The organism is Vibrio sp. KUL80, from assembly GCF_059725495.1.
The window spans coordinates 1,957,673-2,015,343 of sequence record NZ_AP045841.1; the positions used below are offsets into that span (position 1 = coordinate 1,957,673).

58 protein-coding genes (2 of these 58 running past the window's edge) are annotated in these 57,671 nt (G+C 44.2%); 14 read left to right on the forward strand and 44 right to left on the reverse strand.

Annotated elements, in window-relative coordinates; all coding sequences use genetic code 11:
- Positions 1-656 carry the 5' portion of a TRAP transporter substrate-binding protein gene (locus AC6I8U_RS09025; RefSeq protein ID WP_498016608.1) on the reverse strand. 427 nt of this gene lie to the left of the window's left edge, so 656 of the gene's 1,083 nt are visible here — the first part of the coding sequence; it begins with the start codon at positions 654-656; its stop codon lies off the left edge, out of view.
- A 281-nt stretch (positions 657-937) separates the two neighbouring features.
- Here AC6I8U_RS09025 and AC6I8U_RS09030 point away from each other — a divergent pair, with 281 nt between their 5' ends.
- The 5 genes from AC6I8U_RS09030 (at position 938) to cobA (ending at position 6,812) form a co-directional block, all read left to right on the forward strand.
- Complete coding sequence (locus AC6I8U_RS09030) at positions 938-1,558, forward strand: LysE family translocator (RefSeq protein ID WP_042475539.1); 621 nt, start codon at positions 938-940, stop codon at positions 1,556-1,558.
- 369 nt (positions 1,559-1,927) lie between these two features.
- The gene (gene nirB, locus AC6I8U_RS09035; protein WP_498016609.1) at positions 1,928-4,486 is read left to right on the forward strand and encodes a nitrite reductase large subunit NirB; all 2,559 of its coding nucleotides are present in this window, start codon (positions 1,928-1,930) and stop codon (positions 4,484-4,486) included.
- 2 nt (positions 4,487-4,488) lie between these two features.
- Positions 4,489-4,812 (forward strand): nitrite reductase small subunit NirD, encoded by a 324-nt coding sequence (nirD, locus tag AC6I8U_RS09040; RefSeq protein ID WP_498016610.1) that lies wholly within the window; start codon positions 4,489-4,491, stop codon positions 4,810-4,812.
- Between the two features lie 277 nt (positions 4,813-5,089).
- On the forward strand, positions 5,090-5,947 hold the full coding sequence (locus AC6I8U_RS09045) for a formate/nitrite transporter family protein (protein WP_498018344.1): 858 nt from the start codon (positions 5,090-5,092) through the stop codon (positions 5,945-5,947).
- Positions 5,948-6,059: 112 nt separating this feature from the next.
- Positions 6,060-6,812, forward strand: a complete 753-nt coding sequence (cobA, locus tag AC6I8U_RS09050; protein ID WP_498016611.1) for a uroporphyrinogen-III C-methyltransferase — start codon at positions 6,060-6,062, stop codon at positions 6,810-6,812.
- 96 nt (positions 6,813-6,908) lie between these two features.
- On the opposite strand, the gene AC6I8U_RS09055 is transcribed toward cobA, so the two are convergent.
- Positions 6,909-7,964, reverse strand: a complete 1,056-nt coding sequence (locus AC6I8U_RS09055) for a DUF4382 domain-containing protein (RefSeq protein ID WP_498016612.1) — start codon at positions 7,962-7,964, stop codon at positions 6,909-6,911.
- A 315-nt stretch (positions 7,965-8,279) separates the two neighbouring features.
- On the opposite strand from AC6I8U_RS09055, the gene AC6I8U_RS09060 reads away from it, so the two are divergent.
- A complete protein-coding gene (locus tag AC6I8U_RS09060) occupies positions 8,280-8,543 on the forward strand; it encodes a CG2 omega domain protein (RefSeq protein ID WP_498016613.1) in 264 nt (87 codons plus the stop codon).
- Positions 8,544-8,584: 41 nt separating this feature from the next.
- The gene (locus AC6I8U_RS09065) at positions 8,585-9,634 is read left to right on the forward strand and encodes a DUF4382 domain-containing protein (RefSeq protein WP_498016614.1); all 1,050 of its coding nucleotides are present in this window, start codon (positions 8,585-8,587) and stop codon (positions 9,632-9,634) included.
- A 51-nt stretch (positions 9,635-9,685) separates the two neighbouring features.
- Here the strand turns inward: AC6I8U_RS09065 and AC6I8U_RS09070 are convergent, their stop codons facing one another.
- Positions 9,686-10,042, reverse strand: coding sequence for a hypothetical protein (locus tag AC6I8U_RS09070; protein ID WP_498016615.1), 357 nt, complete (start codon positions 10,040-10,042; stop codon positions 9,686-9,688).
- 297 nt (positions 10,043-10,339) lie between these two features.
- On the opposite strand from AC6I8U_RS09070, the gene AC6I8U_RS09075 reads away from it, so the two are divergent.
- Positions 10,340-10,624 (forward strand): hypothetical protein, encoded by a 285-nt coding sequence (locus AC6I8U_RS09075; RefSeq protein WP_498016616.1) that lies wholly within the window; start codon positions 10,340-10,342, stop codon positions 10,622-10,624.
- A 25-nt stretch (positions 10,625-10,649) separates the two neighbouring features.
- On the opposite strand, the gene AC6I8U_RS09080 is transcribed toward AC6I8U_RS09075, so the two are convergent.
- The 14 genes from AC6I8U_RS09080 to AC6I8U_RS09145 form a co-directional block, all read right to left on the reverse strand.
- A complete protein-coding gene (locus tag AC6I8U_RS09080) occupies positions 10,650-11,663 on the reverse strand; it encodes a tetratricopeptide repeat protein (RefSeq protein ID WP_498016617.1) in 1,014 nt (337 codons plus the stop codon).
- Between the two features lie 10 nt (positions 11,664-11,673).
- Positions 11,674-12,594 carry a type II secretion system F family protein gene (locus AC6I8U_RS09085; RefSeq protein WP_498016618.1) on the reverse strand — a complete coding sequence of 307 codons (921 nt, stop codon included), beginning with the start codon at positions 12,592-12,594 and terminating at the stop codon, positions 11,674-11,676.
- Position 12,595: 1 nt separating this feature from the next.
- A complete protein-coding gene (locus AC6I8U_RS09090) occupies positions 12,596-13,564 on the reverse strand; it encodes a type II secretion system F family protein (protein WP_498016619.1) in 969 nt (322 codons plus the stop codon).
- A gap of 13 nt (positions 13,565-13,577) precedes the next feature.
- A complete protein-coding gene (locus tag AC6I8U_RS09095) occupies positions 13,578-15,029 on the reverse strand; it encodes a TadA family conjugal transfer-associated ATPase (protein WP_498016620.1) in 1,452 nt (483 codons plus the stop codon).
- 16 nt (positions 15,030-15,045) lie between these two features.
- Entirely contained in the window at positions 15,046-16,266 is a 1,221-nt protein-coding gene (locus tag AC6I8U_RS09100; protein WP_498016621.1) for a CpaE/TadZ family protein, read from the reverse strand.
- 9 nt (positions 16,267-16,275) lie between these two features.
- Positions 16,276-16,818 (reverse strand): TadE/TadG family type IV pilus assembly protein, encoded by a 543-nt coding sequence (locus AC6I8U_RS09105; RefSeq protein WP_498016622.1) that lies wholly within the window; start codon positions 16,816-16,818, stop codon positions 16,276-16,278.
- Positions 16,811-17,245, reverse strand: coding sequence for a TadE family protein (locus AC6I8U_RS09110; RefSeq protein WP_498016623.1), 435 nt, complete (start codon positions 17,243-17,245; stop codon positions 16,811-16,813). Before AC6I8U_RS09110 ends, AC6I8U_RS09105 begins: the two co-directional genes overlap by 8 nt.
- The gene (locus AC6I8U_RS09115) at positions 17,242-18,438 is read right to left on the reverse strand and encodes a TadE/TadG family type IV pilus assembly protein (protein ID WP_498016624.1); all 1,197 of its coding nucleotides are present in this window, start codon (positions 18,436-18,438) and stop codon (positions 17,242-17,244) included. Before AC6I8U_RS09115 ends, AC6I8U_RS09110 begins: the two co-directional genes overlap by 4 nt.
- 27 nt (positions 18,439-18,465) lie before the next feature.
- Entirely contained in the window at positions 18,466-18,738 is a 273-nt protein-coding gene (locus tag AC6I8U_RS09120) for a hypothetical protein (protein ID WP_498016625.1), read from the reverse strand.
- A 10-nt stretch (positions 18,739-18,748) separates the two neighbouring features.
- A complete protein-coding gene (locus AC6I8U_RS09125; protein WP_498016626.1) occupies positions 18,749-20,215 on the reverse strand; it encodes a type II and III secretion system protein family protein in 1,467 nt (488 codons plus the stop codon).
- A 9-nt stretch (positions 20,216-20,224) separates the two neighbouring features.
- Positions 20,225-20,980, reverse strand: a complete 756-nt coding sequence (cpaB, locus tag AC6I8U_RS09130; RefSeq protein ID WP_498016627.1) for a Flp pilus assembly protein CpaB — start codon at positions 20,978-20,980, stop codon at positions 20,225-20,227.
- Positions 20,973-22,322, reverse strand: a complete 1,350-nt coding sequence (locus AC6I8U_RS09135) for a DUF8689 domain-containing protein (protein WP_498016628.1) — start codon at positions 22,320-22,322, stop codon at positions 20,973-20,975. Before AC6I8U_RS09135 ends, cpaB (AC6I8U_RS09130) begins: the two co-directional genes overlap by 8 nt.
- 9 nt (positions 22,323-22,331) lie before the next feature.
- On the reverse strand, positions 22,332-22,844 hold the full coding sequence (locus AC6I8U_RS09140; protein WP_498016629.1) for an A24 family peptidase: 513 nt from the start codon (positions 22,842-22,844) through the stop codon (positions 22,332-22,334).
- Positions 22,845-22,906: 62 nt separating this feature from the next.
- Positions 22,907-23,086, reverse strand: coding sequence for a Flp family type IVb pilin (locus AC6I8U_RS09145; RefSeq protein WP_353496052.1), 180 nt, complete (start codon positions 23,084-23,086; stop codon positions 22,907-22,909).
- A gap of 453 nt (positions 23,087-23,539) precedes the next feature.
- Between AC6I8U_RS09145 and AC6I8U_RS09150 the strand changes: the two genes are divergently transcribed.
- On the forward strand, positions 23,540-24,310 hold the full coding sequence (locus AC6I8U_RS09150) for a helix-turn-helix domain-containing protein (protein ID WP_498016630.1): 771 nt from the start codon (positions 23,540-23,542) through the stop codon (positions 24,308-24,310).
- Between the two features lie 170 nt (positions 24,311-24,480).
- Here AC6I8U_RS09150 and AC6I8U_RS09155 read toward each other — a convergent pair whose 3' ends face one another.
- The 15 genes from AC6I8U_RS09155 to AC6I8U_RS09225 form a co-directional block, all read right to left on the reverse strand.
- Positions 24,481-25,929 carry a hypothetical protein gene (locus AC6I8U_RS09155; RefSeq protein WP_498016631.1) on the reverse strand — a complete coding sequence of 483 codons (1,449 nt, stop codon included), beginning with the start codon at positions 25,927-25,929 and terminating at the stop codon, positions 24,481-24,483.
- Positions 25,930-26,086: 157 nt separating this feature from the next.
- Positions 26,087-26,695, reverse strand: a complete 609-nt coding sequence (locus AC6I8U_RS09160) for an OmpA family protein (protein WP_498016632.1) — start codon at positions 26,693-26,695, stop codon at positions 26,087-26,089.
- Between the two features lie 8 nt (positions 26,696-26,703).
- Positions 26,704-28,257, reverse strand: coding sequence for a TadE/TadG family type IV pilus assembly protein (locus tag AC6I8U_RS09165; RefSeq protein WP_498016633.1), 1,554 nt, complete (start codon positions 28,255-28,257; stop codon positions 26,704-26,706).
- Between the two features lie 3 nt (positions 28,258-28,260).
- Positions 28,261-28,797, reverse strand: coding sequence for a tight adherence pilus pseudopilin TadF (tadF, locus tag AC6I8U_RS09170; protein ID WP_498016634.1), 537 nt, complete (start codon positions 28,795-28,797; stop codon positions 28,261-28,263).
- Positions 28,790-29,284, reverse strand: coding sequence for a TadE/TadG family type IV pilus assembly protein (locus AC6I8U_RS09175; RefSeq protein ID WP_498018345.1), 495 nt, complete (start codon positions 29,282-29,284; stop codon positions 28,790-28,792). Before AC6I8U_RS09175 ends, tadF begins: the two co-directional genes overlap by 8 nt.
- A 5-nt stretch (positions 29,285-29,289) precedes the next feature.
- Positions 29,290-29,913, reverse strand: a complete 624-nt coding sequence (locus AC6I8U_RS09180; protein WP_498016635.1) for a tetratricopeptide repeat protein — start codon at positions 29,911-29,913, stop codon at positions 29,290-29,292.
- A gap of 93 nt (positions 29,914-30,006) precedes the next feature.
- The gene (locus AC6I8U_RS09185) at positions 30,007-30,855 is read right to left on the reverse strand and encodes a type II secretion system F family protein (protein ID WP_498016636.1); all 849 of its coding nucleotides are present in this window, start codon (positions 30,853-30,855) and stop codon (positions 30,007-30,009) included.
- Positions 30,855-31,754 carry a type II secretion system F family protein gene (locus AC6I8U_RS09190; RefSeq protein ID WP_498016637.1) on the reverse strand — a complete coding sequence of 300 codons (900 nt, stop codon included), beginning with the start codon at positions 31,752-31,754 and terminating at the stop codon, positions 30,855-30,857. Before AC6I8U_RS09190 ends, AC6I8U_RS09185 begins: the two co-directional genes overlap by 1 nt.
- A gap of 2 nt (positions 31,755-31,756) precedes the next feature.
- On the reverse strand, positions 31,757-33,028 hold the full coding sequence (locus AC6I8U_RS09195) for a TadA family conjugal transfer-associated ATPase (RefSeq protein ID WP_498016638.1): 1,272 nt from the start codon (positions 33,026-33,028) through the stop codon (positions 31,757-31,759).
- On the reverse strand, positions 33,025-34,269 hold the full coding sequence (locus AC6I8U_RS09200) for a CpaE/TadZ family protein (RefSeq protein WP_498016639.1): 1,245 nt from the start codon (positions 34,267-34,269) through the stop codon (positions 33,025-33,027). The genes AC6I8U_RS09195 and AC6I8U_RS09200 overlap by 4 nt, the downstream gene beginning before the upstream one ends.
- Before the next feature lie 2 nt (positions 34,270-34,271).
- Entirely contained in the window at positions 34,272-34,748 is a 477-nt protein-coding gene (locus tag AC6I8U_RS09205) for a hypothetical protein (protein WP_498016640.1), read from the reverse strand.
- Positions 34,745-36,106, reverse strand: a complete 1,362-nt coding sequence (locus AC6I8U_RS09210) for a type II and III secretion system protein family protein (protein ID WP_498016641.1) — start codon at positions 36,104-36,106, stop codon at positions 34,745-34,747. The genes AC6I8U_RS09205 and AC6I8U_RS09210 overlap by 4 nt, the downstream gene beginning before the upstream one ends.
- Positions 36,106-36,939 carry a Flp pilus assembly protein CpaB gene (gene cpaB, locus AC6I8U_RS09215; protein WP_498016642.1) on the reverse strand — a complete coding sequence of 278 codons (834 nt, stop codon included), beginning with the start codon at positions 36,937-36,939 and terminating at the stop codon, positions 36,106-36,108. The genes AC6I8U_RS09210 and cpaB (AC6I8U_RS09215) overlap by 1 nt, the downstream gene beginning before the upstream one ends.
- A gap of 12 nt (positions 36,940-36,951) precedes the next feature.
- The gene (locus tag AC6I8U_RS09220) at positions 36,952-37,404 is read right to left on the reverse strand and encodes a prepilin peptidase (protein ID WP_498018346.1); all 453 of its coding nucleotides are present in this window, start codon (positions 37,402-37,404) and stop codon (positions 36,952-36,954) included.
- 50 nt (positions 37,405-37,454) lie between these two features.
- Positions 37,455-37,664 carry a Flp family type IVb pilin gene (locus tag AC6I8U_RS09225; RefSeq protein WP_498016643.1) on the reverse strand — a complete coding sequence of 70 codons (210 nt, stop codon included), beginning with the start codon at positions 37,662-37,664 and terminating at the stop codon, positions 37,455-37,457.
- Positions 37,665-38,141: 477 nt separating this feature from the next.
- Here AC6I8U_RS09225 and AC6I8U_RS09230 point away from each other — a divergent pair, with 477 nt between their 5' ends.
- Positions 38,142-39,032 (forward strand): LysR family transcriptional regulator, encoded by an 891-nt coding sequence (locus AC6I8U_RS09230; RefSeq protein WP_498016644.1) that lies wholly within the window; start codon positions 38,142-38,144, stop codon positions 39,030-39,032.
- A gap of 218 nt (positions 39,033-39,250) precedes the next feature.
- Positions 39,251-40,804 carry an alpha-amylase family glycosyl hydrolase gene (locus AC6I8U_RS09235; RefSeq protein WP_498018347.1) on the forward strand — a complete coding sequence of 518 codons (1,554 nt, stop codon included), beginning with the start codon at positions 39,251-39,253 and terminating at the stop codon, positions 40,802-40,804.
- A gap of 71 nt (positions 40,805-40,875) precedes the next feature.
- Here AC6I8U_RS09235 and AC6I8U_RS09240 read toward each other — a convergent pair whose 3' ends face one another.
- Positions 40,876-42,333 carry a glyceraldehyde-3-phosphate dehydrogenase gene (locus tag AC6I8U_RS09240; RefSeq protein ID WP_042475497.1) on the reverse strand — a complete coding sequence of 486 codons (1,458 nt, stop codon included), beginning with the start codon at positions 42,331-42,333 and terminating at the stop codon, positions 40,876-40,878.
- Positions 42,334-42,643: 310 nt separating this feature from the next.
- A complete protein-coding gene (locus AC6I8U_RS09245) occupies positions 42,644-43,414 on the reverse strand; it encodes a siderophore-interacting protein (protein ID WP_498016645.1) in 771 nt (256 codons plus the stop codon).
- A 283-nt stretch (positions 43,415-43,697) separates the two neighbouring features.
- On the opposite strand from AC6I8U_RS09245, the gene AC6I8U_RS09250 reads away from it, so the two are divergent.
- A complete protein-coding gene (locus tag AC6I8U_RS09250) occupies positions 43,698-43,919 on the forward strand; it encodes a hypothetical protein (protein ID WP_498016646.1) in 222 nt (73 codons plus the stop codon).
- A gap of 106 nt (positions 43,920-44,025) precedes the next feature.
- On the opposite strand, the gene AC6I8U_RS09255 is transcribed toward AC6I8U_RS09250, so the two are convergent.
- From AC6I8U_RS09255 to AC6I8U_RS09290, 8 genes are all read right to left on the reverse strand, one after another.
- Complete coding sequence (locus tag AC6I8U_RS09255; RefSeq protein ID WP_252014298.1) at positions 44,026-44,409, reverse strand: Rid family detoxifying hydrolase; 384 nt, start codon at positions 44,407-44,409, stop codon at positions 44,026-44,028.
- A gap of 104 nt (positions 44,410-44,513) precedes the next feature.
- On the reverse strand, positions 44,514-45,728 hold the full coding sequence (locus AC6I8U_RS09260; RefSeq protein ID WP_498018348.1) for an aromatic amino acid transporter: 1,215 nt from the start codon (positions 45,726-45,728) through the stop codon (positions 44,514-44,516).
- A gap of 114 nt (positions 45,729-45,842) precedes the next feature.
- Positions 45,843-47,303 carry a tryptophanase gene (gene tnaA, locus AC6I8U_RS09265; RefSeq protein WP_498016647.1) on the reverse strand — a complete coding sequence of 487 codons (1,461 nt, stop codon included), beginning with the start codon at positions 47,301-47,303 and terminating at the stop codon, positions 45,843-45,845.
- Between the two features lie 270 nt (positions 47,304-47,573).
- The gene (tnaC, locus tag AC6I8U_RS09270) at positions 47,574-47,648 is read right to left on the reverse strand and encodes a tryptophanase leader peptide (RefSeq protein ID WP_081936086.1); all 75 of its coding nucleotides are present in this window, start codon (positions 47,646-47,648) and stop codon (positions 47,574-47,576) included.
- Positions 47,649-47,792: 144 nt separating this feature from the next.
- Positions 47,793-49,406, reverse strand: coding sequence for an IS1634 family transposase (locus AC6I8U_RS09275; RefSeq protein ID WP_498016648.1), 1,614 nt, complete (start codon positions 49,404-49,406; stop codon positions 47,793-47,795).
- 174 nt (positions 49,407-49,580) lie between these two features.
- Complete coding sequence (locus AC6I8U_RS09280) at positions 49,581-50,612, reverse strand: IS630 family transposase (protein ID WP_498016649.1); 1,032 nt, start codon at positions 50,610-50,612, stop codon at positions 49,581-49,583.
- Between the two features lie 205 nt (positions 50,613-50,817).
- Positions 50,818-51,993 carry an alpha/beta hydrolase gene (locus AC6I8U_RS09285; protein WP_498016650.1) on the reverse strand — a complete coding sequence of 392 codons (1,176 nt, stop codon included), beginning with the start codon at positions 51,991-51,993 and terminating at the stop codon, positions 50,818-50,820.
- A gap of 28 nt (positions 51,994-52,021) precedes the next feature.
- Entirely contained in the window at positions 52,022-52,393 is a 372-nt protein-coding gene (locus AC6I8U_RS09290; protein ID WP_498016651.1) for a DUF333 domain-containing protein, read from the reverse strand.
- A 234-nt stretch (positions 52,394-52,627) separates the two neighbouring features.
- On the opposite strand from AC6I8U_RS09290, the gene AC6I8U_RS09295 reads away from it, so the two are divergent.
- A complete protein-coding gene (locus tag AC6I8U_RS09295; protein ID WP_498016652.1) occupies positions 52,628-53,833 on the forward strand; it encodes an MFS transporter in 1,206 nt (401 codons plus the stop codon).
- A gap of 224 nt (positions 53,834-54,057) precedes the next feature.
- Positions 54,058-54,783: a DUF3581 domain-containing protein gene (locus tag AC6I8U_RS09300; protein WP_498016653.1), complete on the forward strand. Its 726-nt coding sequence runs from the start codon at positions 54,058-54,060 to the stop codon at positions 54,781-54,783.
- Positions 54,784-54,828: 45 nt separating this feature from the next.
- Here the strand turns inward: AC6I8U_RS09300 and AC6I8U_RS09305 are convergent, their stop codons facing one another.
- Both AC6I8U_RS09305 and ydiJ read right to left on the reverse strand, forming a co-directional pair.
- Positions 54,829-55,293: a methyltransferase family protein gene (locus tag AC6I8U_RS09305; protein WP_498016654.1), complete on the reverse strand. Its 465-nt coding sequence runs from the start codon at positions 55,291-55,293 to the stop codon at positions 54,829-54,831.
- A 53-nt stretch (positions 55,294-55,346) separates the two neighbouring features.
- Positions 55,347-57,671: the 3' portion of a D-2-hydroxyglutarate dehydrogenase YdiJ gene (gene ydiJ, locus AC6I8U_RS09310; RefSeq protein WP_498016655.1), read on the reverse strand. Its footprint extends 717 nt past the window's final position; the window shows 2,325 of its 3,042 coding nt (coding positions 718-3,042); the start codon falls outside the window, past its right edge; it ends in the stop codon at positions 55,347-55,349.

Below are 57,671 nucleotides of genomic sequence, written 5' to 3' on the forward strand. Positions count from 1 at the left end.
GGGCCTACCCACTCAAGCGCATCAATGGTTCCACGCTCAAGGGATGTGTAAAGCTCACCAGGAGCAATATTGGTTGGTTTCGCCCCTACTTGCGCCAAGACTTCACCCGCAAAACCTGGGATACGCATTTTCAGACCTTTTAGGTCCTCAACAGAGTTAATCTCTTTCTTAAACCAGCCTCCCATTTGGATGTCAGAGTTTCCGCCTGGGAAAGAAAGTAGGTTATGTGGAGAATAGACTTTTTGCATCAGCTCTAGACCACCACCATGATAGAACCACGAATATTGCTCCATCGTCGTCATGCCAAAGGGCATCGAGGAGAAATACAGGGTGTTTGGCACTTTACCTTTCCAGTAATAGGAGCTTGAGTGTCCGAGATCGTATTGTCCCGATTTCACCATATCAAACACACCTAGCGGTGCTTTATGTTTATTGGCAGAATCGATGCGAATGATTAAGCGTCCATTAGACATCTCTTTCGCAAGCTTAGCCATATTCTTACTGGCATCTCCCAAGATAGGCGTATTTGGTCCCCATGTCTCAGCAAGTTTTAGTCGATAGACTTTATCTTCCGCATTAGCATTTACTGCGGCAAGGGTGGTAAGAGAGGCGACGATGAGGGTACTAACTCGGCGAATGGTTTTTTTGAAGTCCATTTCTTTGATTCCTGTGTACGTTGTTGGATTGCACCCTTACAATGAATGTAAATACCTTGTATGTCAAAGTGTTAAAATTAGGTATTTCAAACCTTAGGCAGTGTAATTGACCAACATTTAACCAGCCATCAATACACCATGCTTTAAACCAACAACCTGCTTTATTTAACTCCATCCGAGTGCATAAGATAAACATTCCATTCTGTTTAACAAACTGATAGTTCTGTCACGAAATGTCTGCTATTAATACGAAATCGTTCAATATTCTAAAAACAGTAACTATGGACTGGGCAACACTTTCACTATTCATCCCCACCTTCTTTTTCGTCTCGATCACGCCAGGGATGTGCATGACACTTGCTCTCACTATGGGAATGAGTATCGGCTACAAACGAACCCTTTGGATGATGGTTGGAGAGTTGTTAGGCGTTGCTCTTGTTGCCTTAGCTGCCATTCTAGGTATCGCTGCGGTTATGCTCAAATACCCAGATATCTTTTTTGCCTTTAAAGCTATAGGCGCAGCGTATCTGTTCTATCTCGGCATTCAGATGTGGCGTTCTAAAGGCAAGCTCGCTATCTCATCAGATATGGAACATCAACCCAAGCACAATGATTGGGATTTGGTCGCTCAAGGTTTTATTACCGCGATCGCCAATCCTAAGGGTTGGGCATTTATGATCTCTCTGCTCCCTCCTTTCATCGATCAGTCGAAACCAATGACGCTTCAAGTCTCAATAATGTTGGGAATTATTTTACTCAGTGAATTTATTTGTATGACTATTTATGCCACGGGCGGTAAGGGCCTGAAACGCACACTGGGTCAGGCTCAGAACGTCAAAACCATGAATCGCATTGCAGGCACATTAATGTGTGGCGTCGGTATCTGGCTGTTTATTGGTTAATTCTATCAATATAGAGTGATTTATCACTATCATTCCCTGCCATTAACATTTATTCATAATTAGACCACCCGAGGTGGTCTAAACTTTCAATTTCGTAATTCAATTGCTTTTGTATTACAAAACAGAAAGTGCACAGCAAGAGCCATTTACACAACTCATCACCATTAGCAACCATTTGCCTACAATCCATTTACGCATCATTATATTTTCCGATAGGTTTTGTAGGAAAATATAGTGATGTACGATATCTACCCACCCCACCTACCCCTTTAGGATAGTTTAATTCTGTAATTGATTTACATCATGTTTTAATTTTCTTTCACATTTAACAATGCGCGTAGATTCGATAATAACCCTTAGGTATTAATAATGAGCAAGATGAAGCTTGTCGTAGTAGGAAACGGCATGGTTGGTCATCGCTATCTCGAGGACCTCGTCGAGAAAGCGGATATGGCGAACTATGAAGTCACCGTTTTCTGCGAAGAACCCCGCGTTGCGTACGACCGTGTGCACCTCTCTTCTTACTTTTCGCACCACACTGCTGACGAGCTTTCACTCGTCAAAGAAGGTTTTTACGAAAAACACGGCATCAACGTATTGATTGGCGAACGCGCTATCAACATCAACCGTGAAAACCACATCGTATACTCTAGCACTGGTCGTGAAATCAAATACGACAAACTCATCCTAGCGACTGGCTCTTTCCCATTTGTACCGCCTATCAAAGGCAACGAAAGCAAAGACTGTTTTGTTTACCGTACTATCGAAGATCTGAAAGCTATCGAAGCAACCGCTAAGAAAAGTAAGAGCGGCGTTGTTATCGGTGGTGGTCTGCTAGGTCTTGAAGCTGCTGGTGCACTGAAAGCACTGGGTGTAGAAACTCACGTTGTAGAGTTCGCACCAAAGCTAATGGCAGAGCAGCTAGACCAAGCTGGCGGTAATCAGCTTCGTTCAAAAATTGAAAGCATGGGCGTGAACGTTCACACCAGCAAGAACACGCTAGAAATCGCTCCTGAAGGCAAAACAGCACGTAACGTGATGCGCTTTGCTGACGGTACTGAGCTAGAAACTGACTTCATCGTGTTCTCTGCAGGCATCCGTCCTCAAGACAAACTTGCTCGCGAAATGAAGCTAGATATCGCACCTCGTGGCGGTATTGCTATCAACGACTTCTGCCAAACGTCAGATGAAAACATCTACGCAATTGGTGAGTGTGCGTCTTGGAACGAAATGTTCTACGGCCTAGTAGCGCCTGGCTACAAGATGGCAACGGTTGCGGTTGACCACATCGTTGGTAACGACAGCAAATTCGAAGGTGCCGACATGTCAGCGAAGCTTAAGCTTCTTGGCGTGAAGGTAGGCTCAATTGGTGACGCTAACGGTCGCACTCCTGGCTGTAAGAGCTACGTTTACCAAAACGAAGAGCAAGAAGTGTATAAGCGTCTTATCGTTTCTGAGGACAATAAGAAGCTTCTTGGTGCGGTAATGGTTGGGGATACTTCTGACTACGGCGACCTACTTCAGCTAATGTTGAACGAAATCGACCTACCAGAGCACCCAGATGCACTTATTCTTCCAGCACACGCCGGCGCTGAAAAGCCGACGCTAGGTGCAGACTCACTTCCAGAGTCAGCAGTTATCTGTTCTTGTTTTGACGTAACGAAAGGCAAGATTGCAGAGGCGGTTGCTCAAGGTCACCACACCATTGGCGACATTAAAGCAGTGACTGGCGCAGGCACGGGCTGTGGTGGTTGTATCCCTCTTGTGACCTCAGTTCTGAATGCTGAACTTGCGAAGTCTGGTATCGAAGTTAAGAACGATGTGTGTGAGCACTTTGCTTACTCTCGTCAAGAACTGTTCCACCTAGTACGTATCGGTGAGATCAAGACGTTCGAAGAGCTGCTTGAGAAACACGGTACAGGCTACGGCTGTGAAGTATGTAAGCCACTAGCAGGCTCGATCTTAGCGTCTTGCTGGGGTGACCACATCCTTAAGCCAGAGCTAGTGAAGCTGCACGATACCAACGATAACTTCCTAGGTAACATCCAAAAAGACGGGACTTACTCAGTAATCCCACGTATGGCTGGCGGTGAAGTGACACCTCAAGCACTAAAAGTGCTGGCTGAAGTGGCTGCAGAATACAACCTTTACACTAAAGTCACAGGTGCACAACGTATCGGTCTGTTCGGCGCGCAAAAAGACGACCTTCCAGCTATCTGGAAGAAGCTAATTGAAGCGGGTTACGAGACAGGCCAAGCGTATGCGAAAGCACTTCGCATGGCGAAAACGTGTGTAGGCTCTACTTGGTGTCGTTACGGCGTTCAGGACTCTGTTGGTCTGGGCTCTCGCATCGAGAACCGTTACAAAGGCATCCGTACTCCTCATAAGATGAAGTTTGGTGTGTCTGGTTGTACTCGTGAGTGTGCAGAAGCACAAGGTAAAGACCTTGGCATCATCGCAACTGACGCAGGTTGGAACATGTACGTGTGTGGTAACGGCGGTATGAAACCTCGTCACGCAGACCTACTGGCTTCTGATCTAGACGAAGCAACGCTGATTCAATACATCGACCGCTTCATGATGTTCTACATCCGCACTGCTGCGCCACTACAACGCACCTCTGTATGGATGGAAAACATGGAAGGTGGTGTGGACTACCTACGTGAAGTTATCGTTGAAGACAAACTTGGCATCAACGAGCAGCTTGAAGCTGACGTTCAACGTCTAGTGGGCGATTACAGCTGTGAGTGGAAGAACACGATTGAAGACGAGTCGCAGCTTACACGCTTTGCTCACTTCATTAACAGTGACCTACGCGACGACAATGTGGTTTTCGTTCAAGAGCGTGACCAACACCGTCCAGCAACATTCACTGAGAAGCACCCTGAAGCGAAAGGCGACATCCTACACGTTGAGCTGGAGAAGTAATCATGGCATTTCAAAAAGTATGTGACATCCAAGATATCGTCCCAGGCACAGGTGTTTGTGCATTGATTGACGGTCAGCAGGTTGCGGTTTTCCGCCCAAGTGCTGAAGAAAAAGTACACGCTATCAGCAATATGGACCCGTTCTATCAATCTAACGTGCTATCACGTGGTTTGATTGTTGAACACCAAGGTGAACTTTGGGTTGCGAGCCCGCTTAAGAAGCAGCGCTTTAACCTAACAACTGGCGCATGTATGGAAGATGAGCGCTTTAGCGTGAAGGCTTACAAAGCTCGCGTGACCAAAGGTGCGGTAGAGATTTCTGCATAGAGTATTGATCGTCATTGCCATCGCACTACGGCATTGGTCGCTAACATAGACTCTACAAAATCCGTCATCCTCGTGAAAACGAGGATCTCATGAAGCGAGTGACTCGTTGTAGAAGATCCCCTTTTTCAAGGGGATGACGGAAGTAAAGAGGATTACGATGGTTGATTCGATGACGCAAATACTCAAAGAGAATGAATAGCCTATAGGGGTTAGCCACCCTAGCCCCTATCACTATTCAATCTTAACTTTTATATTTAAACTTTGTTGGAGAGACATGATGTCTACTGATTTTAAACCAGCACAATTCGTGCAAACTATGATCGACGTTGGTGAAGCAAAAACCAAAACCAGCACTCGCGATCTACTACTACGCGGTACGATGGCAGGTGTGATACTGTCACTGGCGGTTGTAGTAGCTATCACGACTATCGTTCAAACAGGTATGGGCGTTGTTGGCGCACTCGTGTTCCCAGTTGGTTTCGTAATTCTAAGCGTGATGGGTTATGACCTTGTGACAGGTGTTTTCGGTCTTGCTCCACTAGCAAAATTTGAAAACCGTCCTGGTATCACATGGGGCCGTATCTTGCGCTGCTGGGGTCTAGTAGGCCTTGGTAACCTTATCGGTTCTCTGATTGTTGCTTACCTAGTGGCTGTGTCATTAACTGGTAACTTCTCTCTTGAGCTAAACGCGGTAGCGCAGAAATTCATTGCCGTATCTACCGCTCGTAGCCTTGGCTTTGAGAACATGGGTATGGACGGATGGATCACCTGTTTCGTTCGCGGCATCTTCTGTAACCTAATGGTTTGTCTAGGTGTAATCGGCAACATGACGGCGCGCACTGTTGCTGGTCGTGTGGCTATGATGTGGTTCCCAATCTTCATCTTCTTCGCTCTAGTATTTGAGCACACAGTAGTAAACATGTTCCTATTCCCACTAGGCATGATTCTAGGTGCGGACTTCGGTGTAATGACATGGTTGAACTTCAACCTTATCCCTACCATCCTAGGTAACATCGTTGGCGGTCTAATCATGACTTGTATCCCGCTTTACCTAACTCACGCTAAAACGGCACCTTCAATCTCTGCTGAAACAGAAGAACAAGTGCAAGCTGAACCAGCTCTTAGCGCGAAATAATATTAATAAGACCTCACCTTTAAGGTGAGGTCTTATGCCTCTTTGGCTATAAAAAGTCGTACTGTCGAGTGCTACTCTTTATATCCAAATTTTGATTTGATAGGCGCAGCTTATGACCACTAATCACACATCTTTAAATGCCGGCTTTGTTTCATTAGTCGGTGCGGGACCTGGAGACCCTGATCTTTTGACAGTGAAAGGATATCGCGTGATTCAGTCTGCGGATGTAGTCGTTTTCGATAGACTCGTATCCAAAGATATCCTTTCGCTGGCAAAACCTGATGCAGAGATGATCTATGTGGGTAAGAAGCTCGACTATCACTGTGTTCCACAAGATCAGATCAACCAGATCTTGGTAGAGAAAGCCAAAGAAGGTCATAAGGTGGTTCGCCTTAAGGGTGGTGATTCATTTATCTTTGGCCGTGGCGGCGAAGAGCTGGAAACACTGGCAGAAAACGGCATCAGCTTCGAGGTAGTTCCGGGCATCACTGCAGCTGCCGGAGCAACAGCGTATGCTGGCATTCCCCTTACTCACCGTGACCATGCGCAAAGCGTACAGTTTATTACTGGTCATGTGCAAAAAGATGGCCGCGAGATTGAGTGGAGCTCACTGGCTCAATCAAACAATACGCTTGTATTCTACATGGGTTTAAAACAAAGCGGTCGCATCACTGACAAGCTGATTACCCATGGTCTTGATGAAAACACGCCGTGTGCGGTCATCGAGAATGGAACGCGCAAAGAGCAACGTGTGTTCCAGGGAGCACTTAATACACTGCCGCAGATGGCCAATGAAGCAGAAAGCCCTGCATTGATTGTGGTTGGTAGCGTGACTCAGCTGCACGACAAGCTTAAGTGGTTTTAACTGAATCAAGCCTCACGTAAGGCTGAAATCATTCAGCTCACATACTAAAGCGGGAACACAATGTGTTCCCGCTTTGCTAACTCGATAGTTCAACCTCTACAGAATTGGTGTAATGTCCTGCTCTGTAAACTCGCCTTCCTTAACCTCAACAGGCACATAGTGTTGATAGATCAAGAAGCCATCTTCTGCAGTTTCTTCTGTTTCTGGTTGGTCAATATAAGCGGTACAGGTGTAGCCGATTGAATAGCTACCTGGACCAACGTAACCAAACTCGTACTCATAGACAGTGTTGTTGTCTTGGTCGACACTTTCGTTAACGTTTGCGACTGATACAGGTGCTACACGCTCGCTTTCTGAACCTACATCCCCCATAGTAGTACGATCCATCTCACCCGCATACAGGTAAACCGCGTGGACCGGCTCAGCGCCACCGATCGCGTTATAGGATGCACTATCCGCTTCACACGCTTGATACTGCATAGTTTCCACTTTGCCGCGAATGTGTCCTGATTCTGAAGCATTGACTAGTGCGACACCATTTCGGTTCATCAACATATGCTCTTTACCTGTAGGGTCAGTCAGCGCTTTTCGCAAATCAAACTCAACAATATAGCTATTAAAGCCAGCCATGATTTCAATCGATTCACTTGGCTTTGCGAAAACTAACGTGCCCTGGTCTTTATCATCTGGCTTATAACCTAAACAACTGCCTTTGTTTGGAACCACCAGCCCCTTTAAATTGCCATCAGTCTTTCGCACATAAGAGGTCGTGTCATCAGGCGTTAATCCGTCTTTTGCATACAGGCACAATGCGTAATGACCCGTCGGGATTTCATAATCTCTGATAATGGTCTCCGCATTGCTACCTTGATACTCCATCAAGTCAATCTGACGAAGCTCTTCATCTTCACCGCTCACGTCCAGCGCAATTGGGTCACCTGTTTTCGCACCACTTTGTGGGTCAATCGGTACAAGTACCACATCTTTGAAACCCAAAACCACTTCCATCGCATCATCAACTGGTGCGTCAGACACACCTAGGTTTAGTTTGCCAGTGGTTGCTGTAGGTGGTGTTGCAGTTGTCTCTTCAGATCCACAACCGACCAATAACGTTGAAGTAAGCACAGCAAGCGCTGTTAGACGTGTTTTCATTTTTTTTCCTGTGATTCTGTCAGTGATTTTCTTACTGACGGATTTAACGATTAATTCAGAGAAGCTATGTCAAAGCAGAGTGATGGAAATTCAAATTATTAGTTTTAACGTCATATTTGCTTACTCGCTTCCAAATATGCTCACTAAGCTATGTAACCACAGTCATAACAACACGTGAAGGGTACAAAGTAAGTGTCTCATTTGTGGTATTCGACAATTGGCGATGACGCTTCTCCCGAGCAGTTAGTTTATTCACAACTAAACTAAAGGATGACAACTGCAATGATGCATTTTACTAACGACAGGTAGGTTCGAATGAAAACACTTCTCCCCTTATCCCTAGCCCTTTTGTTTTCACTTCCCATGGCTCACGCTGACGTCACCATCAAAGGCGATCGAATGGAGATCAGCGAGGATTGCCGAAAGATAGAGGGTGAGGTAATGACACTGCGCTCTGAGGATTGCGAGTCTGATTCAAAAGGCTCTCACAAAGGCAAAGGTGAAAACCGCAGCGTACACGGTGATGACAACCCAGGCAAAGGACACGACAAAAAGAATAAAGGCAAAGACGACGACTAACCTCAATGGAGTTTTTCATTGAATAGCTAAGGACTAAAGTTATGAAGACCTTACAAATTAGTGCAATTGCTGGCTTGGTATCGCTAGCTCTTGTCAGCTGCGGTGGCGATTCAGGGTCTGGCACCGCTACTGCACCTTTGACGTTGAGTGTCACTGATGCCCCTGTTGACGACGTTAAAGAAGTTGTCGTCACCTTCGGAAAAGTAGCCCTACTCTCTCAAGGCAGTGACGCGCCACGAGTATTCGATGTTTATCTCACTGATGACGAAGGCAACCCCGTTGACGAGGAAGGCAACCCTATCCCCGATGGGGAAGATCCCGTGCCAATTAGCGTCAATCTGCTCGATTATCAAGGAGACAACGTCATGCCTCTCTTAGAGGATGAAATTGTCAACGTAGGCGAGTATCAGATGTGTGTGTTTGCCAATGACGGTGACCATCCGACTCACCCTTCATACGTGATTAAAGATGATCCAGACAGCGATGATGACCTAACGTTAGAATTAACTGTGAAAGGCGAAGGTACGTGTCCTCAGGGAGTCGGGAGAGAAGCAAACGCTGGTGTCCTGTTCTTCAATAAGTCCTTTACTATCAACCAGCAAACCAACAATTATGCAATTGAGTTCGATTTGCGTCGAGGTCTCAAAAACCAATCTACTTTCCCAAATTACACCATCCAAAGAACATCCATCACCCTCATCAACACCGCTGAAACCGGCAACATTAAAGGAACGATCACAGCCGACAAGTTTACTAGCTGTAATGACCCTGTATCAGATGCGGCGGTTCAATCGGTGTATCTATATGAGAGTGGAACAACCCTCGAAAACATGGCACCTATTGGCGGCACTGACTTAGTCAAACCTATTACCTCAGCATCTGTCGGCGATAAGAACGCTCAGGATGTCTATGAATTTGCGTTTGGTTTCCTTGATGCTGGCAGTTACAATTTAGGCTACACCTGTACTGCGCAGCATGATGATGGTGAGGAGGATTCTGATCCCGTTGCTGCTGGCTTCGTGATGTTCGATACGAAAAGCAATGTTCAAGTGATCGTCAACCAAGATACTAATGTGGTGTTTGGCGAATAAAACACATCTTACTCATCTATATCGAGCTTGATGCGACATCAAGCTCGTTTTTTATGGCTCTAGAACGGTTTGCCGTAACTTAAAGTAATTAACAATATCAACAGCGATTGGCGAAGTTTTACCTTCTTTCACACGGGTCTCGTCTCCATCCAGAATCACTTCGACATTTTCGTTGTCACACCGTAAAGATGTTAACGTACGATCATCTCCTCGACGATGCACTGCGCATCGGGCTGAGGTTGGATTCTCGATAGGTAGAAAACTACCTTGAACATCGCCAAAACAAGCTTCACCGCTCTTTGCATTGATAATACTTGTTAACAGGTCGGATTGTTGCAAAGTGGCTGGAATTGTCGCTTTACTCTCATTCCATACAATAAAAGCAGGCACCTTTGCCGAAGCCATCACGCCATCACGCCATCACGCCATCACTCTCTAGTTCATGCTAGACAGTTTGATGTCTTGGTGAAGAAGTCACCCACAGACTTACCTTATTACTGACGTTAAAAGTGACAATCTTCAGGTATTACAGAGAATCGCCACAGAGTATTCAGATCTAATAACAAGAGTAATACCTCAAATCTATGACCCAGCTAGTTTCGAACAAGTCAAAAGAATGAATGTTGACTCCGTGATTTGGACGCTTTATCGTTTTGGGGAACCCAGCAAGAGGTAATATACCGCCTCTCTAAACTGTGGGGCAAAGTGGCAGTAACCATGCCAATGAACGAGGTATTAGACGGGCTGGCCTGCAAACTGAAAGAACACAATATCACGGTGTTTACGCATACAATAAATAGCGAAAAAGTGGCCAGAATGTTCCATCGTTCTCATGGAATCGATGAGATCTATACCAATACTTTATATCCGACGCGCCTTAGTATGAACGCTAACTCAATACCGATTCGAACGGTCTGTGGCAAACCTCTTAAAGTAGAAAATCATCCAAAAAAGAAAAGCGGCCACGCATCCATGCGCGTACCACTTTGATTAATCGTTTTCTACTCGAGTAAGACTAGTTGTTGGAAATTATCACTTCTTTATTGCGTACTTCAGAAAGGGCACGGTCGAGGTTATCGTTGGCCAATTTGTAGTATGAAGGTTTAGCATCTATTGCCTGTTGAAAATAAGGAATAGCGCGCTCAGGTTTACCTTTTAGCATCAAGAAATAGCCGACGTTGTTTAGAGCCTCAGGTCTTTCAAGGTGACGGCTAAACATGTTCAATGCACGATTTTCATAACCTTGAGCTAGGTAAATGAGAGCCATGTTGTTTTGGGCTTTTTCACTATCGGGCTCTCTGTTCAGTGCTCGCTGGGTAAACTCAGTGGCTTTGGTGTAATCTCCAGACATGTAGTAGGAGTAACCCATATTCAGAAGGACCTTGTTTTCAAATGGCAAGATAGAGCCCGCTTTATCGTAAAAGGCACGTGCAATGTCGTATTCGTTATCAACATCAGAAAGTACCCCTAACCCCATGTAAGCGTAACCCGGTGATGTTCGGTCTGTGCTAAGCGACTCAATAAGAGTGACACTCACATCCTCTCGTTTAATCGTTTTTGGTGACGTGAATCTCAATTGGTCTGCATTTACTGCTCTTAAAAAGAAACTCTCACTCTCTGGTACACGGCCTGTACTCGCATAAAACATTCCTAACTGCTCCAACGACTTACTGTTGTTTGGGTTAGCATTGATCGACATGTTCAGTGCGCGCTCAGCCAAGTCATTATTACCTCGAGAAAGGTGTATCTTACCAATCGTATACAAAGTCTGATCCTTGTAGGCGAGGTTCTCGAAGGATAGTGAACGAATGTATTCGTACAGCGCAAGGTCAATGTTCCCTGCATTCAGTGCAGCGTCACCCCTCTGGATGGCTTCAACCTCTGATTGAGGTGGAGGATCTTGAGTCAGGGTGTCAATCGGTCTTCCTTGGTACAAAGAAGTGTCATATTTGGGACCCGTATCGGTAGACGAGCAACCAAAAATAACGAACGTTAAAGCTAACATCAAAAGTGAGGTGAGTCGTTTCATCGTATTTTCCTTATTCGAATGCCGACACTATCGTTATAACCGCAGGTCCTATCGCCACAATAAAGAAGCAAGGCCAGATAAATAGCAACATCGGGAACAGCATTTTAGTCGGTATTTTCGCTGCAATTTCCTCTGCAGCCTGGTTTCTTCTGTCCCGATAATCTTCATTATAGTCCCTTAAAGTATCGGATAGGCTGCCACCAATCCTAGAGGCGTGTGATAACATACTCACTAGCCCTTTAAGCTCACTCAAACCGGTTCTAATGACCAACTCATCGAAAGCTCTAGGTAACTCAACACCAGCTTTCACTTTGGCGCAGATCGTTTCGAGCTCATCAGCTAATTCAGGGTGCGAGATATATGTCTCAGTCGCGACTCGTTTCATCGCAGCTAAAAACCCTAGACCGGACTCTGTACATACCACCAGCAAATCTAATGTGTCGGGAATTCCTGCTCTTATTCTTCTTTGTCTCTTCGATGCTATGCGTGCCAATATAAAATTGGGCGCGAATAATCCAATAAATACCAACAGTGCCGCATATAGGATGCTTTGACTACCGTTAGAGCTCAAAACAAACACTGCCACTGCTAAAACTGCACCTATCGTGAATGACAACATTTTCAACGCATAAAAGTTAGCAATTGCATTTTTATTGTGGAAGCCAGCATGCATCAGCTTTAGCCGAACGCTTTGCTGCTCTTTTTCGGAGCTAGGTACATAGGAAGGAGCCAAGGACTCTAGTGTATCAATCACTTTGCTTTTTTCCTGTTTTTGCTCAGGAGAGGCAAGATTATGAACTCTCCTATCTAACGCAGATTTGGCACCAACAAACATGAAGCCGATACCAAACACGAGTATGGTCACCGCCAACATTAGGACGGCCAAAAATACCCATTCACGCGGTATATCTAGAGTTGCAAGCACGTCCATGTTACACCTCGATGTTCACTACTTTCTTAATCCAAATAGCGCCAATCAGTAAACTCACCATTCCAAAAATCACTGATTTTATGCCTCGCGGATCTGTCCACAATGGCTCCACGAACTCTCTATTACCCAAATAAAGAGCCATGAATAGCACAAATGGAGCCAAGACCAATATCCATGCGCCCATACGACTTTCTGCGGACAGTGTTTTGATTTTCCTTGCAAGCTTAAATCGAGCTCGTAAAACCACTGACACCTTCTGTAAGTTCTCCGCTAAGTTACCACCTGTGTCTTTTTGCAATAACACGGCTGATGAAAAAGCCAACATGGAGACGGTGGGAACTCTATCTGCCATTGAAAGAATGGCAATCTTCAGGTCATAACCAAAATTGAGAAGATTAAAAGTGTGTTTAAACTCTTCCCCTGCAGGATTTGGCAGCTCATCTCCTACTTCTCGAAAAGCTTGAGTCAAAGGTTGTCCTGCTTGCAACATTCGGCGCATGATATCTAGCGCTTCAGGAAGTTGTTCCTCGAATTTCTCTAATCGACTGTTTATCTTCCAGTTGATATAAAAAATCACACCAGAAATAATAATAACACTCGCTACTAACCCTAAATACCAAGGGTAATCCGTCAACAACAAAGCAACGGTTATCAACAAACAGAACAATATTGTGCGTGCCAATATGTCCCCTAGCCCCATTTTTACACCTGCTAACTCAAGCATTTTCTTCATGTTTGCGAAATACTTGATTGAAACTAGTCTTCTATCAATAGGTGATAGGGATTTATTGTAGTAATCATTAAGCAGTGTGATACTTTCACTATCAAGCTGGCCTTTTGCTTTATTTAGCCGCTTCGTGAGCTCTATATGTTTTACTTTTTTACCAGCCGCTGGAAGAATGAGAGCCTGTGAGATAATGAATACAGCGGTAAAAATCAATACAAAAAACAGTGTCATACTCATGGTCAATTTCCCCTAACACTCACTTTAAATCATTAAAAAGTTCAAACGGCACATCGATGCCCCGTTTCGTTAGGTGAGAATGGCAATCGGGTACCACTCCAGTCGCTACATACTTCCCCTTTACGTTGCCTTCGCTGTCGATGCCCTCTCGCTCAAACCTAAAGATCTCTGACATGGTAATAATTTCTCCCTCCATGCCATTGATTTCTTGAATTGACACCATTCTTCGCTTGCCATCTTCCTGACGTTCCATTTGAACGACAATGTGAATTGCAGAAGCAATTTGTGACCTCAAGTTTTTAGCCGATATCGTCCAACCTGCCATAGCAAACATGTTTTCAACGCGGCTCAATGCATCGCGAGGTGTATTGGCGTGAATAGTAGCGAGTGAGCCATCATGACCTGTGTTCATCGCAGACAACATATCTACGGCCTCACTCCCCCTCACCTCACCAACAACAATACGGTCGGGTCGCATACGTAGTGAGTTTTTAACTAACTCGCGCTGAGTAATTTCGCCTTTACCTTCTAAGTTAGCCGGTCTGGTTTCCAAGCGAATGACATGGGGTTGTTGAAGCTGAAGTTCTGCTGAGTCTTCAATCGTAATGATGCGTTGATCGGATGGAATGAAGCCAGAAAAAATATTAAGAGTCGTTGTCTTACCAGAGCCTGTACCTCCGGAAATCAATACGTTAAGCTCTCCTTTCACGGCTCCTTCGACAAACTTTGCCATTTCAGGAGATACCGAATCCAGCTCCAACAAATTGTCCATGGTGAGCCTATCAACGGCAAATCGACGTATCGACACTGACGGGCCATCAATAGCAAGAGGTGGGATGATCGCATTGACCCTAGAGCCATCGGTCAAGCGAGCGTCGACCATAGGTGATGCTTCATCAATTCTACGGCCCACAAGGCTTACAATTCGGTCAATAATATTACGTAAATGTCGGTCATCTAAAAACGTGTAAGGTGTTTTCTCAAGTCGACCAAAGCGTTCGACATAAACGTTTTTGGCACCATTGACCAAGATATCCGACACCGAGGTATCTTTTAGCAGTGGTTCTAGGGGACCTAAGCCAAACACTTCATCTTCGATCTGAGATAAGACGCGCTGCCTACCTTCCAGACTCAAGGGATGCTCGTTATCGTCGTCCATCAATTGGCAAACTGCATTATGAAGCTCAGTTCTCGCCGTTTTCTCTTCCAAAGACGCCAATAAACCCAAGTCCAGCGTGTCCATTAATTTTCGATGGAAGTAGTGCTTAACAGCAAGATCTTGTTCCAACTGCTTTCTTGTGTCTTCAATCGCTTTTTGTTTAAGACTAACAACGTCATGGATGTCTTCTGTGTCTGACGTTGTCTCGACCTCGGTGATCGTTTTGGCACTATCCGCCGAAGTAGAGTCCCGACTCCCTTTTACACGGCTTTCGATATCATTGTTTGGACTGCTATTCTTCCTAAAAAACATACTATCCCTCCTTGGATTAGCTGAATAAGCGCGCTAGCCATCCTTTCTGTTTAGTCTCTTCAGGCATCAGATCTGAACAGAGCTTATGGATCGCTTTGCCAATGGCACTTTTTCTGCGGTACTCGACGACCGGTTTGCCAAGGTTGGCGCTTTCATTTGCGTTCTTAAAGTCATTGGGGATAACGTCCACTTTAATATTAGGAACCGTCGTCTCTACATCCTTGATGGAGATAGACTGACCTTTATCAAAACGGTTAATCACAACACTCAAACTATCGGTAACAACACCAAACTCTAGCTTTAGGCTCTTGACGAGATGACTGGTATTTTTAAGTGACATGTAGTTTTGCTGTAGTACCAAAAATATCTTAGTTGCAGGCGTTACTAGTGGTGAAAATATCGGATCAATCCCCCTTGAAAAGTCAATAATCACGTATTTGTAGTACTGTCTCAGCATAGGTATTAATTTTTGAACATCGGTTGACTTCGCTATCGCGATACTACCTTGTCCCCTAGTGAAACCGATGGTGTGCAGCTTACCGCCATACTTAGTCACAAGACTGCTTATCGAGGATTCATCCATATCTTGGAGCGTCTCAATCGCTTCAACCAAACCATATTTGGGAGAGATATCTAAGTACTCATTGAGTAGCCCAAACTGGGTGTCAATATCGATTAGGAGCACTTGATTAGGAAATTTCTCTGCGAGCGCGACAGCGGAGTTTAATGCGAGAGTGGAAGCTCCATTACCACCTTTCGCATTCATAAACAGAAAAAGCTCTCCCATTTTCCTGTTTGCGATTTTGTGCTCTGCTATCTCTCGTAAAAATGGGACGAAGACCTCTATCTCAGCATGACGGGAATAGTAGTCCGCGGCTCCGAGTTTAAGTGCTAACTTGAGATTTCCACTGTCATTGTCATCACCGAAGACCAACAACGAGACCTCGTTTTCACCGAAAGGTAGGTTGTATTTTTGCAGGTCCGCAATCTTCTCTGCCCAGTCTTCGCTCGCTTCTACAATGATGATGTCTGGTTCATGAAAACTGGATAACCCTTCCTCGCTCACAGCGGAAAGTGAAATATACTCAACCACTGTGTTTTTGCTGCGGGCAAGTTCACTACGGATGTGACTTTTAAACTCGTTCGAACTGTGTAAGGTCCAAATATGAAGGTTGGTCTTCAACGAAAATTGAACTCCAACACCAATATTGTTATTGATCGGCACCGCTTCTCCCATGATCGCCTCCTAGCAGTCTTCGGTTGCACCGGATGGGGAACTTTGAGTTGGTCTTACAACACCAAGGCTTTCCGCCGGTATAACCGTCTGGTAATTAGGTACTTTTATGCTTCCTGCATCACCTAAAAACGATAAAAATCGGACAAACTGGAACTTATAGTCATCCGACACGAACGCTTGTACATATCTTACTTGCGAGAGCACATCATCTTTGTCATCGGTTGACATAGAGCTGTAGCCATCAACCGTTACTTCACTGCCATCTCGATCTAAGTAGGCTATTTCCAGATCATCGGCGGTAAAACCATACGGACGGTTTTCGACAATCTCCGCGAGATCCTTAATATCATCACGATCGCCAATGGAGCAGACCGCCGCCAGTCGTGCCGCTTTTCTCGTCATTTCGTTTAGCATTTGCATCGAGTAGACATAGCGACCAAACTCAAATGCAGAGAGAACGAGAAGCATTGAAACCAACACTGTCAAGGTGAATTCTAGAATCGTTAACCCTTTTGAAGACTTTCGGCTACGGTCTCTGCTATACCTATTCATCTCTTTTCTCCATAATCGCTGAAGCTGACATAGTGACGCTCAACGCCTGAGTTAAGAACGGTATAGTCGAGTAGAGCGGTGAATAGGTGTAGCTCGCACTCACAGTGACAACACTACCTGCTTCTACGACCGTCACATCGTCTACAGTTACGCCTTCGAGCAAAGATTCTGTGCCGCCTGACCTAACGCCATATACGACCAAATTTTTAACCTCATCTGAATCTGCAATGCCACCCCCTACGGTTCCGTAGACCTCTGTAACCGCATGACGAGCACCATTGCGAACCATTTTATTGAGTGTTTGATGGTCAATAAAAAAACTGCCCACCTCTAAAAAAAGAGCCATAAAAATGATGATAAGCGGTGTTACTAACACTAACTCTATGACCGCAAGACCATGCTGTTTATCTGATGCTTTGTATCTCATGATTCACCACTCCCTGGATCTTTATAGAGCTGAATCTTAAACAAGCCTTCAGAACCCGGAACCGACCCAAAAGCACCGTTCTCAACTGTACAGTCTTCTATAAACTCTCCAAATACCCCATCCTTTGCACCATTATTATTCGGTGCTTTCTGCAGCAAGAAAAAACAACCAATGGAGGTAATTGGTAGCGTCGTCGCCCCGCCACCAGCCCCGGTACAATCAACCATGGGGATGGGTAAGATGCGTCGACCTTTGTTTCCTGAAGTACAATCGCCACTGACCGAACCGTCACAAGTAGCAACACCATTCAAGTAATCCGAGTATAGGAATGCGTTGTCGTAGACCACATTGCCCGCATCGTCCGTGGTTGCTCCTGTAATTGGCTCCCTGACATATATATCCGGTGGGAAGTCAGCAGCGCTCACACCACCACCCGAGTAATCGCCAAATCGCGTATTTAGCCCCTGACCTACTGGGCCTATGGTATTACCCGGTTTGGTCGTCGCATTCTCAGTAATATCAACACAGCCGTCAAAACCGCCGGCCAACGCATCTCTCACCGTGTTAGCACCAGAACCAAAATCCAATAGCTGGAAATTACCTGGCCCCATGTCAGAAGCGTTTTGATCCGCGACTTTTAGTTCATAAACTTGATGGAAATTAAACCCCAAGAAATCATTAGCACCGCTAGTCGTAGCCGCACATACGGCGATCGGTACGATATTACACGCAAAGTTCAGTGAAGAACTTGGCCCTGCGACTGCACTGGCAGCGCCCTGTTTGGAAGAACCAAAAAACCCGATGAAGAAACTCGTCAGCGGAACATCCGCCACAGATACTCGAACAAAGGTCACCAAGGTTGAATCGTAGCCACCAGAAAAATCTTGAGGGTCATTGGAGTACTCGACGGTAATCGATGAATCAGGAACCGTCACCTCGGTATTCCCAGAGGCAGAAAATAGAGTCGCTATGGCCGCTTTAGCTGCTGCCGTCGCCACTGTAGTGTCAGAACCATCACTGACTTTGACCGCAGCAGCAAGCGCCGCTGCGTCAACACTGTTTTGTAATCGCGTTTTGTTTAAGGTGGCATGATTAAAATCGAAAGCCAAACCGGCGAAAAACATAAAAACAATAAACACCAAGGTAAAAAGGATCAGCGTTAACCCTCTTTGCCGTTTTGTTGATTTCGTCATTTTCCGAGCGCGATTCATACATCACCTCTATCTAGAACTTCTTCTCTGTTGTACTAAGTCTTTTCCAAGAACTTTTTCCGCTTTACCATCATAAGCGGACTGACCAGCATACTCGTCATAAGCCACTTGCATCCTAGCCCCAGTGCCAGTTGGCACAACGCCTAAGTTGTTGGCTGTCGCGTTGTGGTCGTATGTTTGTTCATATTTGAGCTTCGCAACCGACTGCCCCAGTGGCGCATCATTTGCACACCCAAAGAGAACAAATGTCGCTAAAATAATTCCCAATGTTTGTCTGTTCATTGCATGTCCCTTATAACGAGTGTCCAAATGAACCTTCAGATCCACCTTGATTAGATGGAACGGTTGTCGTCGTTTGGCTTTGTTGGTTAGCGTTGCTTGCGTCATCCATCTCAGCGATGTATGAACCCTGCCCGAGTAGATAGAATTCAACATCATTAGGTTTAACAAACGCGTCCGTTGGCAAAAGCAATTTTGAACGGTCCACAGGCGTCGCCAATCTCGGCGTTACAAGGATGACCAGCTCTGTTTCACCCGATATAAACTCCTGGCTATTGAAAAGCTGCCCGAGTACCGGCACATCGCCAACGCCAGGAAGCTTGCTAGAAACATCTCTCACATTTTCACTAAGTAGGCCCGCAATCCCGATAGTTTGCCCGTCAGCCAGCTCCAATGTTGATGCAGCTGTGCGTTTCGTAATAGGTGGGATAATGTAGGTCGCGTTGGTCTCTATTGGATCAAGGGTGAGTGACCCAGAGTTGGCGATTTCACTCACATCGACAGATAAAACTAGATTAATCTTTTGATCAGAAAGAATGGTTGGGACGAACTTGAGGCCAACACCATACTCTTTATACTCGACCGTGATGCCATCTCTGTTGGGAACCGGAATTGGAAACTCACCACCTGCCAAGAACTCAGCCTTAGAGCCACTCAATGCTGTTAAGTTTGGCTCTGCTAGTACCTTGGCCACACCGTTCTCTTTGGCAATATCGAGCGCGAGCGTGAATAACGTGTTTCCATCCAAGAAGGTCGCCAGCAAGCCTGTTTCTTCGATATTCGGTACGTTAAAGATTGGCCCAACGCCACCTCCAATCTCATCAATCACGGCACCACCACTCGTTGCTCCCCAACCGAAGTTGCCATTTTGGTTGAAGAAATGGAAATCTGAATCAAAGCGTCGAACCAGACTGCGCTGCACTTCAGCTACCGTCACTTCGAGCATGACTTGCTGAGCGCCGCCTATCGACATTAGATTGATAACCTTGGTATCGGCTACTGTCTCATCTTTAGATTCTGTCCCCTCGTCAGCAGGTGCACCTGCGGTAAACGTTTCGGCGACTTTAACGGCCATGTTCATAACAGCTTGGTTGCTCACCTGCCCGCTGAGTATCAGCTTGTCTTGAGAACTATGAACTTCAATGGTTTCGTTTGGCAGGAACTCATAGAGTTTTGACTTCACACCATTAAGATCGTGAGTCACCTCAATGTTAATGGACTCAATCAATCTTCCTCTAGAATCCCATGCCATCAGATTTGTTGAACCAAGCTTTTTGCCGATCAGAAACACTTCATTAGAGCGCAGCATGACAATATCAAGTACATCTGGATCTCCAAGAGAGACACGCTTCGCCTTGCCTGCAAGGATGACGTTCTTAGACTTGTGGTGAGGCACACTAACTAATTTTCCAGCTTGAGTTGCTGCTAACGAAACTGTGCTAAAAAGATAAGCGATGAGTATACTGACAATCCATTTCATAGTATTACCTTAGTCCCTTACTCTTATATTTGAGGATTGAGTTCCTTTAATGATCGTTACACTTGGTTGTGGAACGTAAGTTCTTTTCGCAACTGGCTTGTCTTTTTGGTGAGGATTTCGCAGCGCCAGTTGTATTTCGCCATTGCTTTTTGCGGTTAGAAGCTTTTCAGCTTCTTTTGGTGTCACTTCCAGCGTCACCGCTCTTACAATGACAGGCTTGTTATCATTAGTTCTGGCTGTCTGGTCTACTGCTAGCACTTTAATGTTTTTCAACACGGTATCTGTCTTAGACCGAGTTTGATTGAACTTAACCGTGTTTAGAACGTCTACTTTATTCCCCGGAAGCAAAAAGCCTGCAACACCGATGACATCATTGACTCGTATCGTCACAGCTCGTTTATCGTCCTCAATCACAGCCGCAAGAGTAGAGCCCTCACCCGGAACAGAGAGTCGGTAAGAATGAACGATTTCACCCGGAAACAACGATGTGCTGGCAACTTTTCCGACAACATCATCGACAGTAGAGAAGTGATCTTCGTCGTCGACCCAATCAGTTTCTAACAACTTAACCGACAGATGTTTGCTCTCTATTATCGTACCTGCGATGATTTCTTGTTCAACAAAGACCACCGGCTCTCTTTCAACCGTTTCTGTCACAACCTGCGGCTGATTCTGTTCTTCCATCCATTGCTTGGCGATATAAACGGCAGCCAAGCCTAATACAGCAGAGATCAACATCAACAAAAAGACTTGCGATTTACTCATTATTTCCTCCCATTCCATCGGAAGTGCAATATAATCGCCATGCTGACTCCAATATAGATGGCGTAATTACGTTAGACTCTTGATTAAATTTAATAATGTCACTACATATCCCAATAATGTCTTTTGGGATACAAGGGTAAAATGGTATTCTATCTGTACTATGCAGTCGTAATACCATTTCCCTAAACTCTGAATTTATAATTAGCCCTCTCTTTTCTGATACTTCTTCTATCAGAGTCATGTAATCTTCTTGACTCAAAGGGTAGAACTCTATTTTGTACCCTAAACGACGTAAAAAAGCAGGGTCACCTATATCAAGTGGATTTAAATTTGTTGAGAAAGCTAAATTAAGCGTAAACGGGATAGCCGCCTGTTGTCCATTAGGCAATTGAAGATAATCGACACAATATTCCATCGGCACAATCCAGCGATTGAGCAATGCTCCAACTGATATTTTTTGTCTACCTAAGTCATCAATAATAAGCAGTCCATTGTTAGCCAGCATTTGAAGTGGTGCTAACCAAACACGGTTGTGTTGAGAGTGATTAACCTCCAACATCTCCATGGTAAGTTCACCACCCACTTGAATATTTGGCCGCTCACACAGTGCCCATCGTTTGTCGTACTGCTCATTAAAGTGAATACGATTGGCCGTTGAGTTGTTGTCCAACATTTTATGGTGTGCATCTGAAAAGACTCTAATAATGCTACCGGATGTGTAAACCGAAAATGGAATATAGACAGACGATTCAAATGAGTTAATAAGTTGTGCTGCTACAAAGCTTTTACCGGTACCAGAGTTTCCATACAACAACAGCGCTCGGCCAGAATTAAGTGCTGGACCGAGGATGTCTATCATTTTTTCCGCGCCATAAACGCCTCTAAGAGCCCCCGCAATTTGCTCATAACCAATACTGTTTACTCTGACGTCTTGTAAAGCCACAACTCTACTGTAGTCATCCAACGATACTGGAGCTGGGCCAACGTAAGCGTCTTTCATAAATGCTAAATCGGCCTCTTGCTCGCCAGAGGCTGACAACCCATAGCGCACCTGATTGTTACCATGGTCAGTTGAGCCACTCAGTCCAATAGGTTGGAACACTTCCAGCAGCGAACGCTTTCTAAGATGATTGAGAAGCTCGTCAACAATATGGGTGCTCACTCCCATTGCGTCTGCCAGTTCAAGGACCGTCGCTTTGGTCAGGTGCGCAATGTGCTTTAATACCAAGTTTTCCAACACAACCACAGGTATATCAAGCTCCTTCAAAACAGAAGGCATTGGTGGAGGATCAATCTGAGGTGAAAGCAAAGGTTTGTTTGCTAACGACGTAATGGCATTCATAAAGTGTCCTTAAACCCACATCGGGTATAGCGCAAATCCAGTAATGATCGCAGGAGCGAATGGAAGGCGGATCTTGTCAGAAATTCTGGTCGCTAAATGACGCCTCAAAACGATCTGCTCCCGAAGGTACGCAACAGCTTGGTCCTTCAAGGTTAGATGAGAGCGAGAGATATAACTAAAAAGATAAAAAAGACCGTATACTGCACCACACAGCACAGTCACCATTAAAAATGTTGTCAAGTGTTCAAGCCCTGTCCCAAGTGCTAACACGGCCATCAATTTAACGTCGCCGCCCGCCATTACTCGCATACTAAACAAAGCAAAACCCAACGATAACATCACGAAAAAAGCGATAAGGTTGGATGCTGGAACATTTGTTATTCCTTGATATCTAAAGGCAAGAGCCGCTACCATTGAAATAAGAGACAGAATTACCCAATTATTTGGGATTCGATTATCTCTAATATCAAACACCGCTACCGTTAGAAGTGGAAGCCACAACGCATACTCGATAAAATCCATTTTACCCCCCCAAGCCTTATGACCATGACCTAAATGTGAGGTCATGGTCACTGGCTTCAGACTTATAACGCCTCGACTTTGTCAATTTGTGAATCAAGCTCTGTTTTCAAATCTCCCCAAATACCGCCGCCTGCGATAACGAAGACCGTAATAATCAGTGCTGCACCAATGACATACTCTAAAATAGTTAAACCTTCTTCATCCTTGATGAAATCTTTACATAGTTTAGTTAGCGTCGACATAACAATCTCCTTTTGGTCTCTGTTTGCTTAACGCTCTTTCAAGTTAGGGGAATATATGTCGATTAGTTAGGACTTTCTTATTCAATTTGTGTAACTATTTTGATATCAACTACGCTAAAGTAATCCTATTTTATTAAACTTAAGTTAATCCACGAGTAAACTTCTGTATTAGAAAAAGCACAAACTAGTCGATCTAGACTTAAACATAAAAGCAATTGGTTGACTAAAAACCATAACTTTCATGATGTCCTACTGCTAGAATTCTAAATCAAGAGGTCTTCAAAAACGCCCCAACCAGAAATAAATCATAGCGTTAACTGCGTTGAGTGTATTAACAATGAGATTATTTTAAGTTTAGATGTCACTTTTATGATGTTTTTTGGTAAAAAAAACCTGCTCTACTAGACTAATAATATAGTTTAAGCGTGTTGTCGCAGATTTGAGAGAGAAGAAATGGCGTATTGGATGGGAAAGCCGACTATTTTGCTTCCAAAGGTTGTACGAGACTATTTGAGTGACAAGATCAGCTTGATTGAAGTTGAGGATGATGTTTCTGTTATCACCCAGCCCTCTCAACGGTTTTGCTTCTACTTTTCAGAAGGTTATGAAAACGACACTACACTACTAACCCTGCTGAAGATCTGCCACAACCTCTCTAAAACCTTGGTGCTGTTTCACGACTCGAGTGTTCCTGAGGCTTATTTAAAGAGTGGACTCGTCAAAGCTCATGTTGATATCACCTCCCCTCAAGCACTTAAAAAAACCGCACTCGCAGTTGAACACGTTACGTCTTTGCTGGGAAACAACGGAGACGCTCAACCTACCGTATCGCGCGTAAGTGAAACACACATAACAACGGAGCTTAATCAGCAACAAACAAACCCAGAGCCCAATACCATTGATGCAGCGTTGCACTACATAGAGAAGCACTATAAAGAAAACCTGAGAGAGGTTGATGTGGCTGCACACTGTCATCTATCTACCCAGCACTTCTCCCGCATCTTCCATAAAAGAGTCGGTCGAAGCTTCAGAGATCATGTAAGCCAGTTGAGACTCGAACATGCCAAACGTTTATTGCTCGCAAATGAAGTCAAACAAATCTCTGCCATCGCTTATCAAAGCGGTTTTAAAGATGTCTCTTACTTCTCGAGATTTTTTAAGAAGAAAACAGGCATGAGCCCCGGAACTTTTCGAAATTTTAAAGGGATACTTAAGATTAACTGAGCGATGCAGAACAAATCTTCACGATCCAAAGAAGGCTTATAGAGGAAACCATCAACTAAAAGGCCCGACTCCGATAAAGTATCGAAATCAGGCCTGTAAAGTCACAAAACCGTTGTGGCCATTCTTTTGTTCTCTTCTCTAGCAGGGATAGCAAGCTCGAGAAAAAACCTCTAGTTCATGCTCACCATACAAATAAAGCGGTTAGTGTCGAAGGTCTTATCAAACACATCTTTCTTCTGTGACGAGTAAACTCTACCCTGATCTGTCCAGTAGTCACCCGGTTTTAGATCCGCATAAAGTTCCAAGTACTTGTAAGCCGCAGGTGTCGGCAACTTAGAGGATAACTTCTGCTCGCAGTACTGGGTCGCATCATCACGACTCAAGAATACTTCTGCAGATTTGTTGTTACCGCGATAGACTGGATACAGGTAGGTAAACACCTCATCTTTATAAACAACAGTGTTTGAAAACGTACCTGTCTCTAAGCTATTTCCTTTTTTAGGTGCGTTCAAAACCGTTTTCGTGATTTGCGCAGCTTTATTGGTTTTCTCACTTTTTGCAACCACAACTGAAGACTGTTGTTTCTTAGGTTGTGACTTTTGAGCTTTCTTAGTAAACGGGAAGAAGTAATCTCCATCATTCTTAAGGTTTAAACGTAAAGATTGGGTTGTACCTTTATTGACGGCACGCACGTTATAAACACCTACATAATTACCAGATAGTTCGATAGCATCACCACTTCCTACTTTCTCATCATTTATAAAATACTCTGTTTCACTGGAGTTAGAACGGAATACAAAACGGATTTTATCTAGGTTAAGTGCTTTACGAATTTCACCATCCAAGTTTGAATTAAAGGCGTTTTTGTACTCAGCAGATACTGTATAAGTCAGCTCACCATTCAGCTTTTGCGTCGCATCTAAAACTTTGTAGGAAGTCAGCTGGATTCTTTCTTTACCACCTTTCTCTAGAGCAAATGCATTCTTCATATATGGTAGGTTTCTATTCACACATGCAGAGAGACTTTCTGTAACCTTACACTCTAACTTGCCTGAGTAATCTTCACGATGAATGACGTTAGACTCTTTTGCGTGACGATCTTTAATATTTCTATAAAGAGCAAGTAACTGCTCATTTTTATCGCGTTCGATCTGAGTAACGCTAGACTGGCTAGAAGCAATAGTCTTGTTAAGCTCGACAAGCTTAGCCTCAGCTTCCGCAAGCTCTTGATTTAGCTTATGGATTGACGATGAGACACCACGAAGAGCGACTGCGATACCTTCATCGTACTCACCCAATACCAGCTTCTCTTGGAAAACCTTTGAGTCGGCTTTAACGATATCGATGCTGTTAAGCAGCTTGATTTTGTTTGCTTCTATATTTGAGGAGGTTTGATTATAAAGTGTAACGGTGTCATCTAAGCCGACTTCGCGATATCTGGAGGAATACTCGCTATTAATCGTTTCTAGTTGTGCCTGTTCACTACTATTAACCAGATCAGAAGCCCAAGCGCTCGACATAACGGTCACGCTTGCAAGCGTTATCCATGTTTTCGCTTTCAAGTGTGGTAATACTTTTTCTAGATTCACAACAACCTCATAATCCTTCTTAAATGCCAACGCATTTCCATGTGCGGCTTTTTCTTATCGCGAAGGTTTCATTCTGAAATAAGTGTCCATTCTATCAAAGCCCCAGTGCAGTGTCGCTACAATGGAGCATATTTGTGTGATCTTATTCATCAATTAAGAGGGAGTTCAAGTAATGTAGCCCTACGCCCTAGTTACCTGTAACAACCATAATTTCAGCGCGGCGATTAATTGCTCGATTCTTGCTCGAGTTATTTGGCTCAAGAGGTTGCGTTTCACCTAATGTACGAACCGTAATATTTTGCTTATCGACACCTTGATAACGTAATATATCATATACTGACAGAGCACGCTGCAACCCTAACGCTTGGTTGTACTCATTTATTCCTAAATTGTCGGTATGCCCTTCAATCACTATTTGATGATCCGGATCTATAGATTGAGCAAGTTTGTGGAGCGAGTCACGCGCCATTGGCGACAGCGTCGCTTGGTCAAAGCCAAAGTTGACCCTTGCTACTTTTACCTCATTGACTATCCTTGTATTAACGTAACTATCACAGCCTGAGTTGTTGGCCAACAATTCAGATGCAGTCAAAGTCAAGCTCTTCGCATATGGCGGTTGAGTAACTCGCTCTAATTGCAACGCACCCCGACGATATTGCGCCAATCCTACGACCTTGCCTGTAGAAACACTATGATTCATTTCAAACCCTGCATTACTACAGTAGATATTGCCTGGTGTGCTTGCCATTAGTGAAGTACTGACAAGAAACAGAAAAGTAGATAGATATTTGTTCATTTTTACACCTAGTACAACTTAGTGAAGCCATTGGATTTGGAACCGTTTTTGATTAGCTCTTCGATTTTTGCAATAAGATCATTAAGGTTACCTACTTTAATGATGTCTTGTTCAGGATTGTTAACACATTGCCGGAAAGCATCAATTAGGTCTGCATCAAAATCTATTCCAATAAAGCCTATGTACAGCCCCGGTATTAGCGTCCTCGCATGATTGCACATATCATTCGCAACGAGCTTTTCAAGTATTTTGGGATGTGGAGACTCCTGACCATCACTGAAAATCAATAGCATCTTTACTTTAGAAAGGTAAGCATCCTGCTCATCTTTGTCGGGTGAATTAGGGTTTCCTTTAGCTAATAGCTGTGCTCCCGTAAGTATTCCTTGGAAAGCTGCCGTCGCGCCATCAGCTTTCATTTGGTTTATACGATTTATAGACGTTAATGAATTAGTAAGTGGGATATTATAGAATTGAGTATTGCTATCATACCCATAGCCTGCATATAGATTTACATCATTCACACGGTACATTGTCGAATATTGCGGAAATTTGTCACTTAACATATCTGCGACAGTTTCTGTATAGTCAATATAAGCATTTACATCTGGGTAGTTTGAGCCTGAATACTGATATCCCCACCACCTCCAGCGTCTTGAAATGTTAAGAGCATCCTTTATTGTTGCAGCCTCAAGCTGCCTTGATAGTGAAGAGCCAACACACTGTTCTTTGTTTGAAGCGCACAAATAGACTTCTCGAAAGCTTCTAGTTCGCCACCAATCCCAGTCTACTGATTCATAATTACCCTTATATCGAAGTTGACTTACTGAATATGCATAACTTCCATCAACCTCTCTTGTCCTTGTATTGAACGGTGCGAGCGCGATACGGTTGTCTAACTTATCCGCCATATCAGCTTGAGTAGAATCCAAACAGACCTTAGTTTCCTTACCGTCCACTACCTCGTCACCAATTTTTTCACACAATATCTTTGCAGATACTTCACTAATAGCAAGCTGTAAATCTTTTATCTTCGTGTTCTGACTACCTTTCCAACTTGAGCGCATTGAGCCTGAAAAATCCGCAACAAACACAATATCAATATTATTATCACCCAAGTACGCAGAGTACTTTTTGGCCACTGCCCTGCCGCCTAAGTTCACTTGCTCACCGAAAGAAGGAATAAATGTGCTGGAAAACCATGACTTATGCGATGTTACGGTATCAACCGAATATTGAACAAACTCATCTTGCCCAGCATCCCTATCTTGCTCTTGGAAAGTTCTTCTATAATCGACAGACATAGAATCGATATCGCGCACATAGCTTTGCAAGTAATCTTTTGCCAACTGTTCAGCAGAAGCAGGGTTATCTTGAATGGTCATAGCCATAGCCGCTGCTTCATTCGCATCACCTAGGCGATTGTACTCCTGAACATAGCGGGTACCTTCAACAGCCCAAAACGTAAATCCCATGATAGGAACTAGAGTAAAACCGAGCCAAATACCTGCTACGCCCTTTTGCCGTTTGATAGAAGCTGTAGCTAACTGCTTACGTCTAGACATACATTACCTCCCAGGCATCACGGATGATGAGTGGATGGTGACACTTTCAATATCACCATCTACAAAAGGGTCAAACCATGACTCGTGTTGCTCACAGATGGTCACTCGATACAATGGAAACTGAACAGAACCTTCTTGTGGAACTAGGTGACGTTCGGACACAATAGATCCCGAACTACAGCCTAGGCTTTTAAACCTATTGCTCGCCAGCTGCGTTTCAAACTGTGCATCAATCAGTGATTCAATTTGAATTGCAACCTGATCCGCATTGATATCAAGAAGCCTGGCAGCAACTTGACGCATTTCGTCCAGCTCTGTTTCCGTGACTTCTAAGTTCACTTTGTTTGTAATGTCACCGTCAAAATAGCGATACCTTTCCTTTAGAATGTTCACCAAGGCAAAACTGGTACGATCGAGCTTGGCTCGGACCAATAATTTGTGGCTCAAATCGGTGGCAAACATAAAAATGGCACAAAGCGTAAATATGATAAATGCCAGCTCGATCGCGAACACGCCTCTCTGCTTCGATAGTTTATTCATCTTCACCCCAGCCCTGATGTTCAAGATTTAGCACCATGGTTCGAGAAATGGTTACGGTATCGGTGCCAAACATACTTATCATCGGCTGATATTGATACTCGACGGTTATCTCCGCTAAGTCATAATAGAAGCCAATACTCTGAGAGGAATCCCCTACTCCTGCAACAAAGTCATCATAGTTACGATAGTACTTGCCCTGAATAGTGAACTTGTTGTCATCGATTAAGAAATGCCAAATTTTATTGTTATCGGAGATAAGTGAACGAAAATAGTTCTCATAGTGAGTATTCAAGTTCTCGGGAGTGTCATCTATGCCTTGATCGACTTTTGTATTACGTATCGTTTCTCGTAGCGAGAACTCCGTCATGTTGACGACATAAACTTGATAGCACGACTCAAAAATAGCGAATGTCGCAAACATTAAAACCATTCCGCCAAGTGCAAACTCGACCGAGGTTGTTCCAAGTTGCCTGCGCCAGCTTCGAATCGCGTTCATCTCTGAACCTCAGCATTTTGTATCTGCTGAGTTACCAACGCTATTTCTCTATCGCTAAATGAATCACCCAATAGCATCTTTGCACTTTCAAGCTCTCCGCTACGAATAAGTGCAATAGCTAAGTTGGAACGAACCTTTTTACGCTCTGGTTGAACTTCCAATAGGCGACTTAATATAGGTATCGCTTTACTGTCGTTACCTTGTGCGATATACACAACAGCAAGGTTGTTCTTAATCGTGAGATCATCAAACCCCTTTAAGCGAGCGGTATTAAATGCCGAAATAGCTTCTTCAAATTTGTCTTGCTTGCTCAGTTCTACACCTAAGTCGTTGTACACTTCTCCAGATGTATTTCCCAAAAGAATAGACTCATTGAACGCTTCGACTGCATGAGCAGCATCGTCTTCTTGTGAATAGATTTTTCCGCGTAAAGCCAGCAACTTGCTGGTTTTATATTGCCTCTCAAAAAGGTAGTCGGTGTAAAACTGTGCCGACTCATTGTCACCTTTCTCAAAGTAGATAAGCGCGATTTGCTCATAAGCGGTTAAGTCATCCGGGTTATTATCAACCTTTGTTTGATAATAACTTATCAAACCATCATAATTATTAACCTTTGTCATGCTTTCTACGGGGTCTTCTTTATGGACGGATGTCGTCTCACACCCAAACATAAAAAGACTGCACAACAATAACCAATACCGAGAATACATCTGCTAGCCTCCGATATTTGCTGACATTTGGATGACTGCGGGTGCCAGAATAAGCACCACGATTGGAAACATGATAAATAGAATCAATGGCACGCCCATTTTAGAGGAAAGCTTGCCCACTTTTTCTTCAATAGTAAGCAGTTGAATCTTACGCATATCCTCTGCGAGATCGCTGAGAACTTGTGCAATTGAAGTTCCGTACTGTAAGTTTTGTATTACTGTCAATACAAAACTTCTGACTTCTGGGGTAGGTAGCCTATCACTCAAATCATTGAGCGCACTTTCCAGCCCTTTAATCTTCGACGACTCTGCTGTTCTTTTAACCTGATAGCACAAATCCTTATCAAAAGAATCTAACTCTTTACTCAAATAATCAAAAGATGCTTCAATTGTCATGCCGGTTTGAACACAAACTGACAGCATGTCTAGCAAATACGGTAGCTTTGAGGAAGTGCTAGAAATTAACGTTTTTCTTTTCAGGTCCAACAATATATCTGGGACGACGATCACTGCAACTAACCCAAACAGGATCGTTAACATCTTTGACTGCCACTCCATCTCCGTGACCATGCTTGCGGCTACTAGTACACCAACCGCAATCAATTTAATCGGGAAGTAGAATTTTGCTAACTCTTTATTATAAAATCCAGCTTCGAGGAATTTGTTTTCAAGCTCTTTTCTGTGTTTGTTACCAAACCTAAGCAACAACATACTTACTTTAGAGGGAGGTCTAAAATCCTCTTCTTTAAGATATTGCTCAACTCTTGCCGTTCTTTTTTGTCGTTGGTATGAATCGACAACAAAAAACACGGAAGCACCAACAAAAACGACAATGGCGATAAAAGTGATCATTATCGTACCCCTTTAAGTAGTAACCAAATCACAAACAATCCGAGCAACTCACTTCCAATCACGTAATACAGAATGCTCTGGCCTTGCGGGTCATAAAGAATGAAATCTATTTTTTCAGGGCTGATGGCATTGAGTAAAAAACAAAAGCCTAGTGGGATGGCTGCTACGATCTTGGCCGAAATTCGCGCCTCAGAGGTCATTGCTAATTTTTTCTTCTCCATCGTTCTCGAATCGACCAACACTCTAATCAACCGAGCAAGCACCCCTTTCAACTGGCCGCCTCGACTAATGTTGGCTTTTAACGTCAATGTAAAGAAAACAAATTCTGGATATGGATAGACTTTACATGCCCTTTGTAAAACGACTTCAGGTGTTTCGCCCATCTTTAGGCGGTTACCCATATACTTAAAGTCTCGGCCAATACTATTTTCCATTGTATTGCCAACATAAGTTATCGCCTGCATAAGGCTGTCACCGGCGGTAACTGCACTCATCATGATGTTTAACGCATCCGGAAACGTTCGTTCAAAGTCTTTCCGACGCTTATCTACTAAAAAGCGGTAGCCAATAATCATAAGAAATATTGTCGAACCAATGAACAACCAACCGTTATAAATCGCTAACACACGATGCAGAACGTACCATGACAAAAATACACTAGCTGCAAAATAGGCAACGATGTAAATGACAAACCTAGGCCCCAGAATACCTAGATTGTGTTTAATGTGGTCTAGTGTCCTTTGCCAACCTTTTTTGGCAACGAGATCCTTAACATTGATCGCATCAAATGACTCGTTTGCAACTTCTTCCATTTGAAAAAAGTAATCGACTTTCTTTTTCCTACCGTTTTGCATCAGTAGTAGAGCCAAGGCAAACAAAATCAGAGACAGCCAAATCATGATCATATGCCTCGGAAGGAATTCATAAGGTCATCATACAATCCGAAGAACTGTGATTTTTTGACCAGTTCTGAGCGCTGCATGATGCCGTTTGTTACATAAGATCCTTTTACCGCTTCACCATAATGAGCATCGTCATACTGGAATCGATATATTTCTTCCATGACAACGTTGTCTCCTTCTAGGCCGACCACCTCTGAAATGCTCGTTACTTTACGTGAACCATCCCTAAGGCGGTTAATTTGGACAATTAATTGCACGGCGCTTACGATGGTTCGTCGAATCGCATCCAAAGGTTGATTGAGGTTTGCCATCATTACCATCGACTCTACGCGCGCTATCGCATCTCGAGGGGTGTTAGCATGGAGCGTGGACATTGAGCCATCATGGCCGGTGTTCATAGCCTGTAGCATTTCAAACGCTTCAGAGCCACGACACTCACCCAAGATGATTCGGTCTGGTCGCATACGCAAAGCGTTTATCACCAAGTCCCGTTGAGTAACTTTGCCAGTTTGCTCAATACTCGCCGTACGAGTTTCTAATCGCACGAGGTTGGGCTGTCCCAGTTGCAATTCCGCCGCATCTTCTATGGTTACAATACGCTCGTCTTCAGCAATATAGTGAGACATGGCATTGAGAAGCGTGGTCTTACCCGAACCGGTACCACCAGAGATGAGTACATTCATTCGACAGCGTGCCGCTATCATAAGCACTCTTGCCATATCGGGTGACATCGAACCAAAACCGACCAAATCCTCAAATGCTATTTTTTGTTCCCTAAACTTACGAATAGATATGGATGTACCATCTAATGCAATGGGAGGGATGACAATATTGACACGGCTACCATCTTCTAGTCGTGCGTCCACCGTTGGTGAAAGCTCATCGACTCGACGGCCAACTCTAGATGCTATTCGTTTTGCAATTGAAAGAAGCTGCTCTTCATTTACGAACGTCAGATCTGACTTTTGCACTTTTCCATGACGCTCAAAGAAAATATTACTTGGGCCGTTCACCATGATGTCGGTGATCGATTGATCTTCTACTAATGGTTGAAGCGGTCCCAGTCCAAACAGTTCATCGACCAAACTTTTTACTAAACCCGACTTCATCATCGCAGTAATTGGACGTCGATAGTTGGCAGCCAACAGATCTACTGCACTGGCGATCTGTGCTTCAAGATCTTTACGTTCCATCTTCTGAACGGCTTCGGCGTCAAGCGCTTCAAAAATTTGGCTTCGAAACGCCAAATATAACTCTTTATTTGAACTCATTTCTTAGCGCCTTTTTTAAACCACGTTTTTAATCCTCTTTCTTCGATGGATTGACCATTAATGAGCTTAATCAACTGACCTAAAGACCTACTAATTTGGCGATCATGTTTATGAGCACTTTTACCATCAATAATGATGTGCTCAAGGTGCTTGCTGTATGGCATTTCGAGATCCACGTTGGCACCTAGATAGCGATTAAGCTCACTTTTTTGGATAACAAAAGATGCAGGCGGTCGATGATAGTTTACCAACGTAATAAGACGCGTTTTCTTCGAGAGAGTAAGCTGTATGTTCCTAATTCGCTCCTGCAGGCGTTTCGCACTGCGCATTGCGGCTACCGAGGGGTCAATAATCATAACGACCACATCAAAGTTGTCGACGAGCATTTGTGGTTCGAGCTTAAAGTTCACGCTTCCTGAAAAATCTTCGACAATAAAATTCGTGTTTCTCGACAGTAGATCACAGAGGGTCTGATTATAAGTAAGGATATTTTCCTGACTCATATCACTGTCAAGCGCCAACAGTCTGAGGTTTTTACGTACGGAGTGTAAGTAGCTTAGAGCACCCTCTTCATCCATTTCGTGTAAAGGCGCGGCAAACTCGTCAATAACCCTTGGCTTGAACCCTTTAAGTGCAAGCAATACGTCAACATCTGAGTTGCTATATTGATGATCGACTAACAGGGAGTCTGTTCCTTGGGCGGCAAGCATCGAAGTCAATTCTCCCGCAATGAAAGAATTTCCAACACCACCCTTCGCTCCTACGACCGCGACTCTTTTCGCCTTCCGCTTTTGGCTAACGCCTGAAAAGGTTTGTAGGTTTTTGTTTACGTGGGTGAGAAAATCTGCGAACTCTGTTTTGTTGACGGGCCAGAAAACATAATAAAAGCCGAGCTCCTTAAGGGCACGAAGCGTAGAGATCGCATCCTCTTTACCAATAACAACAACCCCTTTGTGAGTTGGAAGGCGTCTGGCAAACTCTGTCGCATCACGTACTACATCCTCTGACTCATTCAGTTCCAAAACGACAATGTGGCTACTCTGCTCGGTCGTCAGCTTAGTCACTTTTTGGTTAAACCGAATACAGTCAGGGTCGTTCCAGCCTTCAAAACGAAAGATCTCACGTACTAACTCAAGACACTCTGAGGATTGATAAAAAAGTGTGCAGCCAGCTACCCCTGTTGGATTTTGCTGTTGGGTAACTTTAGCTTTGCTGCTTAACGCTTTGGTTAGATCAAACATCTTTACTCTCCAACCAGCCTATTTTTGTTGACGACCTGTTGCATACGAGATGACTCGACGAAACAATTTCTTTTATAAGTTTCCAGCATTACTTGTGAAGGCTTACAACTTTCGGCTTTTACTTTGTGCAACGTGATATTGACGACCAAATCTGCTTTTTCCTTTGCGTGATACTCATAGTCGACACGATGATTATTCAAAGTCAGCTCTGGAAAACGCTTCATTACATCCTTGGCGAGCTGTTTCATGCCTTTGGTTCGATAAACGATTGAGTAATGCGCCGTGGCATTTTGCTTTTCCGCAGCTTGAACAAGTTGGACTAACTGACTTTTTACTGAAGCTGGCTGTTTCACAGTAAACTCAAAGCGATGGTTCTCTTGATAAACCAAAGCTTCTACTCCGTCACCGACAAAATAACGCTCTGCCGTACATCCAAATAGCATAACGCTAGCTAATAAGGCTAAGATTCTACTTCTCATTGAATAAAGCCTCCTTCAGACAATAATCGAATGGTTGCATCTGAAGCTGGTGCTTGACTAGCCTCACCTTCCAGGTTTAGCCATCGTGACAATGTTGGCGTTTTGCGCATATAAGGAAGTTGGATATCCGTTGAACGAGTGGGCTTAACAAGGTTTACCGTCGCAACGATGACCAACTCGGTACGTCTGCGCTCTGTAATAGACTTTCTAAACGCGGCACCAATAATGGGAATATCGCCCACAAGAGGAAGTTTTTGTAGCTCTTCATAATCGGCACTGCTCATCAAACCGCCGAGAATAAAACTCTCTCCGTCACCTAACTCAACGGTGGTCATCGCCCTGCGTGATGCCAGTTGTGGAACATCAATATTGGCAGACTTAACGTACCCATCAATTTCACTTACTTCAGGGAAAAGCTGCATCTTTATTTTGTCTTCACTAAGCACTTTTGCAGTCAGGTCTAGCTTAATGCCAAACTCTTTGTAGGTGATATTGACGTTGCTATTGGTAGTAATAACAACAGGTACCTCACCTCCGACTAAGAAGCTCGCAGATTCACCGGATAGAACGGTTAGATTCGGCTCTGCGAGAATTTGAGCAACACTGTCATTGCCTAATGCAGAAATAATTGTTGTCAAATCCGCAGCTTCAAATTGATTGAACACGAATTGCCCGACACTTGAGCCAACACTTTGCCAATCTACCCCGATGGTTTCACCGAAATTTTCAGTCACTTGAGCAACGGAAATCTTTACATTCACTTGTTGTGACGTGGCGACTTCGAGACGCTCAATAATGCCTTCCCAAGTCATATTGCGTGCAAAAACCATGCTCTCAGGTTCTTCTATATCCAAGTATTCAGATTTAAACTTCAGTTTTTCTGATTTCTCCCAACGTTCAGTTTTCTCGCGACCTAACAACGTAGCTACCATACGATAAATATCATCTCGCTCTTGCTCTGAACTGACAACACCACTTACCGCAACCTGAGTTCCAATAGATTGAACCTTGACCTCAACATCAGGAAAGTGGAACGACAGTTGCTTCCTAACTTGACTAAGATCTAAATCGACGACTATGCGATCAGACAATAAAACATCCTGCTCAGTACCATATACAATGAGTCGCGCTTGCCCCGCACTATTGGCAAAAACAACCAGTGTACTGTCATCGATCACTTTATAGTCAGCGACCGCTGGATTACTGATAAACACTTTACCAATGGTAGAAGATAGATTGATATGAGTTCCTTCGTTAAGAGTGATATAGCGCTCTGCGGCCTGCACACACTGTGTTGCCGAAATCAATAGCAATATCGTACTCAGCAGCCGTGGCACACATAAGTTAACTAACCGCATCAGTAGCCACCTCCTGATTTGGTTATGCTCTCTGGACCCCGCAGTTCTTCTACACCTGTGAAGTTGTCAATGATGTTTCTAACTTCAACATGCATGGCTTGTTTATAAGTTTGACTGCGGTATACCTCGATATGCATGGTGCGCTGTGCTAAAGCTAAACGTGAAATTTGATCGGGCTCGACTTCTATAATAATGGTCGCCATATCATCACCGGAGTTTGAAGTAATTGCACGAACATTATCTGTACCAATGGCAACACCGCCTAAGTCCAGTACCTTAACGCGCTTAAGAAACATATCTGCTTTCACACCAGTGAAATGGCGTGGCTTGTCTGAAGTAGATGCAAGGTTAACCGTTGGAGAGCTGACGGTAAGTATGTCAATGTAGGTTCCTGGTCGAATATAATCGTTAACCATATTGCTTGCATTCACGCGAAGTGGGTATACCGTCATACCTTCAGTGATTAACAAATCAACATAACCTGGTTCACCGTGTTTTGTTTGATATTCGGGCAATATTAGCTCACCGTTTTTCAAACTACGATTGAGCAAAGTTGACGGATTGAAACTTAGCTTAACGTCCGTTTTAACGCCCTGCTCGCGAGCGAGATTTAACGAGAGCTGTTCTTTTTTTACTAAAACGGTATCAAGCGGTTGCCCTTTTTTGAGGTCAACGGTAGCGCGCCATACGGACACGTACTCATCCTCTACTTGAGGGGCTACTGTTATTGTAGGACTTCCCAAGCTTGTGGGTTTGTCGAGCAATCCCATAAAACCAACGACTCCCGTAACGAGCGCAAGCAACGCTACGACAAAAACTATCTTTTGTCTCATTGTAGTATCCAATTAGGATGCCAAAAACGGCATCAAATGGTCATAAATCGTGATATAGAAACCCAAGCTAATTGCAATGCCATATGGAAGCTGACGGTAATTAATAGGATTAGGTCGACGTCGTGTAAGCCAACCCAACAGCACTGCAAGCACCGCCAATCCCCCGCCAAACAAAGCAGTCAATGTCAGAGCAACACTAAGTGAGCTTATAGGCAACGAAAGGGCCGCCAGGGCACAGAACTTTACATCGCCGGCACCACATATGCCTACAGAATAGGCCAACATACCCAAGACGAGAATGAGAATGGAGCTAACAATAAAGAAATTACTAAAGTAAACACCTGTAAACTGAACAAGCAAAAGTACAGCAAGCAAATTGTTAGGTATTTTGCGCCAGCTAAGATCACAAAAGCAAACTAATATATATATGACTGCTGATAGTATTAAATAGAACTCTAAAATCATCACTACCTTAGCGAGCCTTTTAACTAAAAAAGGCTCGTTTGCGAAGATTATTAGGTATTAGTTCCGCCTATAGCAGAAACTACTTTTGTGAAGATCGCTTTAAGTGGGGCTACAATATCGCCACTACTACCAAAAGTTACCGCCAATGCGGCAGCCATAGCTGCAGCAATCAAGCCATACTCAATAGCCGTTACACCGCGTTCATCACGCTTAAATTCGTTTAAAAAAGTCGCTGCTTTTACATATAGCTTAGTAATCATATTTTTATTCCCTTGAACGTTATTCAACAATAAGCATGTAACATTTTAGTTTATAGGGATAAAGTGAAGAAAATAGCTGCTATCGATATTATCGATAGAGAGACTCGTGTTTCGATATTGTTATCACAATTGCATAATGGTGTAGTTTTTATAAGTCCTTACTTTACAGTAAGTTAGAGTTTTAGAAATCTTCTAACTGAGAGCGTAGGAAGGTACGATGAGTCATATATGTATGGCACAGATCACACTTTGTCGCAATTTAAGTATAATTTGCGGAACGGCATTCAAGTTTTATAAGTAACTCTGAATTTTATTAAACCACCCTTTACTTGATGCTTTAGTAAGCAGAAGTCTTACTTTGGAAAAAGAGGAGATACTCTACTGTTGTCATCGTTTCATTAGCAGGTTACTGTATGTCATTAGAATGTAAATTATATAATTATAAGTAGATAATGCTCTCGCTAGGTTGGTTTATTCATGAAACTGCAATTTGAAAGTTTAATCACGTTTGTTGCTGTGGTAGACACAGGGTCGTTTAGTTCTGCGGCACGTAAAATGGGTAAATCCCAGTCAACAGTGAGTACCGCAGTACAAAATTTGGAATCTGATTTAGGGTTTCTACTTTTTATCAGGGAAAATGGCAAAATCTCATTAACTGAAAAAGGTAAGCGCTTTTTTCACCTATCTACGCCTTTGGTTTCCCGATATCGAGATTTACTAGGCATCGCTAAACAAATGAGTTCATCGGAAAACACAGTCTTCCGTATTGGCATCGATCCTCTAGTATTCAATGAGAATGTAAAAAAGACACTATTCGATTTTTCAGAAGCGTTTCCAAATATCGACCTCGTTGTTGTCACTAAACCAAGCTTTGTATTGAGTAACTATATCAGCGAAGGGAAAATTGACCTCGCCCTAGGTAACCCATACCACAAGACAAACAATGAGTTTAATACTGACGAATTGTACAAAGTTAATTGTTGGTGGGTAGGTCATCCAGAACTTGTGCATGGCGTCGATTGTAACCAGTGGCGAGTGTTACTAATGGATGGGTTTGATGAACTGCTCAATCTCTCTGATATCGCGCTACGCTGCTCATGGCGCTTTGATGATCTTTCGACCATTGTTGACTTATGCGCTGAAAAAAAAGGAATTGCTTTCTTGCCAGAGCATATAATTCAGCCGCTAGCTGACAAAAGCAAACTCGTTACTATCACAAACAACACTGAGTTCTTTGGAAGAAAGGTGGTCGCTTCTCTATTTTGGCCAGTCCACTCCGAGTTTGGGCTGTATAACCAATGGATAAAGAACAAACTTAAAACTGCAGTTGGTGTAAAACGAACCTTCGTTGCCGACCTTGCCAATTAATCACTTTTTGTGACGTTAACCGGGTAACGAGGCCCTTTCGTTACCCAAAACGTGCCCAAGATCTCTCACCCCTTTATCTCATCCTAAATGAATTCAATGAAGGATGATTTATAAGCAATCATTCCATTAAATAATCCAAGATGCTCTACTTATAATCATAAAAAGGACATCTTGTGACATTCGTTAAATCCCTTATTTCTATTTCTGTCGGAGCCGCTATGCTGTGGGGCTGCTCCGGCGAATCGACATCACCTGCTGACCAAGGCGGCACAACAAGTTATGCGTGTAGTGCTCACGTCGCAACAGCCTCTGACGACCTTCGCATCTATCAAGTCATGGTTGAAAGTTTCGTTAATGGAAATCCTGATATTGGACATGATATTGGCTACGGCACCAGTCATCACATGGGTGATATCCAAGGCATTATTGACTCTCTCGATTACATTCAGGATTTAGGTATGAATGCCGTCTGGCTCACACCAATCTTTGATTCTGTGCCCGTCGATGGACAAGACCACTGGGCTGATCGTCTCGATGCAACGGGATACTTTGCGACTAACTATTTCGCTATCGACCCGCGCTTTGGAACTATGGACGACGCTAGGAAATTGGTAGAGGAAGCGCACAAGCGCGGTTTATATGTCTTCTTCGACGGCGTATTCGGACACCACAAGAACAACGTAGTCGCCTCCCCTTCTGGTAATCTACCAGTAGGCAGTAGTAACCCTGTCAGTTATCCAGAGAGCCTTCCTTTCTATAAAGAAGTGGCTGAATACTGGATTAAAGAACTCAAAATTGACGGCTGGCGCTTAGACCAGGCGTATCAAGTTCCTACCGATGCATGGGCCGAAATCCGTAAAGCGGTGGATGAAACCTCTAAAACCGTCACCTATACAAATTCTGACGGCGATTTAGTTAACCCGCTTGGCTACATGGTTGCCGAAATTTGGGATGGTGACAGCAGTAACATTACGAAAACTGGATATGGCAGTGAAGACAAGCCTGCTTTATGTTCAGCATTCGACTTCCCAATGCGTTATAGATTAGTACAAACTTTTGCCGTTGAAGAAAGTGGTGATAGTTCAGACCAAGGTGGCTTGAAGCTCGCTGAGGGTATGCAAACCCATGCTGCATATCCTTCTCATGCAAAACCTAATCTAATGATAGGCAATCATGACCTAGTGCGCTTTGGTGATCTAATTCAACGTGGAAACCTAGCAGAGCCCTCCGATGATGGCTATTGGCAGCGACACAAAGCAGCTATCTCGTTTCTAGCGGCATACACAGGTCCAATTACACTCTACTATGGCGAGGAGATCGGTGACGAGCTAGAGGGTTTCGCACAGCAAGTGGACAATAATGTATGCGCATTACAAGGTAAGTGTGATGATCACGTCGCTCGTATGAGCGGAATCATCGAGGGTGTAACTGGCGACAATATCCTCACCGTTAACCAAACGGATCTCAAAGCCTATGTGAAAGAGCTAATGACACTGAGATCTCAGTACTCATCGCTTTCACAAGGTGAACGTACCAACGTTGTCGCAACCACATCTACTTACGCCGATCTGAAAACAACTTCGGATGAATCTGTATTCTATGTGGTCAACACCACTGATAGCAATCAGACGATTGCGGTTCCAGAGAGCAGTATTAGCTTTAGCGGCGAACTAAAAGACTTACAGTCCAATGAGACCGTGGCGTTAACGTCTGGTCACTTTAATATTGACCTAGCGCCTTTTGAAGCTCGCTTCTTACTGCTAAGCCAATAATCACTGGTATACGCCCATTAAAAAAGCCGCCTTCGAAATACAAGGCGGCTTTTCAATTTGTTTAACTGGTATTAAGCAAGTGCTGGGTAAGTCTTATACTTCACACCCATCATTTGCTCCATACAGTGCACAACTTGGCAGCTGTAACCAAACTCGTTGTCGTACCATATATAAAGTACACAGCGGTTATCTTGAGCAATCGTTGCTTCACCATCGACGATACCTGGGTGGCGAGCGCCAACCAAATCAGTCGATACAATCTCAGTGGAATCTGTGTAGTCGATTTGAGCTGACAGCGATGACGTCAATGAAACCTCACGAAGATAAGCATTCAACTCTTCTTTTGTCGTGTTGTTTTCAAGGTTTAGATTCGCAACCGCCATAGATACATTCGGTGTTGGAACACGAATCGCATTACCACTTAGTTTGCCAGCAAGTTCTGGAAGCGCTTTAGCCACCGCTTTTGCCGCGCCTGTCGACGTCAGTACCATATTCAACGATGCTGAACGACCACGACGGTCACCTTTGTGGTAGTTGTCGATTAGGTTTTGGTCGTTCGTGTAAGAGTGAACAGTCTCAATGTGACCAGAGATGATGCCATACTTGTCGTTCACTGCTTTTAGTGTTGGGGTAATAGCGTTCGTTGTACAGCTGGCTGCTGAAACAATAGTATCGTCTGCCAAAATCGTATCGTGGTTAACACCAAACACGATGTTCTTGATATCGCCTTTACCAGGTGCAGTAAGCAGTACTTTTGAAGCGCCGTTACATGCTACATGCTGACCTAGACCTTCAGCATCACGCCATACACCCGTGTTATCAACAACAAGCGCGTTGTTAATGCCGTACTGAGTGTAATCAACATCTTGTGGGCTGTTTGCATAGATGATTTGGATGTAGTTGCCGTTAACGATCAACGCTTTGTTATCTTCATCAACAAGAATGCTACCATTGAACTGACCGTGTACCGAGTCACGGCGCAGTAAGCTCGCACGTTTTTGAAGATCGCCGTCACGACCTCCACGAACAACGATTGCTCGTAGTCGTAGCGGGTAACCAGGGCCACTCTTTTCTACCAAGATACGCGTCAACAAACGGCCGATTCGACCAAAGCCGTAAAGCACAACATCACGGGCCTCCACAGACTCTGAGCTATCGATGCTCTCAGTAAGCGCCGTCATCAAAAAATCACCAATGTTATGGTGAGTTTCATTCGTTGCCCAATATTGGCTCGCAAGTTGGCCAACATCGATACAGCATGGCGACAGCTCAAGCTCGATCAGTTTCTCGATGATTGGGGCAGTTTGAGTGATGTTGACAGTGGTTGTGCTGTGGTGACGTGATAGTCGGTGAGTTTTGATGATGTCGATTGTGGTGGCGTTGACGAGCGTCTTACCAAACAGAAGAACTTCGACGCCCTTCTCTCTGTACAATCGGCCAAGAAGCGGCATGATTGACTCAGCGAGTGTTTGATTTAATTGCCATTGATTTTGGTGGATTTCAGTTTGCGAGATGTTGCTATTACTCATAGTAACCTGGGGGCCTCTCTAGATTAAAGGCTCGCTATTTCTCGTATGTAGGGTACAAGATATATTGAGCAGAACGGGGATGTAATCGTGTTGTTATTTTTTATGCGACGCAGTGTAACAAACAGGCACTTAATCTGCTAGTAAAAATAAATCAGAGGAAATGAATAAAAAAGTGTGACTTGGATAGAATATTTAGCGGCGAGAGACTCGACCTTAGTCGTAAAAAATAGTGACCAAGGCCGAGGTTATTTTATGAAACCAATCAAGAAATAGCAGCAGTTAATTGGCAAACCATATTCATTAATAATGGTTAAGCGGATTCAAACTCGTCATTATCTTGTTTTTTGATGGCTTTATGACCATCTTCAGATACCCCACGTTTCCAGTAGCTGCTGATGTAGATATCTTGACGCGGGATCTCTTTTTCATTTCTGAAATATTGACGTAATGCGCGCATCTCATCGAACTCGCTGGCACACCAAACAAAAGGTTCGCCCTCAAGCCAAGATAGAGTTTTGGCTTTATCCGACAGTGAGCCTGTTGTCCAAATGACATCGATTCCCTTTGGAACGTCGATATCCTGCTTGTCTGCCATGTCCTCAAGCTGAACGACCGCATAACCTCTAGCATTTGACGGTAACAACGAGAGCTTTACAGATAACGCTGGCAAAGCCGTCATATCGGCATTAAAAAAGAACCAATCTTTTGCAGTATCGACTTCTTGCAATGTACCTGGACCGACAATGGAAATCGTGTCACCAACTTGCGCTGCCATAGCCCAACGCGCGCCAAATCCACAAAGCTTGTCTTCCGTCACGTGAGTAACAAAGTCTACATCCACTTCACCCGCTTGCTGATCAAGACGGCGAATAGTGTAGGTACGCATCTTAGGACGGTTATCCATAGATAAACCTGCCACGTCAGTGCCACCTTCTTCATTAAATAGCAGCTTAATATAGCCCCCAATGCTTTCACTTGGGAACGCGGTAAACGCATCAGACTGTAATGTGATACGAAGCATGTTAGGTGTCAGTGTTTCGACACGAGACACTGAGGCAGTTTTCGGCGACGGCTTTTTCATGCTGTTCTCTTAATGATTATTGTTTTCATTAAGTCTAACACATACTCAAGGAGTAGGAGTTATGATTTTGAGTAGTTTAGTCCTGAATTTACAGACTGTTACCTTTGTCAGTCTGGGTAAAACGTACCTTTTATGGCACCTATATTGGGGTGCTAACTTTGTAACACGCAGATTCCGCGTACCACTCTTAAGTTTATTTTTCTACAAAGCACTGTTCATAATTTGACCAGCATCAGATTAACTCCTATGTTTGATAAACCGCTCACAACAATGGAGGTAAAACATGAAAAAAATGAGCAAGGCGTATCGCATGCAAATCATCAAAGAAGTTGCTGAGAGAAAACGTCGAGATCAGTTCGACGACCCGATGGCGGTGTACATCAAACATCTATTAGATGAGCGTCCACAAGCCGACAATGTCGTAGAGTACAAACAAGAATTTAGCGGAAGCTACTTTGATGAAAGTATTGGGGGATGGATCAGCAAGACTTGGCAGAGCAAATAACAATTACAGATTATATGACCACCTATAAGACACCCGTCTAGATAACTGGGAAAGAGCTACGAGCTCACGATAAGGCGCCGCATTTAAGGCGCCCCCATAACAAACACTACCCTCTTACCGCTATCACCTCTATCTCAACTTTTGCATCCATCGGTAGCCTCGCTACTTCAACACAAGAGCGCGCAGGAAATGACGCCTCGTTATCAATAAAGAACTGCTCGTAGGCTTGGTTGACTCGACCAAAATCATTGAGATCTTTTACAAACACTGTTGTTTTAACAATATTACTGGCTACTAGACCATCAGCTTTAAGAATAGCCAACGCGTTATTCAAAGACTGTGTCGCTTGCTCGGCAACATCATCCGGCATCGCTTTCGTCTCTGGGTTAATGGGTAGCTGTCCGGACGTGATAACCATGTTTCCGAAAGTGACACCTTGTACATAAGGTCCAATTGCTAGTGGAGCATTTTCTGTAGAGATAGATTTCATTGCACTATTCCTAGTAAATCGTTTTTATCCTGATATTTGAGATGCTGACTGCGCACTAAAAAGCGCGAGTCAGCGGTTTGTTTTTGATGATTATTGAGTGAGGTCTATCCTAAAAAACTTGGTAACATGCCCATCATTGAAAGGACATGGAAGATAGCGGTAAGCACACCAAAGCCAATCACAATCGTGATCATGGCGTTACCGCCAGGTGCTTTGAACCCCTCGCCACCTGTATGTACAACACGCGTTTTACGCGCGAGAAGCGCTGGAATAATACATGCCCATACGGTGGCAGCCGCACCGGCATAACCAATGGCAATAACGAACCCAAATGGGAACAGTAATGACAAAATTAATGGTGGGAAGAAGGTCACTAACCACGTTTTGGTGCGTCCCGCTTTATCGTCGCCGAACTTAAAAAAGTCCGCTAAGAAATCAAAAACGCCTAACCCTACGCCGATAAAAGAAGAAAGAATGGCGGCCATAGAGAACGTATTAATTGCATTCGCGACCTGCTCTGATTCAATCACAGAGCCCAGTGCTTTTAAAAGTGCATCCACATTACCGCCCTGCTCTATCACAGGTCCGAAGTTGGCACGTGGTAAGTTTCCGAAGATGCTAAACAACCAAAGAAAATACAGGCTAAGAGCGATCACTGTACCGCCAAGAATGGCATACTTGGCTTTAGTTTCATCGCCGTAATAAGCTCGCATCGATGATACTGAGTGGTGATAACCAAAAGAGGTAAGCGCAACAGGCAGCATCGCCATGGCATACGGTGCGTATGCATTCTCTTCGCTAATAGTATCAAATAGTACTGCCATATCGACCTTGACCGCCAAACCTGAAACCCCAAAGACAAAGCTGAGGATCATAAAGGCGATTAGCACCACTGAAATTCGGTCAACCGCACGAGTCGAGTGCCAAACAAAGGCAGAAAAGACCAATACGAACAGCGCAGAAGCGATCTTCGCATTCAATCCCAACACATCTTGTAAAATAAGACCTGAAGAAGTGATATAGGCGTAAAGTAAAATTCCGCCGACGAAATAGACAGTAATATTGTTCAACAGGTTTACCTTACTGCCTAGAAGATCTTTGGTCACCGTATCGAACGATACTTTTAGTTCATAATGTTTGAATGCCTCAAGTAACATCCATCCTGATATAGTCATCACAACCATGGTAATCGCGATTGCCAACATAGACCAAACTGTCCATGCTCCTGCGCCCGCACTGGGTAGTCCAAGCATCCCTGCGCCCACACAGACGCTGGCGATGATGCATGCGCCACCAATTAGCGACGGATTCTTTTTCATCATACTGCTCTCTTTGATTCACGTTATTGGATTAGGGTGATGCACCCTTAACTATTATTTTTATTGTTTTAAAGGAAAAGAACGCAACCAAATGGCTGCGTTCCTAAGAGGCTATTATGCTTCTTCGAGCACTTTAGCTTCTGCTTTTGGGGTAACGACTTCGACTTCTTTTAGTCTTGCCGTAAAGTGACGAAGCACTTCTGGTTCATAGGTAAAATCGAGACCTTTCACTTTATGCGCGTTCTCTTTCACTTTTTCGAACGCTTCAATAACGTAGTCCATATGCGTTTGCGTATAAGTCGCACGAGGAATCGTTAAACGAAGCAGTTCAGCTGGACAAGGATGCTGTTTACCCGTTGCTGGATCGCGACCCAATAGCAAAGAGCCAATCTCTACTGCACGGATACCGGCCACTTTATACAGCTCACAAGCCAAGGCATGCGCTGGGAACTGCTCTGCTGGAATGTGTGGAAGCAGTTTACCTGCATCAACAAACGCAGCGTGTCCACCAGCCTGCTGACAAACCACACCAATCGCTTCTAAGCCATCTACCAAGTATTGAACTTGCTTGATGCGGTACTCTAGCCAATCTTGGCGCATACCATCATAAAGTCCGACAGCCAAACGCTCCATAGCGCCGCCTTCAAGACCACCGTAGGTTGGGAAGCCTTCTTGGACAACACATAGCGTACGGCACTCAGTGTAGACATCCATCATGGACTCATCTTTAAAGCAAAGCAGGCCGCCCATTTGTACCATGGCATCTTTCTTCGCAGACATAGCAAGGCCGTCAGCATACTTATACGACTCGCGAGTGATTTGCTCAATGGTCCAATCTTGATAACCAGGCTCACGCTGTTGCACGAAGTACGCGTTTTCTGCGTAACGAGCTGAGTCCATAATTACAGGGATGTCATATTTCTGTGCAATTTCATATACAGCTTTTAGGTTCGCGATAGAAACAGGCTGACCACCGGCAGAGTTACAAGTAATCGTGCTCACGATATAAGGAACGTTTGCAGGACCCGCTTCAATAATTGCAGCTTCGAGCTTCTCTAGGTCAAAGTTACCTTTGAAATCTGCATTTACCGCTGTATCAAACGCGTCCTTGGTGTAGACGTTTTTCGCCACACAACAGTTGACCTGAGTGTGGCCTTGAGTGGTATCGAAGAAGTAGTTAGACAACGCCACCATCTTGGTACGGTCTAGCCCCTTCTCTTTCTCACGCTTTTTAATCAGCACAGGAATATAAATCTGCTCAGCACCACGACCTTGGTGAGTGGGGATTGTCAGTTCATAACCGAAGATGTCTTTTACTGCATTCGAAAGAGCGTAATAACTGCGACTGCCACTGTATGCTTCATCACCACGAAGCATCGCTGCTTGCATCTCTTGTGTGATAGAGCCGGTACCACTATCGGTTAGAAGATCAATAAATACATCTTCACTGTCCAACAAGAATGGGTTCATACCCGCTTTAATGATTGCTTGCTCACGGTATTCACGAGTCGTACGTTTTACTGGTTCAACAACACGAATGCGGAATGGTTCTGGTAGATGCTTGAAGTTTTCCATTTTAATTTTCCTACTATTTAATTCACCTTGCCAAGCGTTATTAATTATTAATTGACAAGATAAATTTTATTTACAGATAACCCTATCTAGAAATATATCCAGATACGATTTGATTTTTATTTTGAGTTGTACTGAAATACCGAATTCGAAAACACCTAAAACTAGGATTGCAACACGTAAAGCATGCGCTGTGATTGCAAGCTAGAATCAAGACAGGGTTGCCAACGGTAGCCGTTCAGCTAGACGCACTGGACAGTGCGAGAGAAAGGGTTATCTCGAAGGAAAGAAGAAAGCGATTTTGTAGTCTAGTGTGAACCAGCTACTGATTGAGTTGAACTTATTCATGGTTTTACCTACTTACAATATTCGAAGCTTTGATATTAAGCTTTTCGAAGTAACTGTGTGTATTATCTATAACTTACCGTACAAGTCATTACTATAGGATATAATTTGAGAAGTCGCTAACAAAACCGATATTCCGCAGCCAATTTAGGAATAAACCGCTTCATACAGTGCGCCAAGAAGCTTGAGCAGCCGAATCTGATGCTCTTGAATGCCCGTGATGAAGTTTTGACCGCCAAACTCGAGTGTGTCGATACCTTCGAATTTTAAGAATACCCAACGAGCCGTCGGTTTGGTTGTCGTTTTGTTCTTCACCATGCTAGGAAAGAACTCTTCGGTCTTAGTGAGACTCTCTCGGATTTTGTGCTCTAAGCTTGCGTAAACGAGTAGGCTAAGCGTCATGATCATCAACAGTGCCTCAATTCGCTGAGGTTTCTTCAGGAAAATTGATGATGTTAGGAACTCAGGGCTTTTCAAGAAGCGAAATCCGCGCTCTACCTTTTGCTGTGACTTGTAATGCTCAAGCAACTCAGCCATTGTTAGATCGGCGCAGTCAGTATCGTTGGTTGCGAGAATAAACATACCTGCTTTAAGCTTGGCCAGCTTCACTCTTTCTAGATCGGTATAAGGCGTAGCATCTATAACATAATGGTAACCCGCTGGCTTTGCGCCTTTCTTCGGCCGACCGCGACCTGAATAGATTGGCTCTTTAACGATGGTTGGTTGCGCAAAGCCAAGCAAATGACACTGGCTGACGAAGTCGCTCATTGCTTGCTCGGCATCCACTGCGCAAGCAAACTTCTTTTTCATTAGTTGTCCCAGTACTTTCAGCTCTTTGGTGATATTTTTATCTAAGTTCTTATAGAACGTTGCCTCTTCTCGTTTGGTTGCTTGTTCACTATGAACCAACAGCCATTTCTGAGATACTGAGCCATAGTCAGCGTCAATCCAACAACCCGAGTAACCATTACCGATAGGACTCAACTGCTTTAGTTCAAGGTTCATTAAGGCTTCTTTGGCCGACTTAATGGTCATTGGAACACGCGTAATAAACTTCTGTTGTTGCTCATCCAGTGAACGAATGCTTTCCTCGGTGTATAGAGCGGCATCGGCGATGAAGTAGCGACTGTTTTGAGCAGCCTTAAGGCAATGAATATGCCGTTTAGTGACCTCTGAAAATGCCTTAGCGTCATTGGTGTTGCCACTGAGCGCTTGCATGTAAACAGGTAGGCCTGCTTGATTTTCACAAATCAGTTCAAGAACCACTTGATTTAGCTCTGGACGGTGGTCTCGGCTGTAGCCTTTTACCAGTTTGATGGCATTAAGATCTTCGTTTTGGGCGTATTCACCATCGACATGAAAACTCGTGATATCGAGGTGGACAGAGTCTGTTTTAAGTCCAAGCTTATCAACGACATGCTCTGCAATCGCTTGATAAACTGCGGACACATCTGCTTCATATAAAGCATCTAACGTGCGTCCGAGTACATCGTCAGTTAAATGGTGCGCTTCAATGTCTTTAGCGAGTAACTTGGCAACAGGCTTCGTCTCGAAGAAGTCAGAGAACATATGCAGTGTTCTACTGTGAAAGCCAAGACCATTCAGAATCATAGCTAAGACTGCATCGCCATGTGAGACGTTGTGATCCGAGTACTTGGGAATGATGCGATCAATAATGCCTGGTAAACCGACTTCATGACAGAAAGCAGCGATTAGCCCTAAGTGGTCCAGGCGTTTAATGACAGGTTGAACAGCAGACATAATAAGTGACCGTTAAATAACAGTAATAGATCAAAACTGGGGATCGCGGTCAAGAGGCCTATCGCACTAACCGTTGTAAATGATCACTGGATCACATTATTTTAATTCTGAAATTGGCTGCGGAATGACGGGCAAAAAAGTTGATTATCTCGAATGCACTAAATGTATACCCAATCAACTTGAAGATGCAGGCTTGAACACCTGAAAATTATCATTAATTCGAGACGTCAGCGAGCCTGCAATCTCTGGAAGAGTCACAGTAAAGAATTGGGTAATGGCTTCCTTGAAATCCCGTTTACTTTTGAAGTAAACGTTATTCCTTGACTTCTCATTCATAACCTTCCAAAGCCGCTCTATTGGGTTAAGATTCGGGCTGTAAGGTGGGAGATAATGCAGTTCAATATTAAGGACAAATGCCGCATCTCTGACTAAATCACTGCGGTGATATCCAGCTCCATCTAAGATGACATGGAGCTTGTGATTTAACGGGTAGCTCTCTCTGAGTTTACAGAAAAATCGAACCATGTTTTCACTGTTAATGCTGTCGTATTCGCTAACAATGGTCGCTCCAATATCTGATAGGTTCAAAGCACCAACAATGTTCAATCGGCTACGATTACCTGTTGTTTCCAGAACTTTACTTTGACCTGTACGTATCCAACCATGGGAGAGTTTGGTTGACAGTGTGGGGTGAACGGCATCGATAAACACTATCGATTCATCCTCGCCACAGCTTGCTTTCAGTGCTTCATAAGCCTCTATGAACGCTTGCTGTTTTTCCTCATCGAACTTATGTGGAACGCCTTTCGGCTGTTTGTAGCTGAAACCATTGTGATGAAGCCATTTGTTCATGCCAGGAACACTATAGTGAATCTGAAACCTTTCAAATACGTACGCAATAATCTCGGACGAATGGTGGTATGTATTTTCAGTTAGATGCTGAACCAACTCTTGGGTTTGCTGAGCCGATAGATAGCTTTGTGAACCGCCATTTTCAGGCTTGAGCTTGTTCGACTCTAGGTAATCTTTGATATGTTGACGAACAGTGGATTCATGAATAAGAAGTGCGTCTGCAATTTCTTCGGGGCACCAACCATTACTCGCATGAATAACCGCTTTTATACGGTCACGAACTCGTCCGTCACGCGTTGTGCTGTGCTGGATTTTTAGTTCCTGCTTCTGTTCATTGGTCAGAGTAATTTTCATAGTTGCTAGCATGATCCTCTATTCAGGAAAAATCAAGCGTCTTCAATGATCACTGGTATATACCAATAAATACTTTGAAGCAGATCAACATAGCGTACTAGTTAATAAGCGCAGCGATAACACCTAACACTTTAATTATTAAATGGAACTCAGATTTTGACTCCTGCAATCTATTGCAGGAATGTCTGAACTAAAAATGACACTACTATTTTACTACCCCATCATTTTTCATAAATTTAATCACTCTCGACATCATAGCGTCGAAGTAAGGGTTCCAACTCAGACGCGCACTTACCTTGTCTTGTTCAAATAACCCCCACGCAGTGTAGGTGAGTGTTGGCATTCCAACGCAATCAACGGTGTAAACCTCCCCCTTGGCCTCTCCTCCACACTGACGCATTAAGCCTCGTTCGCCATAAAGAGGATTATCTCTTCGATAAAGTACAGAAATATGGGAGCCACTCTCTATGCTCATCTCAGGCAGCGTCATTGAACTTTGAATCACACGTGCATCTGGGTAGGACTTTTCCCCATACCACACCAATCGGCTATTGGGGTGCACGAACTCAGTCCGAAACAGTGAATAAACAGACTCGGTATCGATAAGTTCGTCGTTTTCGGTCACCATTAAGAGTGCGGGTATGGTGAGTTGATTAGACTCAAGTGTCTCTTTCACTTCTTTTGTAGTTTGGTAGTAAAGCGATGCACCATGCATCGCCAGAGAGTCGTATCGAGTGTAGTTTTGCTCTTTTGCAATATTGACCCAGTCGACAAACACACTGGCGGCACCAGCAAATCTGACAATAAAATCATCCGGGCTATAGGCAGGAGAAAACAACACAAGCCCTTCAATAGCATCTGGGTTGTTTGCCGCATAGGTGGTCACTAAGTTAGTGCCGGTAGAGAATCCACCCAACCAAACTGTGTCAACATCGTTTTGGAGTATGGCGATCTGATTTGCAACCGACTTTTGCCAATCTTCCAGCGTTGGTGACATGAGATCGGCGGGTCTAGATCCATGCCCAGGGAGCAGCATCACGTGTACTAGATAACCTTCCTCAGCCAATACGGGTGCAATATCAATGAAAGAGTAAGGAGAGTCCCCCAGCCCATGTACCAGCAAGATACCTTTACCATTGGGACTTTCTGGCTCAAGACGATAAGGACTTACCGCCGCCATTTCTGCATCATATCCCGCACCGTGAAAGACACGAGTTTTATCGAGCCATTGATAAGTATCATCGACATAGGCGTCGAATGTAGATTGTGAGTAAGGGGCAATCGAGCCAGAAACGGTGTACATTTCTGGCTCTTGCTTGATGATGGGATTGGTACAGCCAGCGAGTGCTAAAACTAAAGTTCCTAAAAGGACTTTACTCAAACTCGTTGTTTCTAAGCGTTTATTCAGATTAGCCACCAGCACCGGTCATTTGATGATCTCGGAAATACTCCTCTGCATCCATCACTTTGCCATCAGGTAACGCACACTCTTTGGTGTCTGGCATATAGCCGCCACCCATTGCCTCGCAAAAACGAGCTGCGCTATCGGGGCCTTCTTTATGATGCTCACGAAAGTACTCCCAAGCATCCACTTCTTCGCCCGAAGAGAGTTTGCACATTCCTGTATCTAGGTTGTACATACCATGCTTTTCACAGTAAACCGCCGCAGGATTTGCCATACCAACAGGCTCTGGTTTTGGTTCAGATTTTGCGCAGCCAATCAGCATTGCAGGTCCTATTGCTAGCACACCGATACAACGAATTAGTGTACGACTATTCATAGTTGTTCTCCTTGTTCGCCCTACATTCATAAACTTAGATGAACTTAGGCAAACTTCAACCACGTTTATGATTGCGCCTCCACTAATAACTTAATAGCTGTTCAAGTTCGAATTCCGAATCGAAGCAGGTAACACATGTTCGATTGTGAGAGGGTAACGCGGAGTATGTTACTTGTATCTTTGGGCGGATACTTGAAAATTCATGAGTAAATTATTAGTAAAAAGGTCGCAGATATGAACGGTGTTCGTTTATGGCATTTCGCCCAAGCTTCACTTGGTATCGTACAATGGGTTGGGATCGCCATCCTTATCAACCCAATCATAATTGAAAGAACCGCAAGTGGCGCACTGCTTGGGCAAGTAATGGCGCTCATTGGAGGCGCAGGTTTACTCGCCCCTCTTATTGGCGGTATCGCGGATAAGTACTCTTGTCACCGAATGATGCAGCGCATGGCTCTTTTTACTCACTTTATCGCCCTGCTTATTCTCTATTTTGCTGAAACCTCAACCACTATTTACTGGACAGTCGGTGCCCTAATCGGTATTGGCAGTGTTGCTCTACTGGTACTCAATCCAACCTTCGTCATTGCATCAAGCAAAAATCAGCAAGAGGAAGGACGCGGACTCGCCAATCTGTATCAATGCCAATTTTTCGGGATTGTCGTGACTGGGCTATTGGTCGCCCTAGCTGACTATCTGTCTGTCAGCACGGATAACCAATTGCTGATCCTTATGGGTCTCGTGCTAGTTGTACTAACCATGGTTACAATTACCCCTCCACCTAAAGTAGAGGTTGCTTCAGGTACAGAGCACGCGAGTAGCGAGTTGGAGCACAAGTCAACATCAGCAAAGAAAGCCCTACCGTGGTTTTTGTTTCTGCTTGCGGTTTTCTTCTCTATGTTCCTGTCATCCAACCTTATGGAGCTAGGCCCCCTTCTTATCAAGGAAGTATATAAAGTTGAAATTGGTAACTCGGCACTAGGCATGGCTATCTCAGCCGTTATCAGCATATTCATGCTTGAATCCGCTGGTCGCTGGATGCAGAAAAGCGGTCCATTCAAGGTCTGGTACGCAGCACAGGCTGCCTACCTTGTCGTAGGTTCTCTATTCTGGGTGACATCAGGTCACGATGTTGGCGCAGTATTACCGATCGCTTTATTGGTTGTTCTAATGCAGGCGATGTCTTGGAACGACATGATCATTCCAGCGATAGCTGGGCGATTAAGCCCAAATTCACCAGCGCTTACTCAAGGTCTTTTGATGCTGTGTATGGCGGGAGGTTTCGGTGTTGGCGCTATGTTGGCTGGACTATCCATCGACAAGTTTGGCTATGCGTCTGTATTTACCTTATCGCTTGTTGGTATCTTGATTGCACTCACTTGTGTTGCGGGTTTGGTCATGGTGTCTAGACCAAAAATAACCAACGTTGCTTCTGCCTAACATTACGAGATTAGACGATGGAGCATCACCGCGGTTTTATGAGACCGCTGCTTTATCGTCTTGCATTCGTGAAGAAAAAAGCAGCATTTGTTGTCTTATATGATACGTCTCTCCAATCAATCTATTAAATTCCCGTCAGTTATGTCATTTTTCTTACTGGATGGACCATTCAACTCTTTTCCTAATATATAATCCCGAACAATTGAGTTAAATCTAAGAGTATTATGTTTTTAGCGCCATACGTATCAAGTAACAACGAACAGTTTGAATTCACTCGCCAACAAGCAAGCCATTTTGCTAAAAAAGTCGCGGGCGACTTCAACCCAATCCATGACGAAGACAACAAGCGCTTCTGCGTGCCTGGCGATCTGCTTTTCGCAGTGCTACTTCAAAAAGAAGGCATCAGCCAAAAAATGCGTTTTGACTTCTCTGGCATGGTGGGTGACGGTGTTGCGCTTAATGTTGTTGAGAAAGGCGAGCATGAGAGTGCGGTTGTCGATGCGTCTGGCAAAGAATACCTTCAAATGACTCACACAGGCGAAGTAAGCCAAAACCAAGATTTCATCGAACATGTAGTAACAAACTACGTTCAGTTTTCTGGCATGAACTTCCCTCACATCATGGTTCCTCTGATGCAGGAGCAACAAATGATGATCAACTGCCAACGTCCTCTAGTGATTTACGAGAGCATGGAAGTAGAGTTCGATCGTCTCGACCTATCCCACCCTGAAGTTGAGTTTACAGGCGCGACATTTGACGTTGATGGTAAACGTGGCGTCGTTACTCTTAACTTCGCATTCAAAGAAGACGGTGCGGTTGTTGGTAAAGGCATTAAGCGTATGGTAGCAAGTGGTCTAAAGCCTTATGACAATGACGCGGTAGACGATCTTGTCGCGCGCTTCAATGAGCGTAAAACTCAGTTTCTAGAGCTACTCAATAACGCAGCATAATTTAAAAGCCCCGTCATCTGACGGGGCTTTTACTTTGAATATCAATTAAATCCAGCGTCGCACCTTAACCTTATAGGTACGGTAGTCTTCTCCAAACATAGCTTCTAGCGCTCGCTCCTCAGGGCGTATCTGGAAACGATTCATATACGGTACAAACAGACAAGCCAGTGCGATTGCCAGTCCATCTTCAAGCCAAAATCCCCAACTAAGCAGCAATGTAAACAGCGCCACATACATAGGATTTCGAGTTTTAGAGAAGATCCCGCTATCTACGATACAACTCGCTTTATCTGGCTTGGTAGGATCAACGGTTGTCTTGGCTCGTTTAAATTCAAGAACTCCCGAAATACCCACATAACCGCTTAGTGAAAACAGCCCCAACACCCAAATGCTTTTTAATGGGATATGCATGTAGAGCCAACCATTATCGAACTCAGCAAGTAGGTACATGGCAGCAGCTAAAATAAGAAAAACCAAGACAGGTGGAACCTTAAGCTCTAGCGCTTTCACTATTAACTCCTTTATCAAGATCAAAAAAAGCGCCCAGTGGGCGCTCTTTGATGTTACTGACTCAGTAATTGCAGTACCGCTTGCAACGGGTGCTTGGTAGCGGTTTGTTCAAATCGTTTTACCTGGCTTCGGCATGAATAACCTGTCACTAAGCAGCGCTCTTTTGGCAGTTGGTCTAATTTCGGTGCCCAGCTCAAGCCGTAGATATCTTTTGACATCTGTAGCTTGTCCGACTCGTGACCAAAGGTACCCGCCATGCCGCAGCAGCCAACGGGTACTGTCGTCAAACGGCCGCCAAAGTGACTGAATATGGCACCCCACTCTTTCTCTGCGTTTGGCATCTTAGTTTTCTCTGTACAGTGCGCAAACAGATACCATTCTTCTGCATCAGCTATGGCTTTTGGCTCAGATTCGGCGAGAAGTGGAGTCATCCACTCGTGCACGGTTAGTACATCGAAATCGCCACGTTCTGAACCGAGGATTTCGTCATATTCATCGCGATAACAAAGAACCAACGCAGGATCGACGCCAACAAGAGGCATGCCCAAAGCCGCAACTTGCTCTAAGAACTCTGCGGTGCTCTTCGCTGATTTGGCAAACTTCGCCAAGAAACCCTTGATGTGTGTAGCCTTACCGTTCGGCTTAAACGGCAACATCACAGGCTTTTTACCAAGCTTGAGAATCAATTTAGCGAAATCTTCCACCACCTGCGCATCATAAAAGCTGGTAAACGGGTCTTGAACAATACACACATAGTCTTGACGTCGCCCTTGCGGAATCGCTTGTAGCTGTTCCAAGTTAAACTCAGAAATTGGCTGCTTTTTAATACGAGATTTCAGTGTCGGAACCGACAATAACGGCGCATCCACATAACCGACCGTTTTTGCTGTTAAGCTTTGTACTAGGTTTTGCTTGAGAGCAAAGTTGACCACTTTTGGCACCTTTGCCATGTACGGCAACATAGTCTCTATATTGGCAACCAAATAGTCTTTCGCCGGGCGCTGATAACGCGTGTAATACAGGTTGAGGAAACGCGCTCTAAAGCTTGGGACATCGACTTTGATAGGACATTGGCTCGCACACGCTTTACACGCTAGGCAGCCATTCATCGCTTCGTAGACCTCGTGTGAGAAGTCATACTCATGACGCTTATTGAAGGTGTTACACCACTTTTCTATCAGACCTTTGGCGCTAGAGCTTTGCTTGGTCTCATTTTCTAAATCCAGAACGTCAAAGCCTTGCTCAGATAACTGTCTTAGCCACTCTCGGACTAAGCCTGCACGTCCTTTCGGTGAGTGTCGACGATCAGCGGTCACTTTCATCGACGGGCACATAGGCGATGCGGTGTCATAGTTAAAGCACAGACCGTTACCATTACATTCCATCGCTTGCGAAAAGCTATCACGAATTTGAACCGGGATTTGACGGTCATAAGTACCGCGCTTCACATCCGACACCTTCACGAGCTCATCTTCACTCTCAAGCGGTGTACAGATCTTACCTGGGTTCATCTTATTGAGAGGATCACATGCGGACTTGATACGACGAAGCTCACCAAACAACTCTTCACCGAAAAACTCTGGTCCATATTCAGAGCGGAAACCTTTACCGTGTTCGCCCCACATTAAGCCGCCATACTTAGCGACTAATGCCACCACCTCGTCTGAGATTTGGTGCATCAAAGATTCTTGTTCAGGATCGCACATGTCCAGTGCCGGACGCACATGCAGTACACCTGCGTCAACGTGCCCAAACATGCCGTAATTGAGTTTGTGACCATCAAGCAATGTGCGGAACTCAGCGATAAAATCAGCAAGGTTTTCTGGTGGAACACAGGTATCTTCTGCAAAGGCAATTGGCTTCGCACTACCTTTCACTGCGCCTAGCAAGCCTACCGCTTTCTTGCGCATGTTGTAGATACGACCGATACTGCCAACATCATTGGTCACCTGATAGCCGATGATTCCGTCTTGTTCTGTTTTAAGCTTTTCATCAAGGCTGTCAGTCAAGGCTTTAACCGCTTGCGCTACTTCTTCTTCATCTTGTCCAGCGTATTCCACCATGTTAAGACCAAGCATCTCTTTGCCTGGGACATCACTGATCAGGTCACTAACGGTATGCCAAACGATGTCTTGCTTCGCAAAATTTAACACGCGTGAGTCAACCGTTTCCACAGATAGCGCGTTCGCTTCGACCATAAACGGGGCATTACGCAGCGCAGAGTCGAAGCTGTTGTATTTCACATTGATAAGCGTTCGAGCTTTTGGAATTGGAGTAAGGTTGAGTTTAGCCTCAGTAATGAATGCTAAAGAGCCCTCAGCGCCACATAGAATGCGCGTGAAGTCGAACGAATCGTCGTCCGCTTGGTAGGCATTTTT

What these genes read in the sequence shown, in the direction of transcription:
- AC6I8U_RS09030 (WP_042475539.1), top strand. Translation starts at nt 938, where the DNA reads ATGGACTGGGCAACACTTTCACTATTCATCCCCACCTTCTTTTTCGTC.
- nirB (WP_498016609.1), top strand. Translation starts at nt 1,928, where the DNA reads ATGAGCAAGATGAAGCTTGTCGTAGTAGGAAACGGCATGGTTGGTCAT.
- nirD (WP_498016610.1), top strand. Translation starts at nt 4,489, where the DNA reads ATGGCATTTCAAAAAGTATGTGACATCCAAGATATCGTCCCAGGCACA.
- AC6I8U_RS09045 (WP_498018344.1), top strand. Translation starts at nt 5,090, where the DNA reads ATGTCTACTGATTTTAAACCAGCACAATTCGTGCAAACTATGATCGAC.
- cobA (WP_498016611.1), top strand. Translation starts at nt 6,060, where the DNA reads ATGACCACTAATCACACATCTTTAAATGCCGGCTTTGTTTCATTAGTC.
- AC6I8U_RS09055 (WP_498016612.1), bottom strand. Translation starts at nt 7,964, where the DNA reads ATGAAAACACGTCTAACAGCGCTTGCTGTGCTTACTTCAACGTTATTG.
- AC6I8U_RS09060 (WP_498016613.1), top strand. Translation starts at nt 8,280, where the DNA reads ATGAAAACACTTCTCCCCTTATCCCTAGCCCTTTTGTTTTCACTTCCC.
- AC6I8U_RS09065 (WP_498016614.1), top strand. Translation starts at nt 8,585, where the DNA reads ATGAAGACCTTACAAATTAGTGCAATTGCTGGCTTGGTATCGCTAGCT.
- AC6I8U_RS09080 (WP_498016617.1), bottom strand. Translation starts at nt 11,663, where the DNA reads ATGAAACGACTCACCTCACTTTTGATGTTAGCTTTAACGTTCGTTATT.
- AC6I8U_RS09085 (WP_498016618.1), bottom strand. Translation starts at nt 12,594, where the DNA reads ATGGACGTGCTTGCAACTCTAGATATACCGCGTGAATGGGTATTTTTG.
- AC6I8U_RS09095 (WP_498016620.1), bottom strand. Translation starts at nt 15,029, where the DNA reads ATGTTTTTTAGGAAGAATAGCAGTCCAAACAATGATATCGAAAGCCGT.
- AC6I8U_RS09100 (WP_498016621.1), bottom strand. Translation starts at nt 16,266, where the DNA reads ATGGGAGAAGCGGTGCCGATCAATAACAATATTGGTGTTGGAGTTCAA.
- AC6I8U_RS09105 (WP_498016622.1), bottom strand. Translation starts at nt 16,818, where the DNA reads ATGAATAGGTATAGCAGAGACCGTAGCCGAAAGTCTTCAAAAGGGTTA.
- AC6I8U_RS09110 (WP_498016623.1), bottom strand. Translation starts at nt 17,245, where the DNA reads ATGAGATACAAAGCATCAGATAAACAGCATGGTCTTGCGGTCATAGAG.
- AC6I8U_RS09115 (WP_498016624.1), bottom strand. Translation starts at nt 18,438, where the DNA reads ATGACGAAATCAACAAAACGGCAAAGAGGGTTAACGCTGATCCTTTTT.
- AC6I8U_RS09120 (WP_498016625.1), bottom strand. Translation starts at nt 18,738, where the DNA reads ATGAACAGACAAACATTGGGAATTATTTTAGCGACATTTGTTCTCTTT.
- AC6I8U_RS09125 (WP_498016626.1), bottom strand. Translation starts at nt 20,215, where the DNA reads ATGAAATGGATTGTCAGTATACTCATCGCTTATCTTTTTAGCACAGTT.
- cpaB (WP_498016627.1), bottom strand. Translation starts at nt 20,980, where the DNA reads ATGAGTAAATCGCAAGTCTTTTTGTTGATGTTGATCTCTGCTGTATTA.
- AC6I8U_RS09135 (WP_498016628.1), bottom strand. Translation starts at nt 22,322, where the DNA reads ATGAATGCCATTACGTCGTTAGCAAACAAACCTTTGCTTTCACCTCAG.
- AC6I8U_RS09140 (WP_498016629.1), bottom strand. Translation starts at nt 22,844, where the DNA reads ATGGATTTTATCGAGTATGCGTTGTGGCTTCCACTTCTAACGGTAGCG.
- AC6I8U_RS09145 (WP_353496052.1), bottom strand. Translation starts at nt 23,086, where the DNA reads ATGTCGACGCTAACTAAACTATGTAAAGATTTCATCAAGGATGAAGAA.
- AC6I8U_RS09150 (WP_498016630.1), top strand. Translation starts at nt 23,540, where the DNA reads ATGGCGTATTGGATGGGAAAGCCGACTATTTTGCTTCCAAAGGTTGTA.
- AC6I8U_RS09160 (WP_498016632.1), bottom strand. Translation starts at nt 26,695, where the DNA reads ATGAACAAATATCTATCTACTTTTCTGTTTCTTGTCAGTACTTCACTA.
- AC6I8U_RS09165 (WP_498016633.1), bottom strand. Translation starts at nt 28,257, where the DNA reads ATGTCTAGACGTAAGCAGTTAGCTACAGCTTCTATCAAACGGCAAAAG.
- tadF (WP_498016634.1), bottom strand. Translation starts at nt 28,797, where the DNA reads ATGAATAAACTATCGAAGCAGAGAGGCGTGTTCGCGATCGAGCTGGCA.
- AC6I8U_RS09180 (WP_498016635.1), bottom strand. Translation starts at nt 29,913, where the DNA reads ATGACAAAGGTTAATAATTATGATGGTTTGATAAGTTATTATCAAACA.
- AC6I8U_RS09185 (WP_498016636.1), bottom strand. Translation starts at nt 30,855, where the DNA reads ATGATCACTTTTATCGCCATTGTCGTTTTTGTTGGTGCTTCCGTGTTT.
- AC6I8U_RS09190 (WP_498016637.1), bottom strand. Translation starts at nt 31,754, where the DNA reads ATGATTTGGCTGTCTCTGATTTTGTTTGCCTTGGCTCTACTACTGATG.
- AC6I8U_RS09195 (WP_498016638.1), bottom strand. Translation starts at nt 33,028, where the DNA reads ATGAGTTCAAATAAAGAGTTATATTTGGCGTTTCGAAGCCAAATTTTT.
- AC6I8U_RS09200 (WP_498016639.1), bottom strand. Translation starts at nt 34,269, where the DNA reads ATGTTTGATCTAACCAAAGCGTTAAGCAGCAAAGCTAAAGTTACCCAA.
- AC6I8U_RS09205 (WP_498016640.1), bottom strand. Translation starts at nt 34,748, where the DNA reads ATGAGAAGTAGAATCTTAGCCTTATTAGCTAGCGTTATGCTATTTGGA.
- AC6I8U_RS09210 (WP_498016641.1), bottom strand. Translation starts at nt 36,106, where the DNA reads ATGCGGTTAGTTAACTTATGTGTGCCACGGCTGCTGAGTACGATATTG.
- cpaB (WP_498016642.1), bottom strand. Translation starts at nt 36,939, where the DNA reads ATGAGACAAAAGATAGTTTTTGTCGTAGCGTTGCTTGCGCTCGTTACG.
- AC6I8U_RS09220 (WP_498018346.1), bottom strand. Translation starts at nt 37,404, where the DNA reads ATGATTTTAGAGTTCTATTTAATACTATCAGCAGTCATATATATATTA.
- AC6I8U_RS09225 (WP_498016643.1), bottom strand. Translation starts at nt 37,664, where the DNA reads ATGATTACTAAGCTATATGTAAAAGCAGCGACTTTTTTAAACGAATTT.
- AC6I8U_RS09230 (WP_498016644.1), top strand. Translation starts at nt 38,142, where the DNA reads ATGAAACTGCAATTTGAAAGTTTAATCACGTTTGTTGCTGTGGTAGAC.
- AC6I8U_RS09235 (WP_498018347.1), top strand. Translation starts at nt 39,251, where the DNA reads ATGCTGTGGGGCTGCTCCGGCGAATCGACATCACCTGCTGACCAAGGC.
- AC6I8U_RS09240 (WP_042475497.1), bottom strand. Translation starts at nt 42,333, where the DNA reads ATGAGTAATAGCAACATCTCGCAAACTGAAATCCACCAAAATCAATGG.
- AC6I8U_RS09245 (WP_498016645.1), bottom strand. Translation starts at nt 43,414, where the DNA reads ATGAAAAAGCCGTCGCCGAAAACTGCCTCAGTGTCTCGTGTCGAAACA.
- AC6I8U_RS09250 (WP_498016646.1), top strand. Translation starts at nt 43,698, where the DNA reads ATGAAAAAAATGAGCAAGGCGTATCGCATGCAAATCATCAAAGAAGTT.
- AC6I8U_RS09255 (WP_252014298.1), bottom strand. Translation starts at nt 44,409, where the DNA reads ATGAAATCTATCTCTACAGAAAATGCTCCACTAGCAATTGGACCTTAT.
- AC6I8U_RS09260 (WP_498018348.1), bottom strand. Translation starts at nt 45,728, where the DNA reads ATGAAAAAGAATCCGTCGCTAATTGGTGGCGCATGCATCATCGCCAGC.
- tnaA (WP_498016647.1), bottom strand. Translation starts at nt 47,303, where the DNA reads ATGGAAAACTTCAAGCATCTACCAGAACCATTCCGCATTCGTGTTGTT.
- AC6I8U_RS09275 (WP_498016648.1), bottom strand. Translation starts at nt 49,406, where the DNA reads ATGTCTGCTGTTCAACCTGTCATTAAACGCCTGGACCACTTAGGGCTA.
- AC6I8U_RS09280 (WP_498016649.1), bottom strand. Translation starts at nt 50,612, where the DNA reads ATGAAAATTACTCTGACCAATGAACAGAAGCAGGAACTAAAAATCCAG.
- AC6I8U_RS09290 (WP_498016651.1), bottom strand. Translation starts at nt 52,393, where the DNA reads ATGAATAGTCGTACACTAATTCGTTGTATCGGTGTGCTAGCAATAGGA.
- AC6I8U_RS09295 (WP_498016652.1), top strand. Translation starts at nt 52,628, where the DNA reads ATGAACGGTGTTCGTTTATGGCATTTCGCCCAAGCTTCACTTGGTATC.
- AC6I8U_RS09300 (WP_498016653.1), top strand. Translation starts at nt 54,058, where the DNA reads ATGTTTTTAGCGCCATACGTATCAAGTAACAACGAACAGTTTGAATTC.